At 74.2% G+C, this 44,811-nt stretch carries 38 protein-coding genes, 1 pseudogene and 1 riboswitch (1 of these 40 running past the window's edge); of the genes and pseudogenes, 14 read left to right on the top strand and 25 right to left on the bottom strand.

All coding sequences use genetic code 11. The features are described from left to right. Positions 1–275: 275 nt before the first annotated feature. From ACWDUZ_RS16820 to ACWDUZ_RS16810, 3 genes are all read right to left on the bottom strand, one after another. Positions 276–662, bottom strand: a complete 387-nt coding sequence (locus tag ACWDUZ_RS16820; RefSeq protein ID WP_451632558.1) for a DUF2267 domain-containing protein — start codon at positions 660–662, stop codon at positions 276–278. A gap of 156 nt (positions 663–818) precedes the next feature. After that, positions 819–3,086, bottom strand: a complete 2,268-nt coding sequence (locus ACWDUZ_RS16815; protein ID WP_451632557.1) for a bifunctional polysaccharide deacetylase/glycosyltransferase family 2 protein — start codon at positions 3,084–3,086, stop codon at positions 819–821. Between the two features lie 14 nt (positions 3,087–3,100). Beyond that, positions 3,101–3,949, bottom strand: a complete 849-nt coding sequence (locus tag ACWDUZ_RS16810) for a hypothetical protein (RefSeq protein ID WP_451632556.1) — start codon at positions 3,947–3,949, stop codon at positions 3,101–3,103. Between the two features lie 361 nt (positions 3,950–4,310). Between ACWDUZ_RS16810 and ACWDUZ_RS16805 the strand changes: the two genes are divergently transcribed. Together ACWDUZ_RS16805 and ACWDUZ_RS16800 are read left to right on the top strand one after the other, a co-directional pair. Beyond that, positions 4,311–4,943, top strand: a complete 633-nt coding sequence (locus ACWDUZ_RS16805) for an RNA polymerase sigma factor (protein WP_451632555.1) — start codon at positions 4,311–4,313, stop codon at positions 4,941–4,943. Between the two features lie 177 nt (positions 4,944–5,120). After that, positions 5,121–5,984 carry a hypothetical protein gene (locus tag ACWDUZ_RS16800; protein ID WP_451632554.1) on the top strand — a complete coding sequence of 288 codons (864 nt, stop codon included), beginning with the start codon at positions 5,121–5,123 and terminating at the stop codon, positions 5,982–5,984. A 104-nt stretch (positions 5,985–6,088) separates the two neighbouring features. Here ACWDUZ_RS16800 and ACWDUZ_RS16795 read toward each other — a convergent pair whose 3' ends face one another. The 4 genes from ACWDUZ_RS16795 to ACWDUZ_RS16780 form a co-directional block, all read right to left on the bottom strand. Then, a complete protein-coding gene (locus ACWDUZ_RS16795; RefSeq protein ID WP_451632553.1) occupies positions 6,089–6,880 on the bottom strand; it encodes an Fpg/Nei family DNA glycosylase in 792 nt (263 codons plus the stop codon). Further along, entirely contained in the window at positions 6,873–7,094 is a 222-nt protein-coding gene (locus ACWDUZ_RS16790; RefSeq protein ID WP_451632552.1) for a hypothetical protein, read from the bottom strand. The genes ACWDUZ_RS16795 and ACWDUZ_RS16790 overlap by 8 nt, the downstream gene beginning before the upstream one ends. A gap of 232 nt (positions 7,095–7,326) precedes the next feature. Beyond that, on the bottom strand, positions 7,327–7,800 hold the full coding sequence (locus ACWDUZ_RS16785) for a MarR family winged helix-turn-helix transcriptional regulator (protein ID WP_451632551.1): 474 nt from the start codon (positions 7,798–7,800) through the stop codon (positions 7,327–7,329). A gap of 96 nt (positions 7,801–7,896) precedes the next feature. Beyond that, a complete protein-coding gene (locus ACWDUZ_RS16780; RefSeq protein WP_451632550.1) occupies positions 7,897–8,409 on the bottom strand; it encodes a PadR family transcriptional regulator in 513 nt (170 codons plus the stop codon). A gap of 100 nt (positions 8,410–8,509) precedes the next feature. Between ACWDUZ_RS16780 and ACWDUZ_RS16775 the strand changes: the two genes are divergently transcribed. Together ACWDUZ_RS16775 and ACWDUZ_RS16770 are read left to right on the top strand one after the other, a co-directional pair. Continuing rightward, positions 8,510–9,070 (top strand): hypothetical protein, encoded by a 561-nt coding sequence (locus ACWDUZ_RS16775; RefSeq protein WP_451632549.1) that lies wholly within the window; start codon positions 8,510–8,512, stop codon positions 9,068–9,070. A gap of 248 nt (positions 9,071–9,318) precedes the next feature. After that, complete coding sequence (locus ACWDUZ_RS16770; RefSeq protein ID WP_451632548.1) at positions 9,319–9,948, top strand: phosphatase PAP2 family protein; 630 nt, start codon at positions 9,319–9,321, stop codon at positions 9,946–9,948. Positions 9,949–10,141: 193 nt separating this feature from the next. On the opposite strand, the gene ACWDUZ_RS16765 is transcribed toward ACWDUZ_RS16770, so the two are convergent. The 6 genes from ACWDUZ_RS16765 to ACWDUZ_RS16740 all read right to left on the bottom strand — a co-directional run bounded on the left by ACWDUZ_RS16765 (position 10,142) and on the right by ACWDUZ_RS16740 (position 20,158). After that, positions 10,142–15,109, bottom strand: coding sequence for a DNA repair ATPase (locus tag ACWDUZ_RS16765; protein ID WP_451632547.1), 4,968 nt, complete (start codon positions 15,107–15,109; stop codon positions 10,142–10,144). 292 nt (positions 15,110–15,401) lie between these two features. Then, positions 15,402–17,444, bottom strand: a complete 2,043-nt coding sequence (locus ACWDUZ_RS16760) for an SPFH domain-containing protein (RefSeq protein WP_451632546.1) — start codon at positions 17,442–17,444, stop codon at positions 15,402–15,404. 421 nt (positions 17,445–17,865) lie between these two features. Beyond that, positions 17,866–18,423, bottom strand: coding sequence for an Rv1733c family protein (locus tag ACWDUZ_RS16755; RefSeq protein WP_451632567.1), 558 nt, complete (start codon positions 18,421–18,423; stop codon positions 17,866–17,868). 117 nt (positions 18,424–18,540) lie between these two features. Beyond that, a complete protein-coding gene (locus ACWDUZ_RS16750; RefSeq protein ID WP_451632545.1) occupies positions 18,541–19,371 on the bottom strand; it encodes a rod shape-determining protein in 831 nt (276 codons plus the stop codon). Further along, the gene (locus tag ACWDUZ_RS16745) at positions 19,368–19,757 is read right to left on the bottom strand and encodes a TraR/DksA family transcriptional regulator (RefSeq protein ID WP_451632544.1); all 390 of its coding nucleotides are present in this window, start codon (positions 19,755–19,757) and stop codon (positions 19,368–19,370) included. The genes ACWDUZ_RS16750 and ACWDUZ_RS16745 overlap by 4 nt, the downstream gene beginning before the upstream one ends. 74 nt (positions 19,758–19,831) lie before the next feature. Further along, positions 19,832–20,158 (bottom strand): TraR/DksA family transcriptional regulator, encoded by a 327-nt coding sequence (locus tag ACWDUZ_RS16740; RefSeq protein WP_451632543.1) that lies wholly within the window; start codon positions 20,156–20,158, stop codon positions 19,832–19,834. Positions 20,159–20,437: 279 nt separating this feature from the next. On the opposite strand from ACWDUZ_RS16740, the gene ACWDUZ_RS16735 reads away from it, so the two are divergent. The 5 genes from ACWDUZ_RS16735 (at position 20,438) to ACWDUZ_RS16715 (ending at position 26,099) form a co-directional block, all read left to right on the top strand. Then, complete coding sequence (locus ACWDUZ_RS16735) at positions 20,438–21,454, top strand: HAMP domain-containing sensor histidine kinase (protein ID WP_451632566.1); 1,017 nt, start codon at positions 20,438–20,440, stop codon at positions 21,452–21,454. A gap of 2 nt (positions 21,455–21,456) precedes the next feature. Continuing rightward, positions 21,457–22,122, top strand: coding sequence for a response regulator (locus ACWDUZ_RS16730; protein WP_451632542.1), 666 nt, complete (start codon positions 21,457–21,459; stop codon positions 22,120–22,122). 70 nt (positions 22,123–22,192) lie between these two features. Then, positions 22,193–22,684: a hypothetical protein gene (locus tag ACWDUZ_RS16725; RefSeq protein ID WP_451632541.1), complete on the top strand. Its 492-nt coding sequence runs from the start codon at positions 22,193–22,195 to the stop codon at positions 22,682–22,684. Between the two features lie 39 nt (positions 22,685–22,723). Next, positions 22,724–25,054 carry a protein translocase subunit SecD gene (secD, locus tag ACWDUZ_RS16720; RefSeq protein ID WP_451632540.1) on the top strand — a complete coding sequence of 777 codons (2,331 nt, stop codon included), beginning with the start codon at positions 22,724–22,726 and terminating at the stop codon, positions 25,052–25,054. Between the two features lie 274 nt (positions 25,055–25,328). Next, entirely contained in the window at positions 25,329–26,099 is a 771-nt protein-coding gene (locus ACWDUZ_RS16715) for a hypothetical protein (protein WP_451632565.1), read from the top strand. On the opposite strand, the gene ACWDUZ_RS16710 is transcribed toward ACWDUZ_RS16715, so the two are convergent. Continuing rightward, a complete protein-coding gene (locus tag ACWDUZ_RS16710; RefSeq protein WP_451632539.1) occupies positions 26,012–26,449 on the bottom strand; it encodes a zinc ribbon domain-containing protein in 438 nt (145 codons plus the stop codon). The genes ACWDUZ_RS16715 and ACWDUZ_RS16710 overlap by 88 nt on opposite strands. On the opposite strand from ACWDUZ_RS16710, the gene ACWDUZ_RS16705 reads away from it, so the two are divergent. After that, complete coding sequence (locus tag ACWDUZ_RS16705; RefSeq protein WP_451632538.1) at positions 26,424–26,789, top strand: hypothetical protein; 366 nt, start codon at positions 26,424–26,426, stop codon at positions 26,787–26,789. The two genes, ACWDUZ_RS16710 and ACWDUZ_RS16705, sit on opposite strands and share 26 nt — an antisense overlap. Positions 26,790–26,975: 186 nt before the next feature. Beyond that, positions 26,976–27,929 (top strand): SCO2400 family protein, encoded by a 954-nt coding sequence (locus tag ACWDUZ_RS16700; RefSeq protein ID WP_451632537.1) that lies wholly within the window; start codon positions 26,976–26,978, stop codon positions 27,927–27,929. A 10-nt stretch (positions 27,930–27,939) separates the two neighbouring features. Here ACWDUZ_RS16700 and ACWDUZ_RS16695 read toward each other — a convergent pair whose 3' ends face one another. Then, positions 27,940–28,848, bottom strand: coding sequence for an NAD(P)-dependent oxidoreductase (locus tag ACWDUZ_RS16695; protein WP_451632564.1), 909 nt, complete (start codon positions 28,846–28,848; stop codon positions 27,940–27,942). Positions 28,849–29,192: 344 nt separating this feature from the next. Between ACWDUZ_RS16695 and ACWDUZ_RS16690 the strand changes: the two genes are divergently transcribed. Then, entirely contained in the window at positions 29,193–29,933 is a 741-nt protein-coding gene (locus ACWDUZ_RS16690) for a DUF4142 domain-containing protein (RefSeq protein WP_451632563.1), read from the top strand. Between the two features lie 67 nt (positions 29,934–30,000). Here ACWDUZ_RS16690 and ACWDUZ_RS16685 read toward each other — a convergent pair whose 3' ends face one another. Beyond that, positions 30,001–31,734 carry a glycoside hydrolase family 13 protein gene (locus ACWDUZ_RS16685; RefSeq protein WP_451632536.1) on the bottom strand — a complete coding sequence of 578 codons (1,734 nt, stop codon included), beginning with the start codon at positions 31,732–31,734 and terminating at the stop codon, positions 30,001–30,003. A 109-nt stretch (positions 31,735–31,843) separates the two neighbouring features. Beyond that, positions 31,844–32,203, bottom strand: coding sequence for a metalloregulator ArsR/SmtB family transcription factor (locus tag ACWDUZ_RS16680; RefSeq protein WP_451632535.1), 360 nt, complete (start codon positions 32,201–32,203; stop codon positions 31,844–31,846). Between the two features lie 80 nt (positions 32,204–32,283). Further along, a riboswitch (cobalamin riboswitch) is annotated at positions 32,284–32,472 on the top strand. On the opposite strand from ACWDUZ_RS16680, the gene ACWDUZ_RS16675 reads away from it, so the two are divergent. Next, a complete protein-coding gene (locus tag ACWDUZ_RS16675; protein ID WP_451632534.1) occupies positions 32,471–33,610 on the top strand; it encodes a HoxN/HupN/NixA family nickel/cobalt transporter in 1,140 nt (379 codons plus the stop codon). It overlaps the preceding riboswitch by 2 nt. Here the strand turns inward: ACWDUZ_RS16675 and ACWDUZ_RS16670 are convergent. Together ACWDUZ_RS16670 and thrS are read right to left on the bottom strand one after the other, a co-directional pair. After that, a complete protein-coding gene (locus ACWDUZ_RS16670; RefSeq protein ID WP_451632533.1) occupies positions 33,607–34,581 on the bottom strand; it encodes a nucleoside hydrolase in 975 nt (324 codons plus the stop codon). The genes ACWDUZ_RS16675 and ACWDUZ_RS16670 overlap by 4 nt on opposite strands. 51 nt (positions 34,582–34,632) lie before the next feature. Beyond that, positions 34,633–35,883 (bottom strand): annotated as a pseudogene (gene thrS, locus ACWDUZ_RS16665) (threonine--tRNA ligase); the annotation flags it as partial. Positions 35,884–36,315: 432 nt separating this feature from the next. Here thrS and ACWDUZ_RS16660 point away from each other — a divergent pair. Continuing rightward, positions 36,316–37,134, top strand: coding sequence for a hypothetical protein (locus ACWDUZ_RS16660; RefSeq protein WP_451632532.1), 819 nt, complete (start codon positions 36,316–36,318; stop codon positions 37,132–37,134). Between the two features lie 14 nt (positions 37,135–37,148). On the opposite strand, the gene ACWDUZ_RS16655 is transcribed toward ACWDUZ_RS16660, so the two are convergent. The 6 genes from ACWDUZ_RS16655 to ACWDUZ_RS16630 form a co-directional block, all read right to left on the bottom strand. Then, positions 37,149–37,430 (bottom strand): ribosomal protein L7/L12, encoded by a 282-nt coding sequence (locus ACWDUZ_RS16655; protein ID WP_451632531.1) that lies wholly within the window; start codon positions 37,428–37,430, stop codon positions 37,149–37,151. A 29-nt stretch (positions 37,431–37,459) separates the two neighbouring features. Then, complete coding sequence (locus ACWDUZ_RS16650; RefSeq protein ID WP_451632530.1) at positions 37,460–38,803, bottom strand: tetratricopeptide repeat protein; 1,344 nt, start codon at positions 38,801–38,803, stop codon at positions 37,460–37,462. 444 nt (positions 38,804–39,247) lie between these two features. Continuing rightward, positions 39,248–40,633 (bottom strand): extracellular solute-binding protein, encoded by a 1,386-nt coding sequence (locus ACWDUZ_RS16645; RefSeq protein WP_451632529.1) that lies wholly within the window; start codon positions 40,631–40,633, stop codon positions 39,248–39,250. Positions 40,634–40,677: 44 nt separating this feature from the next. After that, the gene (locus tag ACWDUZ_RS16640) at positions 40,678–43,707 is read right to left on the bottom strand and encodes a caspase family protein (protein WP_451632528.1); all 3,030 of its coding nucleotides are present in this window, start codon (positions 43,705–43,707) and stop codon (positions 40,678–40,680) included. A gap of 2 nt (positions 43,708–43,709) precedes the next feature. Next, the gene (locus ACWDUZ_RS16635; protein ID WP_451632527.1) at positions 43,710–44,072 is read right to left on the bottom strand and encodes an effector-associated constant component EACC1; all 363 of its coding nucleotides are present in this window, start codon (positions 44,070–44,072) and stop codon (positions 43,710–43,712) included. A 69-nt stretch (positions 44,073–44,141) separates the two neighbouring features. Then, positions 44,142–44,811, bottom strand: partial view of a hypothetical protein gene (locus ACWDUZ_RS16630; protein WP_451632526.1) — the 3' portion only. The gene runs 425 nt beyond the window's last position; the window shows 670 of its 1,095 coding nt (coding positions 426–1,095); its start codon lies off the right edge, out of view; the stop codon is at positions 44,142–44,144.

The raw sequence follows: 44,811 nt of genomic DNA, 5'->3' as shown, positions 1-44,811 counted from the left end.
GACCGCGGCCAACTCCCCACCCAGCACACCCCGTCAACGACACACCCGATCAAACGGACACGCCACCGGCGAGTGAACCTGACCAAGCCCTACTAGTGCTGCGTCAGGCAACGTTCACCCCGTCGCGGCGCCCTGCACGCTCCCCCACTGCCTCAAGGGCGTGGGCGGTACCCCCGCTCGCCGCACCGGACGCCGCTCCTCAACGGGCAAACGTTGCCTGACGCAGCACTAACCCGCACCGGATCCGAAGGGTGGGGGCGGCATGCTCGCGGGCGTCACCCGGGTTCCGCGAAGAGGGTGCCGAACTCGTCGGGCAGGGCGCCACGCAGGTCCTCCGCCAGGCCGGTGTCCTCGGCCGCGAGCCGGCAGACCACCGTGCGCGCCAGGAACAGCGCCTGGTCGGGGGTGGCTCCCACCGGCCGGGCCACGTCGGCCAGCAGGTCGTCCAGGCGCGCGTCCGGGCCGGCCGCCGAGGCGCCGCCGCGGTCCAGCGCGCCGCGTTCATGGTCCGGCACGGCCTGCCGCAGGTGCTCCCGGCGCGGTCCGTCGAGGCGACTGCCCAAGGCCGCGAGGACCAGGTGCACGGCGGCGTCGGCGGCCTCCGTGTCGTCGAGCCGGCTCCGCGTCGCCACATCTTCCACCAGTTGCTGATGGCTGATCATGCTGCCTCCGCTGGTGAGGACGGGTGCTGCCCCCCTCGTGCGGTCCGCGCCCGAGGCCCGGGAGCCGCGCTGTGACGGGTGCCCGTCAGGCCGCCGCGTACACAGGAGCCGGCGCACACGTGGGTCCACCGGGCCGGCCGCCGTCGTGCGCCCGCCTCAGTACCACTGCGGGCTTCCGTGCGGATCCCGACCGTGAACCGGAGCCCATGCCGGGTCCGTGGCCGGAGCGTGAGCCGGGGCCTGTGCCACGGCCGAAGCGGGAACCGGGGCCGGAACCGGGGCCCGCAAGCTGCCGTAACGCTCCATACGCTGCCAGCGCAGCCTCGAGCCCGACACGGCGGTGAAGACGGACTGGATCACCACCAGGTACATCAGCTGCCGGTACACGAACTGCTGCAACGGCAGGCTCCACAGCGGACCGGGCCGTTCCCCGTCCAGACGGAACGCGTACAGGCCCATCACGAGTTGCAGCACCAGGAAGGCCAGCCACAGCCCGACGATCCGCACCGGGTCGAGGAAGAGCAGCCCGTACAGGGCGAAGAGGTCCACGACCGGCGCGAGCAGGGGCAGCAGCACCTGGAACAGGAAGAGGTAGAGCAGGCCCCGGCGGCCCAGTTTTCCGGCGGCGCCGCGCTGCACCAGCGCTCCCCGGTGCTTCCACATCGCCTGGAGCGTGCCGTAGCACCAGCGGTAGCGCTGCCGCCACAGGGCGCTCAGGGTCGCGGGCGCCTCGGTCCAGGCCACCGCGCCCTCCTCGTACACCACGCGCCAGCCGGCCCGGCACAGCGCCATGGTCAGGTCGGTGTCCTCGGCGAGGGTGACGTCGCTGACGCCGCCGAGGTCCAGCAGCGCCCGGCGGCGGAACGCGCCGACCGCCCCCGGCACGGTGGGCATGCACTCGGCGAGGTCGAACAGGCGGCGGTCGAGGTTGAAGCCGACCACGTACTCGATGTGCTGCCAGCGGCCCAGCAGGCCGCCGCGGTTGACGACCTTGGCGTTGCCGGAGACGGCGCCCACCCGGGGGTCGGCGAAGGGCTGCACGATCGTGCGGACGGTGTCGGGTTCGAAGACCGTGTCGCCGTCGACCATGACCACCAGGTCGCAGGAGGCCGCGGCGAGCCCGGTGTTGAGCGCGGCCGGTTTGCCCGCGTTCCGCTGCCGGATCACGCGGACCCACGGCAGCCGGAGCGACTCCACGAGGTCGGCGGTGCCGTCGGTCGAGCCGTCGTCCACCACGATGATCTCCACCGGGTGGTCCGAGGCGAGCAGCGACCGTACGGCCGCCTCGATCCCGGCGCTCTCGTTGTACGCGGGGACGATGACGCTGACCGGTTCGGTCACCGGCGGTTTCCAGGCCCGGCTCCGGCGCCCGGTCTGCAGGCGCCGGTGGCGCCGGGCGGCGATCAGCACGGCCGCCGCACGCAGCACGCTGATCACGCCGGCCGCGAGCATGAGCACGCCCAGCAGCCACACCAGCCGGTCGCCGGCCTGGAGCAGCTGGATGAGGGCCAGCCCCTGGAGGTGGTCGACGGTCGAGGCGGGCCGGACGGGGGAGGCCATGCCGACCGCGTCGGAGACCGTCGCGAACCCGAAGCCCTGTGCCTTGAGCCGGGGCACCAGGACGTCCAGTGCGGCCACCGTCTGCGACCGGTCGCCGCCCGCGTCGTGCATCAGCACGATCTGCCCGGCGGTGCCGTGCGGGGTCGCGTTGGCGAGGACGCTCGGCAGGCCGGGCCGCCGCCAGTCCTCGGCGTCCTTGGTCGTGAGCACCGTGACGTAGCCCTCGGTGTCCGCCTGCTTCAGTACGGACCAGTCGGCGTCGTCCAGCGCGGCGCTCTCGGAGGAGTACGGCGGCCTCAGCAGTGCGGTGGTGACGCCCGCGGCACCGGCGACCGCCAGTTGGGCCTCCCGCAGCTCCAGGGAGCGCTGCCATGGGGCGAGCCGGGCCAGATCGGGGTGGGTGAAGGTGTGGATGCCGATCTGATGGCCCTCGGCGACGATCCGGCGGACCAGTTCGGGGTGGGCGACGGCCTGGGTGCCGACGACGAAGAAGGTCGCGTGCACATGGTTGCGGCGCAACACGTCCAGGATGCGCGGCGTCCAGACCGGGTCGGGGCCGTCGTCGAAGGTGAGGGCGATGGTGCGGGCCTTCACCCGGGCGGTGTGCGCCGAGGTGGCGGCGTCGGCGATCACGGGACCGCCGTGGATCACGCCGCTGGGCACCGTCCCGCTCCGGCCGCGGGGGCCCGTGTCGTCGTCCGACGTGATGCCGAACATGTGATGGGTGTAGCCCTGCAGCAGGAGCGCCGCCGACAGGGACACCGCGAGCACGCTCAGCAGCAGCCAGTGAGTGCGGGGGGTGATCCTCCGGGTGCGGCTGTGGCCGCGCGGAGGCGTCGTGCCGTGTCGGCGGCGTTCGGTCACGGCGGGGCCCCGGCTCACTTCACCGGCCTGTGGGTCGATCCGACGGCGCGGCCCCTGGCGGAGCCGGCGGGGGCAGGGGTGGATCCGGCGGTCGGGTGCGCGGCCGGGGACGTGGTCCGGGTGGGCGCCGCGGTGGAGCCGGAGGTGGCCGTGGGGGCGGCGGGGGCCGCGGGCCCGTCGCTGGGGCCGGAGGTGCTCCGTGCCGTGGGTCGCGAGCTCTCCCGGGCCGCTTCGGGCTTCGTGCCGCCCGTGGAGTGACCGGCGCCGGGCGGTGCGGAGTCGGGTGCGGTGGCCTGCGGGGTGGGCCGGTGCGCGGAGTCCGTCTGCGGCACGGACGGAGAGGTGATGCCGGGGCCGCCCAGCACGGCGCTGACCAGCAGGGCGACATAGCCGCCCGCGGGGATCATCAGCAGCCGGACGGCGCGGAGCACGCGGCGCTGGCGCCGCCCCGAGGAGTCGACGAAGACCGGGGGCACCGACGCGCTCGCGGGCGCCTCCGGTCCCTCGACGGGGAGGCCGGGTGGTTCGACGTGGCGAGGCGGGACGGTGAGGACGTCACCGAGTGCGTCGCTGTGGGCGCCGCCCACCGGGTAGGTCCACTGCGGCTGCGTCGGACAGGGCGGGGCCGAGTCGGTGACGGTGGCGCCGTGGCCGTAGGCCTCACCGTGGCCGTAGGCCTCACCGTGGCCGTAGGCCTCACCGTGGCCGTAGGCCTGACCGTAGTCGTACGCCTCGTCGTAGCGGTACGACTCGTAGCGGATGTACGACTGGTAGTGACCGTACTCGTGACCGTGGGCGTACGCGGGGGCACCTCGGTACGGGTCCCCGGCGGGCGCTCCGTCGCTGTCGTCTCTCCACTGCACGCGTCGTGCCCCCTCGTCCCGGGCGACCGCCGCGGTCGCCCCGCTGGGACAGAGCGCACCGGGCCGGAAGTGTTACACCTCGCGGTACGGAGGGCCGGGACCCGGTGCAGTGGGCGGGGCCCCGGCCCCTCCGTCTCTCCGCGTCGCTCGCGGGGAGAGTCACAAGCGGCGTGGCATTCACTCAGCGCGGGACCGCCGTGGAACATCACCCGGTCGTGACCGGCGGTGACGTGAGGGGCCGTTGGTGCGCTGTGACACTTCTGTGGGAACGGACGCTGGTCACCGTAGGGGGGCCGTCGAGGCGACCGGAGCGCGACGGACGGCAAGGACTCGGTATGGACCGGTGCGAACGAGGACAGTCTTGGGCCAGGCACGGCAACCCCGGCGCGTGCCGGCGTACGACGGGGAACTGGGCGCGGCGGTCGCGCGGGCCCAGGACGGTGACGAACTCGCCTTCGCCGTGGCCTATCGGATCGTGCAGCCGGGCCTGCTCGGCTATCTGCGCGGGCTCGTCGGCGACGAGGCGGAGGACGTGGCGTCCGACGCCTGGCTGGAGATCGCCCGCGACCTCGGCCGCTTCAAGGGGGACGGGGCCGGGTTCCGGGGCTGGACGGCGACCATCGCCCGGCACCGGGCCCTGGACCATCTGCGCCGCAAGCGTGTGCGGCCCCGGTCGGGAGGGACCGAGCAGGACGTACTGGACCTGCCCGCCCCGCACAGCACCCATGACCAGGCCATGGAGTCGCTCTCCACGGAACGGGCGCTGGAACTGGTCCGCGGACTGCCGCGGGACCAGGCCGAAGCGGTTCTCCTGCGGGTCGTCGTCGGTCTGGACGGCCCGGCCGCGGCGCGCGTTCTCGGCAAGCGTCCGGGAGCGGTGCGTACCGCCACCCACCGTGGCCTGAGACGCCTGGCCGGCCGGCTGGGCGTGGGCGACTCGGCCGGTGAGGGTGTGACGGATGAAGCTTCCCGCACGCTGGGGGAGTCGAGATGAGCGAGAGCGGCAAGGGCGCCGCGCGCGACGACGACAGCAGGGCGCCGGCGGACGGTCGGCAGGGGCCCGGCACGCCGGACGGGTCGGGCCCGTCGGACTGGAACGGACACGGACATGGGTGAACGGATGAGCGGCGACGGAGGTCGGTACCGTCGGCGTACCCGCCCTGGCGGTGCCGTGTCCGGCCCGCTGGACGTGCGGGACACCGCCGCGCTCGAGACGGCGCTGGCCGCCGCCATCCGTGGCGACGCTCGACTCGACCCCGAGGCCGAGCAGCGGGCCGTGGCCGCCTTCCGGGCCGCCCGCGCCGCGGGCACGCACCAGGCCCGCACCCGGCGCCGGGACGACTGGCGGCAACCCGTGCGGCGGCGTGCCGGGCGCTCCCTGAGGACGACCCTCGGCGTGGTCTTCGCGAGCCTCACGCTCGGTGGGGTCGCGGTCGCGGCCATCGGTTCGGCCGGCTCGTCCACGGACGGTGCCGGGGAGGGCCGGAGCACCGCCCACCCGCCGGCCGCCCACCCCTCGGCCACCATCCCGGACGAGCAGGACGGGCGGACCTCGTCGGCGTCCTCCGGCGGCGCGGGTCCGACGGACCGCCCGGCTCCGGCCCAGGACACCGAGGCCCACTGCCGCGCCTACGAGAACGTCGGGAATCGCGGCAAGGCGCTGGACTCGACGGCCTGGAAGCGGCTCGTCACGGCGGCCGGCGGGAAGGACAAGGTCGCCGCGTACTGCGCCGAGCAGCTGGCACGGACGAAGCCCACGCCGGACAGGTCGGGTGGTGCCCGCGACGCGGCCGGCACGGGCGGCGGCGCCGGCGGCGCGGCCGGTACCGGCGGCACGGGCGTCGGCAGCCGTGCGACGGGAAGCGCCGCGGGGGGCCACGCCTCCTCCGGCAGCACAAGCGGCGGCACGGACGGCACCACGGGCAACGCGGGCGGGGACGGCCGGACGGGCGGCGGCGAAAGCAGTGCCGGCGGCGAGAGCAGTGCCGGCGGCGGAAGCAGCACCAGCGGCGGAAGCGGCCAAGGACACAGGTAGCGGAAGGCGCGGGCGGCAGGCGCGGAGGCCGTGCACCGTGCCGGGCGGCTTCCGCCATCCGTACCGGCAGCCGGACCGGCGCCTGACCCGGCACCCGGACGGGCTCAGGTCTCCCCCGGCTGGCACCGCGGGCACCACACCGTGCCCCGGCCCGCGACGCGGGTCCGGCGCAGGTGGGTGCCGCAGCGGGGGCAGACCGGGTCGGGATCGCCGCGGTGGCCGGTGAGCCACGAGTCGCGCGGCGGGACGCAGCCGGCGGCGACCGCGGCGCGCAGGGTGCGGCGCATCCGGGTGTACAGGCGCCGGAGGTCGGCCTCGGTGAGCTCGTGGACCGGGGTGTCGGGGCGCAGCCCCGCGCGCCACAGGATCTCGTCGGCGAGCAGATTGCCGAGGCCGGCGAGGACGGACTGGTCGATGAGGGCGGACTTGAGACGGCCGCGGCGCAGGGACAGCACGGCCTCGAACTCCTCGCGGCCGACCGCCATCGCGTCGGGACCCTGATGCTCCAGCCGCCGGGCCACCTCAGCGTCGTCGCGGGCGAGCCACAGACCCTGTAGTTTCCGCTGGTCGCGGTAGCGCGGCTGACGGCCGCCGGTCACGGTGAACAGCACGCGGTCGTGGGCGTCGGCCGGGTCCTCGGGACGGCAGCACACCAGCCGGCCGGTCATGCCGAAGTGCAGCATGAGGGTGGGGCCGTCGTCGGTCCGGGCCAGCAGCCACTTGCCGTGCCGCTCCGGCTCGGCGAACCGCCGGCCCTCCAGCGCCTCGCGCAGTCGCCGCACGCCGAACCCGTGCAGGACACCCGTGTCACGCACCTCGACGCGCTGGACGACCCGCCCCTGCGCGCAGGACGCGAGCACCTGGCGGAACCCCTCGACGTCCGGCAGCTCAGGCACGCCCGCCGTCCTCACGGGCCGGGTGCGGCCCCGCGGGCGGCGGCGGGACGGCCGTCGCCGTCAGGAGACGGGCGTCCGGTGGAACCCGCACGCCCGACAGAAGGCTCCCCGCCGACAGGGCGAGCGCGGCGGCCTCCCCCGGGAGCACCCACAGCGCACCGCGCAGGTACTCGCCCGCCACCGCGGCCCGGCCACCACGCCGCACGTTCCGCATCTCCGCCCGCCTCCCGCCTGCCTCCGACCGTCCGCTGTCGCTGTCGCTGTTGCTGTCGCTGTCGCTGTCGCTGTCGCTGTCGCTGTCGCTGTCGCTGTCGGCAGGATTCCCCCGCGCGGCGCCTGCCCGCGTCGACGCGTGCGCACCTCCACCGGACGGACCACCGCACCTCCGCCCGGCGGACCGGTCGTGCGCGGCGCCGGGGTGGATGGGCCGGGATGGACGGGCCGGGTCAGTCGTCGGCGCCCGCGTGGGCCTGCGTGAGCTGCTCGGCGGCCTCCTGGTAGGCCTGGGTGGCGCGGTCGAAGTAGTCGAAGAGGACGTCGAGTTGCTCGGGTGTGTAACCGTCCAGGATCCGGCCGACCGTCTGCCGTGCGGGGGCCGTCACCCGGTCGAGGTCGGCCGGCGTGGCGATCGGCTCGACGATGACCTTCCGCCGGTCCCTGCCGTCGGGCACGCGGCGGACGTAGCCCGCCTGCTCCAGCCGGTCGACCAGGCGGGTGGTCGGCCCGGTCGTCAGGCCCGCGCGGGCGCCCAGCCCGCCCGGGGACAGCGGCCCCGACAGCCGCAGGATGTTCAGCGCGTACAGGTCGGTCGCGCCGAGCCCGCAGGCCCTGGCGCTCGCCTGGCCGTGCAGCATCACGGCACTCAGATAGCGGCGGTAGGCCGCCTCACTCGCGTCGGATCGCTGCGGCGGCGTTGACACTGGCTCACCCACTCCATGAGCTCTTCCCCGGCGTGTCCGGCGAAGAGGCACCTGCTGTACACCCGTTGCCACGGCACTTCCTACCCGCCGTCGCCGCTACTCGATCAGGCCGGACGCCCACTGTGCCCATTCGCGCCGCATCGCGTTGAACCTCAGGCCGTACTCCAGGACCATCCGGCCGTACACCGACAGGTTGCCGTCCTCCCAGTCGATGGATTCCATCAGGGCGCGCAGGTCCTCGCACGCCTGGTCGGACAGGTCGACCAGCTCGGCCAGATAGCCCCGCGCCTGCTCGGGCGTCAGGACGCCGAGGAAGAACACCCGCAGCATCATGTCGCTGCGCACGGCGCGCTGCGGTCCGGTCTCGGTCAGCCAGTGCCGCAGCTCGGCCATTCCCTCGTCGGTGAGGGCGTACTCCTTGCGGCCGCGCGGCCCCTCGGCCGTCACCGCGATCAGTCCGGTGTCCGCCAGCTTGGTCAGCTCCGTGTAGATCTGGCTCTGTGTCGCCGGCCACACGTTGGCCAGCGACGTCTCGAACAGTTTCAGCAGGTCGTAGCCGCTGGCGGGGCGCTCCGAGAGCAGGCCGAGCAGCGCGTGTCGAAGGCTCATGCCCTCACCCTACATTCCAATATTGACATGTCACTAGCTGACGTTCTAGTTTCGACATGTCAGAAAAGAGCCCGGCGAGCGACGCCGAAACGGAGACCTCATGTCGTACCTGCGCACCTTCCTCCCGTGGATAGTCTTCGCCGTGCTGCCCTCCGGAAGCTGGCAGTGGGCCGCGCTGGCCGCCCTGGTGGTCGCGGTGGCGGTGATCGCCCAGCAGGTACGGGCCGGGGTCGGCCTCGACGCGCTGATCATCGAACTGGGGTCGGCGGTCTTCTTCGCCGTCCTGGCCGCGGTCGCCTTCGCCGACCCCCATTCGGGCGTGCACGACTACTCCGCCGCCCTCTCCTCGGGCACGCTGGCGGTCATCGCCGGGATCTCGCTGGCCGTCGGACGGCCGTTCACCCTGGGCATCGCCAAGCGCACCACCCCGCGCGAGGTCTGGGGGCTGAAGCCCTTCATCCGGACCAACGTCGTCATCACCGCCGTGTGGACCGCCGCGTTCGCCCTGACCGCCGTCGTGCTCGCCCTCGTCGCGCACGCCGGGCACGGCCACTCGGTCTCCGCCGTCGTCATCCAGATCGCCGGCTTCGTGGTCCCGATGGTGTTCACCGTCCGCTACGTCGCCCACGTCCAGGCCAAGGCCGGTCAGCTCGCCCGGTGACCCGGCCGGGGGCCTGCCGCCACTCGCCCCGGCGCACGGCACGACAGGTGCCCGTGAACACCGGGAACGCGGCGGACCCCCCTCACCCGAAGCCCGCGAGGGAACCCGTGGTCCGGCTGCTACCGTCTACCAATCTGCAGACATGCACCCATCGGACAATCCGACGTTCCGAGGATTCCACCTCTGCGTCGCCGAGCGTTCGTCCAAGCGCTCGTCCGCACGGAGCAACCGGCCCGGAGATCCACCTGATGACGACTTCCTCCCCGACCGCCCTGGCGCTCGACGGCGCGGCCATCGACGGCGGCCTCTACACCGACGTCACCGACTTCGCCCGCCACACGCAGTGGCTGAACGGAACCGCGGAGGCCTACTCCTCCGTCGGCATGGGAGTGTTCGTGGTCCTCCTGCTCGCCGCCTGGTGGGGCGCCCGGCGGCAGGGCAACTCGATCATGGCTGCCGTGCTGGCGACACCGTTCGCCGTCGTCATCGCCTACGCGGTCAACACCGGGGTCAAGGACGTCTTCCAGGAGCCGCGCCCCTGCCGAGCCCTTCCCCACGACTTCCTCATCGAGGCGTGTCCCCCGGTGGACGACTACGCCTTCCCCAGCAACCACACCACGGTCGCCTTCGCGTTCGCGATCGCGCTGCTGATCGTCAGCCGGTGGCTCGGCTCCATCGCCCTGCTGGCGGCCGTGGCGATGGGCGCCTCACGGGTGTACGTCGGCGCCCACTACCCGCACGACGTCGGCGCGGGCGCCTTCGTCGGCAGCGTCGTCTCGCTGATCGTCGTTCTGCTGGCCTTCCGGTTCTGCACGCCCCTGGTTCAGCGGTTGCGCGGCGGAGCACTGCGCCCACTGCTCGCCGCACAGCCGTCCTGACCGACCCCGCCCAGGCCCCGTCAGTCCCCGGAACTCCCCGGACCCCCCGATCCTGCCGGACCCCCCGGACCGCCGCTGTACGCCCGCGTACAGCGGCGGTCCCGGCGTATCAGCACACAGGTGCAGACGGCCACGATCAGCACCGCCGCCGTGAGGGGGACCAGGAAGGGCGTCATCGCGGTCACGGCCGCCGTCACCGCTCCTCCTCCGGGCCGGGCGCGCGCCCCGTCCGGTGGGCGACGGCGGCCGTGAGCGCGGACTCGACGGCCGCCATGCGGTCGGCGAGCAGCGACAGGGCGGCGGTCGCGCGGGTCAGGGGCTCCTCGGCGGGGCCGCCGAGGTCCCGGGCGCGGACGTGGGCGGCCTTCAGCTCGGCCCAGCGCCGGGCCTGTTCGGGCGTGAGGGTGCCGCGCAGCTCGGCCAGCTTCAGCAGGTTGGCCTCGGCGCCGCCGGACAGGGTCTGGGCCTCCGCGGTGAAGTGGTCGTCGAGCACGGCCGCCAGCTCGGCCTCGTTCATGACCGGCCGGATCCGCTGGGCGATCTTGTTCATGGTGCGGTAGGACCCCTGGAGCCGGAACGGGGGCTCGGTGCGTGTGGCGTCGGACCGGGCGGCGGAGGCGATGTAGGCGGCGTTGACGGCGAGGACCGTCTCGCGCGCGGCGAGGAGATGACGCAGCACCGAGACGACCTGGTCCAGCTCGGCGGGCGCGTAGGGGTGGGCGAGGCGGTCCGCGCGGGCCGTGGGGTCGCCGTCCGCGAGCCGGAGCAGCAGGTCCAGGTCGGCGCGGTCGCGCCCGGCCAGCGGGGCGAGGACCGGGTTCGCGGTGAGCGCGTTCTCCAGGAAGCTGACCGCGAAGACGTCCTCCTTGCCGGTCAGCACGTCGCCGAGGTTCCACACGTCGGCGCGGTTGGCGAGCATGTCGGGCACGCGGAAGCGGTCCCCCGACTCGGTGTAGGGGTTGCCGGTCATGCAGACCGCGAAGCGCTTGCCGCGCAGGTCGTAGGTGCGCGGCTCACCGTCCCACACGCCGTCCACGCGCCGGGTGGCGTCGCACAGCGGGATGAACTTCTGCAGCAGCTCCGGCGAGGTGTGCTGGATGTCGTCCAGGTGCAGCAGGGTGTTGTTGCCCGCCGCCAGCGCGAAGTTGATCTTCTCCACCTCCTGCCGGGCGGTGGCGTTCGGCGCCTCGGCCGGGTCGAGCGAGGTCACGGCATGGCCCAGTGCCGGGCCGCTGACCCGCACCATCATCAGACCGAGGCGGTCGGCGACGTACTCCATCAGCGTCGTCTTGCCGTAGCCGGGCGGCGAGACGAGCAGCAGCAGGCCGCCGGTGTCGGTGCGCCTGCCCTCTCCCGCCGTGCCCAGCTGACGGGCCAGGCTGTCGCCGACCAGCGGCAGGTAGACCTCGTCGATCAGCCGGTTGCGGACGAAGGCCGCCATGGAGCGCGGGCGGTGCTCGTCCAGGCGGAGCCGGAGGCGTTCGGCGCTCACCAGGGCGCTGCGGCGCCGCTGGTGAGCGCGGAAGGCGGGCACGTCGCGCTCCGCGAACCGCTTCGTGCGGGCCAGGAACTCGTCCACGCGCAGCACCAGAGTGCGGCCGGTGAGACGCGGATGGCTGCCGAGCAGCCCCTCGGCCACGGTCACCACCGGGGCGTCCGACTCGTGGCGGGTCAGGCCGGGGCACAGCTCGGCCGCCACCGCCTCCGCCAGGTCGCCCGCGGTGACGTCCGCGCCGGTGGCGTCGGCGTACGCGGTCAGCCACGCCCCGGCCAGCTGGCGTCGCGCGGCCGGCTCGTCGAGCACGGCCAGATCCTCCTCGTACGCCGAACCGTCCACCGTACGACGGAACTTGTCGAGCAGGGTGCGCGCGCCGGCACTGATGACGAAGCCCTCGGGCCCGGTCGTCAGCTCCTCGAAGAGGTACGCCGCCGCGGCCCCCGCGAGGTCCTCGGCGGTGGCCGGTACGCCGTCCTCCGCCGCCGTCGGCAGGCCGCCGTCGGTGGCCCACCACCGGTCGATCGCCCCCGACAGCTCCGCCTCCAGTTCTTCCACCGCGGTCCCGGCCGCCGGACCGAAGGTGTCGCGCGCCCGGGCGAGGGAGACCGCGCGCCGGGTCCAGGCGGCGCGGGCGGCCGGCGTGGTGCCGTGGGACCAGAAGAGCTGGGCGGCGGCACGTGCGGCGGGCTCGTGGCGGAGCACGCCGGCCTGCTCGTGCAGGGGCAGCAGGGCGGCGAGGATCACGGTGGCGTCGTGGTCGTGGACCCCGCGCTCGTAGCCCTCGTCGTACGCGTCCGCGGCCGCCCGGCGCACCAGGGCGGACAGGTCGTCGGCCGCCGCCAGGGCGGCCGGCCCGTGCTCGCGCAGCAGCCGGGCGGCCAGGTGCTCCGCGCGGTACACCTCGGGGGACTCCGAGGGCAGCTGCCGGTCCCCGTGGGCGCGGGTCGCGAGGAAGTCCGGGTCGGTGACCGGGCGGCGGTAGTCGGTGCCGGTCAGCGCGAAGGCGAGACCGTCGCCGTCCGGGACCAGGGTCAGGTCCAGGGGCTGGGTGGTGACCGCGAAACGGTGGGCGCCCAGGCGGATGGTGCGCCCGCCGTCGGCGTACAGGTCGGAGCGGTCGCGCAGGGCGCGGGCCGCCTCCTGTCGGGCGGCCTTCAGCCGGCCGTCCAGCTCCTCGGCCCGCACCGGGTCGCCCAGTTCGCGCAGCTCCTCGGCGCTGCGCCGAACCTTGGCGACCATCGGGTCGGAGGCGAAGTAGGTGCTGACGGCCTCGGCGTCCGCGAGCGTGGCCGCCCGCCGGGCGACCGTCTCCAGGATCCGGGCGGCGGCGCCGGCCAGCTGCTCGGCGCGGCGGGCGCGAGCGTCCAGGAGGGCCTGCCGACGGGCGGAGAAGGCGTCGTAGACCTCGGTGCGCCGGGCGGCCAGTTCGTCGAGGAAGTCGTCGAACTCCGCGAACCTCGACTCCAGGTTCTCCAGCCCGACCAGCGCGCCCGCGAGCTGCTCGTCGCACGCCTCGGGGGTGTCGGCCGCGGCGAGCGCGCCGGTCACCGCCTGCCCGAGCAGCGCGAACTCCGCGGCGAACTCGGCGCGCCCCTCCCGTTCGCCCAACTCGCGGCGGCGAGCGTCGAGCAGGGCACGGGCCCGGTTGGCGCCGCCCAGCACCTCGGCGATCCGCTCCAGCACGGAGGTGCGCACGGTGGCGTCGGCGATGTCGAGCCCGGCGACGACCTCGGTGACCGTGCGCAGCGCCTCGGTGAGTTCGTCGAGCCGGGCCGCGACCGGCCCGGCCTCGGCCACGCTCGCGACGGACTCGGCGTCCCCGACGAGCCGTTCGACGTCGCGGTGCTGCTCGGCGAAGGTGTCCTCGCGGGCCAGCTGGGCGACCGCACGCCTGCCGAACGCGGCCAGGTCCGCCTCCGCCTCGGCGGCGAGCTCGTCGATGCGGGCGGCGTCGGCGTACCGCGCCTCCTTCAGGGTCAGCAGGTGTCCCTGCGCCTGCCGCAGTTCGGTCAGTCCGCCGACCCAGGCGGCGGCCCCGCGCGGCGTCTCGCCGCGCAGCCGGCGCACCACCGCGGCGAGCCGCTCCGCGGCCTCCTCCAGCGCCTCGGCGGCCCTTCGGCTCAGGTCCTGCACGGTCCGGAACTCGGCGAGCACCTGCTCCGCCGTCGCCCGTACGGCCTCCAGCGGGGTCCGCAGGTCCCCCAGCTCGGCCTCGCCCAGCCAGTGGTGGGTGTCGGCGGCGCGCACGCACGCGGCGGCCAGCGCCTCGTACACCTCCGCCGTCGGCGTCGTCTCGGCGACCGCGCGGCTGATCGCCAGGCAGTCAGAGATGCCGCGCACCAGGTCGGCGTTGCCGACGCGGGCCAGCGGGCCGGTGCCCGCCCCCGCGGCGGCGTGGGTGTCGGAGACGTACGGAGAGGTCCACAGTTGGACCGGATGGACCCGTGCGGGCTCCCCGGCGGCTCCCTTGGGGTCGGCGCGCAGCGCCAGCAGCGCGCCGTCGTCGAACAGGTCCCAGCCCTGGCAGGTCAGCGGGTTCGCGACCTCCTCGCGGATGGTGTTGTACGACAGCAGCAGGCCGCGTCCCTGGGCGCGGGCATGGAAGGCGTACAGCACGTCCTCGCCGTAGGGGGAGCGCACCTCGCGCTCGAACTCCAGGCCGGTGGTGTCCAGTTCGTACGTCTTGTACGCCCCGGTGGCCAGGCAGTAGCCGCCCGCGAAGACGATGCCCTTCTCCTCGGGGAGGCGGCGGCAGCCCTGCCCGATGCCGTCGAGGCGGACCACCGTCCTGGTGAGCGTGTTGAACACCAGGTAGCGGTCGGCGTCCTCCTTGTACGGGCGGATCCGCAGCAGGATCAGCGCGCCCACCCGCGCGTGCGCGACGGCGGCGTCGGCGAGCGCCTGCAACGGCTCCTCGACCGGCTCGCTGTGGATGCCCTCGCCGGTCTCGGTGTCGTCCTCCGTCTTGATCGTCAGGGCGCCGCCGACGGTGGAGACGTACAGCTCGCCGCGCACCCGGACGTGCGGGTGGCGGCCCAGGACGTGGTCCTCCCGGGTGGCCTCGGTCCACGCGAAGTCATGGGCGGGCGGGGGAACGTGGTCGCGTTCCCCGCGCGCGTCCAGGAAGGCGGCAGCCCGTGCGTCGTCGGCCAGGTCCCAGCGCAGCGCCCGGATGTCGTCGGCCTTCTCCCCGGTGCGGAAGACGGCCAGCAGCCGTCCCTCGACGCGGTGCAGGCGCAGCAGCCGGGCCTGCCGGTAGTAGCGGTGCAGGGCCCGGAACTCCCGGACGAAGGCCGGGTCGTCGAGCAGACCGGGGACGGCATCCTCGGGCAGCCGGTTCAGGTCGCGGTCGTACAGCGCGAGGACGTCGCCGACCTCCGGCTCGGCCCGGCCGCCGGGCGCGGGGCCCGCGGTGTGGCAGCCGAACAGCAGCCGGTCGCCGACGGCGACGACGTCCGCGGGGACGCTCGGGTGCTCGGTACGCAGCCGGCCGGTGCCGGTGAGGTCGAGCCGGGTGGCGCCGAACTCCTCGGCCCTGCGCGCGTTCAGCGCCTCGGCGCCGCGCGCGAGCTCGGCGGCCTGCGCGGTGAGCCGGTCGCGCAGCACCTCGTACGTGCCGCTGTCCACGGCGTCGTGAGAACCCGTCTCCAGGGCGGTTGCCATGGATGGTGCGTCCCTTCGGAAGGAGGTGGGGGCCTACGGTCTGCGGCCGCGCGTTCAGGGCGGGGGACTGGGGCGGCAAAGTGGGCCGGGTGCCCGGGGCAGCAGATCCGGGACCGAGAGCACGGGGCCCCGGAAGCCGGAGCCCGGGGCCGACGACCCGGCCTGGAACCCTGGCCCTCGGCCTGGGGGTTCCGGCCGACGACCCGGCCCGGAGTCCGGTGCCGGGGCCCGGCCCCGCAGCCGGGGCGAGGAGCTGCCGTCCCCTGTGCGGCAGCTCCGGCGGCCCCGGCCGTCAGGCCCGGACGGTGCCGTTGGCGGCACCGAGGGCGGTCAGCGGGGTGTCGGACAGGCCCAGCTCGCCCGCGCGCTCCAGGAGCTCCTGGAGCCGACCGGCGTTCGCGCCGCCCGACTTCATCAGCTTCATCAGCAGCGCCGACACCGTCAGGTCGCGCACATCGGCCGTGGAGACCGAGCCGAGGACGCGGCCCAGGTCGTCGGCGAGGCTGGCCGAGCCGTCCAGGTAGGGCTTGGCGAGGGCCTGTGCGGTGCCGGAGTGCTCGACGAACCCGTCGACGCCCTTGCCCAGCGAGATCGCGGAGACCAGCCGGTCGAAGAAGACCGAATCACCGCCGACGATGTCGATGTCGGCGTTCTCCAGCCCGGTCGCCAGGACGGTCGCCTGCGCCTCGGCCACCTGGCGCTGCACCTCCAGACCGGCGAGGCGGATCTCCTTCTCGGCCTGGAGCCGCAGCCGGTACTCCTCGTGTCCGCGCGAGGCTTCGTCCAGGGCGGCCATCGCCGCCGCCTTCTCGGTCAGGCCGGCCGCCTCCGCCTTCAGCTTCTCGCCGATCGCGGTGGCCTCGGCGAGCGCCTTGGCCTGGGCGCCCTCGGCCTCCGCCCGCAGCCGGGCCTCGGTCGCCTCGGCCTCCGCCCGGCCGGCCTTCTCGACGACCTCGGCCTCCTTGTCGCGGACCTGCACGGCGGCCAGTCCCTCCGCGGCGGCCTCCGCCTGAACGCCCTCGGCCAGCCGCAGCTTGGCCCGCGCGTCGAGGTCAGCGGTCTTCAACCGGGCTTCGGCGAGGGTGAGTTCCTCGGCGGCGCGGTGGGTGGCGGCCTGCTCGGCCGCCTCGGCGGCCTTGATGTCCTTGACCAGCTTCTCCTGCGCCTCGGCCTCGGCGGCGATGATCACGGCCTGCCGGTCGCGCTCCGCCTGCTCGACGGCGCGCAGCTTCTTGATGGACTCCTCCTGCTCGGCGACCGTACGGTCCACGGCCACCCGCTCGCGCACGACCTCGGCGATCTCCCGCTTCTCCGCCTCCACCTCCTTGTCGGCGGCGATCTTGGTCAGCTGGGTCTCCCGTTCCCGGGCGATGACCTCCAGCAGCCGGTCCTTCTCGATGCGCTCGTTCTCCACGGCGATGACCCGCTCGCGGTTCTTGGCGGCGACGGCGACCTCACGGGCCTGGTTCTCGCGCTGCACCCCGAGCTGCTCCTCGGTGCGCAGGAAGGCGCTCTGCGACCGCAGCCGCTCCTCCTCCACCACGCGGGCCGTCTCGGCCTCCTCCCGCGCCCGGGAGGTCTCGATCTCCCGCTTCTGCTTGATCTCGGCGTCCGCCTGCCGGCGCTCCAGCTCCAGAATGGCCTCGCGCGCGTCGACGTTCTGCCGGGTGATCTCCTTCTCCTCGCTGCGCTGCGCCTCGTTGGTGCGCACGTGCTCGACCGCCGTCAGCTCGGTGATCTTGCGAATGCCCTGTGCGTCCAGGACGTTGGCCGGGTCCAGCTGGGACAGCGGCGTCTGCTCCAGGTAGTCGATCGCCGCGTCCTCCAGGTGGTAGCCGTTGAGGTCGACGCCGATCAACTCGATGATGTGGAAGCGCAGTTCCTCGCGCTTGGTGTACAGGTCGGTGAAGTCCATCTGCTTGCCGACGGTCTTCAGCGCCTCGGAGAACTTGGCGTGGAACAGCGTCTGCAGCGTGTCCTGGTGGCTGGCGCGCTCGGTGCCCACGGACTGGGCCACCTTGATGACGTCCTCGACGGTCTTGTTGACCTTCACGAAGAACGAGATCCGGATGTCGGCCCGGATGTTGTCCCGGCAGATCAGCCCGTCCCGGCCGGAGCGGCTGATCTCGATGGTCTTCACCGAGATGTCCATGACCTCGGCCCGGTGCAGCACCGGCAGCACGACCTGCCCGGTGAAGGACACGTCGACCTTCCGCGTCCTGGAGACGATCAGCGCCCTGCCCTGGTCCACCTTGCGGTACAGCCGGGAGAAGACGAACAGCACGAGCAGAACGAGAATCAGGCAGGCGGCGGCAAGCGCGCCGATGACATCCATGGTGTACGTCCTTCACGGTACGGAAAGAGAAGGCGGGTTGGCGCACTGCGCCCAGCGCGCCGGCGGCCGCGGAGCCGCGATCGTGGTTCCCCCCTCTCCCCCGTGCGGCCCGCGGTGCCGGGCTCCGGTTCCTGCCGGAGCCCGGCACCGCGGGGCCCCGTAGTGCTCCCCACGGCCATGATGCCCAGCCACGGACACGCCGCGCATTGCCGGTTTCCGGCAGTGTTGGCCACGCCCTCGGTGCCAGCGCGCCGCCACGAAACCGTCAGCGGGCCGTCAGGATCGCGGCCTCCGGCTCGACGCGGTGGGGGGTGAACGCGGAGGCGGCCACGGACGCCCGCGCCTCGAGTCCGGTCTCAGGACCGGGAGTCGGCGTTGTCGACGCCGACTGCCGGTCGGTACGGGGCCTCCTGATGTCGCGTCACCTCGATGTCGTCCAGCGTGATGCCGTGCCGGACCAGGCCGTGGCCCAGGCGGCGAGGTTGCGGCGGTGCAGGACGACGGTGACGGCTCCGTAGGCGGCGGAACCGAGGGCGATGACGGACAGGGCGGCGAGGAGCGCCCATCCCAGGGCGCGGCTGCGGATCTGCTCGGCGGTCAGGGGCGGGCCGTGGATGCCGCCGTGCGCGTCGGCCCAGACGTCGACGGTGCTGCCCGCCCGCAGGCCGGGCGGGACGTCCGTCGTCGCGCTGCGGGTCCGTCCGCCGGCGTCCGTGAAGCGGACCCCGGCCGGGTAGCGGGTCCTCATCTCCTCGGCCGAGCCCGGCTCCGGATGGCGCGGGACGTCGTGGAGGAGGACGGCGGTGGTGTGCCGCCGGGTCTGCGTCTGCCGTTCGGCGGTGTGCGTGTAGTGGCGGTGCGCCGCCTCGGCCACGAGGTACGCCGTGGCGGGCGCGGCGGCCAGGACCGTCGGCAGCAGCACGAGACCGAGCCAGGCCCGGAACAGGTCGGTGCGGCGGCGCAGCGGGTTGCGCCGCAGTCGCCACGGCTTGATGGCCGTCCTCCTCTCATCGGTCCGCGGTGTGTGGAGACGGGGGTGCGGTCAGCGCGGGTGCGGGACGGGGTGCGGTCAGCGCGGGTGCGGGACGGGGTGCGGTCAGCGTGGGTGCGGGGCGGGCGGGGCGGACGCGGTGAGCGACGGGTGGGTGTGGGCGGCGTGCAGGAGGGCGGCGGCGCCGCGGACGGCGGCGGTGTGGGACGCCGCGACGGCCTTCAAGGGGGCGTGCAGCCGGTCGGTGAGGTGGTAGGTGATCTCCGGGCGCAGGGCGCCGCCGCCCGCCAGCAGCGGGCCCCGGTGCAGCGCGTCGAGGGTGAGCGACGTGCGGTCCTGCCGCAGCATCGCGGTCACCATGCCGGCCACCGCCTCACTGATCCGCGCCGGGGGGACGGTGTCCAGGTCGGTCGTGCCGAGCGCGGTGCGGCGCGCGTCGACGACGGCACCGTCCGACAGCAGCACCACCTCCGTGATGTGTGCACCGATGTCGACGACGAGCAACGGCCGGGACAGGTCGGCGCCCGCGCCCAGCGCGACCGCCCGGGCGCCGGGCACGGTCAGCACACTGCGCGGCCGCAGCACCTTCAGGGCCGTACGGGCCTCGGCGCGGTAGGCGACGCCGTCCAGCACGGGGGCGGTCATCACGATCAGCGGGCGGGTGAAGCGGGGCAGACGGTGGGCGAGCAGACGGTCCAGCATGCGGGCGACGCCCGGGGTGTCGACGATGGCGCCGCGCTGGATCGGGTACACCGCGCCGGCGCCGGGGAAGGTCACCGTGGGGACGTCCAGGACCAGGCCCCGGCCGCTGATCCACGCCCGGGTGCGGGCGCTGCCCATGTCGAGGGCGACACCGCAGCACTGCCGGCACAGCGGCCACGGCCGGTGGCGCACGGCGAAGCCGGCCGGGTCACGGGGGCGGCGGGCGGTGCTCACCGGCCGGCCTCCCTGACCTGCTGGCAGCGCGCGCAGTGGCGGGCCTGCGGCACGATCTCCAGCCGTTCCCGCGCGATCGGCCGGCGGCACAGATGGCACCGGCCGTAGCTGCCGTCGTCCATGCGGGCGAGGGCCGCCTCGACGTCGGTGAGGACCATCCGGGCGGAGGCCGCCAGTTTGACGCTCACCTCGACCTGCGCGGCGGCCTGCCGCCGGCGCAGGGCGTCCACGCGGGAGGGCGCGGCGGCCGTGATCTCCCGCAGCTGTTCCTGCCGGAACAGGCGCTGCTCGTGCAACTGCTCGCGGAGCGCGGCGAGGTCCTCGGGCGTCAGATGGGCGGACGTCGGATCTGGGTCGCGGGCGTCGATGGTCTGGTGGTTCACCACTTCACTCCTCGGGCAGGGCGGGAGACGAGTGACGGCAACGGCGGGCGACGCCGGGGTCGGATGCCGGACCGTGGTCAGGCGGGCCGGCGCAGGCAGGAGACGCAGTGGCTGGTGTACGGGAGGATCTCCAGGCGTTCCGCGGGGACCGGCTCGGCGCAGCCCCGGCAGACCCCGTAGGTGCCGTCCTCGATCCGGGCGAAGGCCTCGTCGATCTCCTTGAGCACCCGCTCGATGGCCTCCCTCTGCGCGGAGAGGAGGTGCTCGTCCGCCGTCTGCCCGGCCGCCGTGAGGGCCTCCAGCTGGACCAGCCGGGTACCGCGGGCGTGCTCGAGACGCTGTCGGGCCTCGTGGGCGGTCGGACGCGGCGGGCGGGGCTGGGTCCGGGCGGCGTCGAGCGACATGACGGGGGCTCCTTTCGGTACGGCCTGTGGCCTGTGCCTCCACCCTGGTCGCACGGGCGGTCGATTCCCATCGGGTCCAGACCCCATTTGCGGGAGGTCCGAGGACCCACTCCGTACGGAATGGGTAGGCCGTACCCCGCCGAATGGGCGCCATGACCCATCGACCTCACCGGCGGGAACGGGCAGGCTCGACCGGGAACAGGGCCCGCGACTCGTCCGGCTGCGAGATGCCCGACAGTGGAGGCAGACAGGCCGCGTCACATGAGGAGGAACAACCCGGTGTCCCTGTTCTGGCGGATCTTCGGGCTGAATGCCGTGGTGCTGGGTACGGCGACCGCGCTGCTGCTGTGGGCGCCGGTGACCGTGTCCGTCCCGGTGGTCCTCACCGAGGCGGTCATCCTGGTGGGCGGCCTGGTCGTGATGCTGGTCGCCAACGCCGCGCTGCTGCGCTGGGGCCTGGCCCCGCTGGACCGGCTGACCAGGCTGATGACCACCGTCGACCTGCTCCGCCCCGGCCAGCGGCTCCCGGTGGGCGGCGGCGGGGAGGTCACCGAGCTGATCCGCACGTTCAACGCCATGCTCGACCGGCTGGAGTACGAGCGGGCCACCAGCAGCGCCCGTGTGCTGCTCGCCCAGGAGGCCGAGCGGCGCCGTATCGCCCAGGAACTGCACGACGAGGTGGGACAGAGCATGACCGCGGTCCTGCTGGCGCTCAAGCGGGCCGCGGACCAGGCCGAGGCCCCGCTGCGCGACGAACTGCACCAGGTGCAGGAGATCACCCGGGAGAGCCTGGACGAGGTCCGCCGGCTGGTGCGCAGGCTGCGGCCCGGCGTGCTGGACGACCTCGGCCTGGTCAGCGCGCTGACCTCGCTCACCTCGGACTTCGCCACCCACACCGGGCTCAGGACGGTGCGCCGGTTCGACCCCGACCTGCCCGCCCTGGAGCCGGAGACGGAGCTCGTCCTCTACCGCGTCGCCCAGGAGGGTCTGACCAACGCCGCCCGCCACGCGGACGCCGGACGCGTCGAGGTCGCCCTCACGCACGGCGACGGCACCGTGGTGCTGGACATCACCGACGACGGCCGGGGCATCAAGGCGGCGTGCGAGGGCGCCGGCATCCGCGGCATGCGCGAGCGTGCCCTGCTCATCGGGGGCGCCCTGGACATCACCGACGCCCCCGGCACCGCCGGCTCCGGCTCCGGTGGCCGCTCTCCCGGCACCCGCGTCCGGCTGACCGCCCCCGTCGCCCCGTCCGCCGCCGCGCCCCTGCCCGGCAATCCCAGGAAGCACCGTTGACCATGGCAGACCCCGCGCGGACCACGATCCGCATCCTGCTCGCCGACGACCACGCGCTGGTACGCCGTGGCGTGCGGCTCATCCTCGACCAGGAGCCCGACCTGGAGGTGGTCGCGGAGGCCGGTGACGGCGCGGAGGCCATCGAGATGGCCCGCGCCCACGACGTCGACCTCGCCGTCCTGGACATCGCCATGCCCCGTCTGACCGGCCTCCAGGCCGCCCGTGAACTGGCCGCCCTCAAGCCGGACCTGCGGGTGCTGATGCTCACCATGCACGACAACGAGCAGTACTTCTTCCAGGCGCTGAAGGCCGGAGCCGCCGGCTACGTGCTGAAGTCCGTCGCGGACCGCGACCTGGTCGCCGCCTGCCGGGCCGCGATGCGCGACGAGCCGTTCCTCTACCCGGGCGCCGTCACCGCGCTCATCCGCAACTACCTCGACCGCGTCCGCCACGGCGACGAGACCCCCGACCAGGTCCTGACGCCCAGGGAGGAGGAGGTCCTCAAGCTGGTGGCCGAAGGGCACTCCTCCAAGGAGATCGCCGAGATCCTCTTCATCAGCGTCAAGACCGTCCAGCGCCACCGCGCCAACCTGCTCCAGAAGCTGGGTCTGCGCGACCGCCTGGAGCTCACCCGGTACGCCATCCGCGCCGGCCTGGTCGAGCCCTGACCCCGCGACCCTGACAACCCGACAACCCCGACCACGCAGCCACGACCGGGCCCACGAGAGGGGGCGGTGCATGCACCGGGCGCCACGCGCCGCCGCCCCGAGGGCGCTCACTCTGCTCGCGGCGGTACTGCTCACCCTGCTGGGCCTGCTCACCGGGTTCGCCACGAGCACCACCAGCACCACCAGCACCACCAGTCTCAGCGCCGCGAGCAGCGCGGGCGGCCCGTGGCCGTCCTCACCGCCCCCCGTCCACGCCGCCCCGGTCCTCGCCGGACAGCCCGAAGCAGCACCCCCGGCCGGCCGGCAGGCCGCCGCACCCCACACCCCGCCCCACGCCGGCGACCAGTGCCCCGACACCTGCGCCGTCCAGGCCGGCGCCCGCCACGAACTCCACGGCGAGCGCCCCGGCCAGCCGGTCCACCTCGCCGTCACCCCCGACGCCACCGCGGCCCCCGCGCCCGCCCCCGCGTGGACGCCGCCGCCCCGCGCACCCGCCCCGGCCTCTCCCGGCCACCCGGTCCCCGACCGCGGACGGGCCCCGCCCGCACCCTCCGGCACCTGACCCCTCACTCCCCATCCCTTCAGGCCGCCGGAGGCCCTGTTGATCCGTTCCGACCGGGTGAGGGCGCTGTTCGCCCTCGCCGTCATCGCCGTGTCCGTGTACCTCGCCGTGACCGTGCCCGTCCGCCTCGGACTGGATCTGCGCGGCGGCACCCAGATCGTTCTCGAGACCCGCTCCACCCCGACCACCGAGGCCGACCGCGCGGTCACCGACCGCACCCTGGAGGTGCTGCGCGGGCGCGTCGACGCGCTGGGCGTCGCCGAGCCGACCCTCGTCCGCTCCGGCGCCCACCGGATCATCGTCGAACTGCCCGGCGTGCAGGACCCGAAGCAGGCCGCCGACGTGCTGGGCCGCACCGCCCAGCTGTCCTTCCACCCGGTGCTCGGCCCGGCCGGCGCCGGGGCGCCCGCACCCGCCGGGTCCGGGGAGCGGGTGCTGCCCGACGAGTCCGGGCAGCGGCTGCGCCTGGGGGCGTCCGCCATGACCGGGAAGGACGTCGAGGGTGCCGACGCCCGGTTCGACCAGGAGACCGGCGCCGGCTGGCACGTCACCGTCGACTTCGACCGCGCGGGCCGCGACCGCTGGGCCGAACTGACCGCCGACGCCGCCTGCCGTCCGGTCGGCGACCCCACACGCCGGGTCGCCATCGTGCTGGACGACCGGATCATCTCCGCGCCGCAGGTCGATCCGTCGGTCGCCTGCGGCACGGGCATCGCGGGCGGCTCCACCCAGATCACCGGCTCGTTCGACGACAGTGAGGCCCGCGAGCTGGCCCTGCTGATCAACGGCGGCGCACTGCCGGTGCCGGTCGAGACGGTCGAACAGCACACCGTCGGCCCCACCCTGGGCGCCCGCGCCATCACGGCCAGCGCCTGGGCCGCGGTCGTCGGCACCGCGCTGACCGCGTTGTTCATCGTCGTGGTCTACCGGCTCGTGGGCGCCCTCGCGGTCGTGGCGCTGCTCGCCTACGGGTTGATCTCCTACGCCGCGCTGGCCGCGCTCGGGGCCACCCTGACCCTGCCGGGGCTGGCCGGTTTCGTGCTGGCGATCGGCATGGCGGTGGACGCCAACGTGCTCGTCTTCGAACGCGCCCGCGAGGAGTACGCCGCCCGCCGGCGGCCCAGCCCGCGCTCGGCGCTGACAGCCGGTTTCCGCAACGCCTTCAGCGCGATCGCCGACTCCAACGTCACCACGCTGATCGCCGCCGTGCTGCTGTTCCTCCTCGCCTCCGGGCCGGTGCGCGGCTTCGGCGTCACCCTGGGCATCGGTGTCGTCGCCTCCATGATCAGCGCCCTGGTGGTCACCCGGGTGCTCGCCGACTTCGCCGCCTCCCGTCCGTGGGTGCGCCGGCGTCCCCGCGTCACCGGACTCGCCACCGCCGGCCGGGTGCGCGAGGCGCTCGTGCGGCGCGACCCGCGGCCGATGCGCCGGCCGCGCCGCTGGCTGGCGGCCTCCGCCGTCGTGCTCGTGCTCGCCGCGTCGGGCATCGCGGTGCGCGGCCTGGAGTTCGGGATCGAGTTCACGGGCGGCCGCCTGATCGCGTACGAGACCCCGCACGCCGTGGATCCCGAGCGGGCCCGCGACGCGCTCGCGGACGCGGGACTCCCGCACGCGGTGGTCCAGTCCGCCGGTGACACGGGGCTCACCGTACGCGCCGGGCAACTGACCGACGCCCAGGTGGACACGGTCACGCGGACCATCGGCGCACTCGGCGGCGACGGCGGCGGTGCGAACGGCGCCCAGGACGGGGACGGCGCCACGACGGCCAAGGTGCGCGACGAGCTGATCGGCCCGAGCCTGGGCGAGGAGCTGCGCCGCAACGCCCTGATCGCCCTCGGGGTGGCCCTCGGCGCGCAGCTGCTCTACCTCGCCGCCCGCTTCCGCTGGCTGTTCGGCACGGCCGCGGTCGCCGCCCTCGCCCACGACGTGGTGATCCTGGTCGGCGTCTTCGCCTGGCTCGGCAAGCCGCTGGACGGGGTGTTCCTCGCCGCGCTGCTGACCGTGATCGGCTACTCGGTCAACGACTCCGTCGTCGTCTTCGACCGCGTCCGCGAACTGCTCCGGCGCGACCGCAAGGCGCCGCTGTCGCAGCTCACCGATCGCGCGATCGTGCAGACCCTGCCCCGGACCGTGAACACGGGCATGGGCGCGGTGCTGATCCTGGCCTCGCTGGCGCTGCTCGGCGGGGAGTCGCTGACGGACTTCGCGCTCGCGCTGCTCATCGGCCTCGCGGTCGGCACGTACTCCTCGGTCTTCACCGCGGCTCCGGTCGCCGTCACGCTCCACGGCCACGAGCACGGTGGCCGTCGCCCGCCACGGCCACCGGCGGTGCGCGCCGCCCAGCCGCGCCCCGCCTCGCGCCGAGGTTGAGGCCCGCCCCCGCGTGGTGCCTCGCGCCCGCGGCCGGGCCGCACTGCCCCGGCGTACTCCACGCAGGTCACCGGTGCGCTGAGACGAACGTCGCCCGGCGTGTGGGAACGCGCCGGGCCGCAGCCGGGTCCATACGGTTGTGCGCACGGAGTGGGGAACTGCTTCGAGGAGCCGAGCGGTGGTCCAGGTGAACCGGAAGTACCCGTACGGGCGCGGGGCGCCGGCCCGGCTCGGGCGCCTCGTCGTGCGCACCCTGCGCGGCGAATGGCACGCCATGGTCGTGGACCCGCTGCGGCAACTGACGCGCCGTGGCCTGTCCGGGCTGGTGCTGGCCTTCGTGGCCGCCTTCGGTGTGATCTTCTTCCACGCGGTCGCCCAGCACCCGAGGGGCGAGACGGCGGTGCGGATCCTCGGCGGCGTGCGGGGCGACCTGCCGCTGTGGCTGGCCCTGCTGCGCACCCCCGTCTCCCTCTACGTCCCGGCCCTCGACCTTCCGGTCTGGGCCGGCATCACCCAGCTGTTCCTCGCCTTCGCCCTGGCCGAGCTCACCCTGGGCCGGGCCCGCACCCTGTTCATCTCCTACGCCACCACCCTGGCCGGCACCCTGACCGTGCGGGTGATGCTCGCGATCGGGCCCGGCCGGTGGGGCCTGGGGCTGCCGCCCGCGGTCGGGCACGTCCTCGACACGGGTCCGTCGGCCGCCGTGGTGGGCCTGTTCAGCTATCTGTCCGTGGTACGGCGCACCCCGGTCGTCTTCCTCCTCACCGGCGGCTCGATGGTGGCCGAGTCGGTGGTCAGGCCCAACCTGGCGGGCCGCGAGCACCTGATCGCGGTGGCCACGGCGGTCGTCCTGGCCCTGGTCCACGAACGCGCCTGGCGCCGCCTGCCCCGGCCGGGCCGGCGCAGGCGCCCGACCGTCGCCCCAACCCCTGCCGTTCCGGTCGCGGTTGCCTATCGTCAACAACCCGGGGCTGAGGTCCCGGGCTTGCGCAACGGGGCATCACTGGAGGTGATGACACGTTCGCGTCCAGCCCCGCCGCGCTGACGCGGTGGTGGGGCAAAGGCCGTTGACTGGGCCCCGCATCGCCACAACTCCCACGCACGCGCGCGGATGTTGCGGGAGCCGTTCCGGTCCGCATGATCAACGAATCCGCAGGACCGGCACGCGAACCAGGCCTGCGAGACCCGGTTCGCCCTGTCGATGTGGCCGCACTCGGCGCAGGTGCGCGAGGTGTACGCCGGATCGACGTACACCACCGGCACACCACCCGGCGGTCCGAGGATGCCATTTATCCAGGGCGTGACCGCCCGGGGATTCCTCGCAAGAATAAGCTGAACCCATGCGCACAGGGGGAAGGACGGGGGACCGATGAACTGGATCTGGTGGGTGCTCATCCTGTTCTGGACCGGCGGCTTCGCGTGGCTCGCCGACACCGCGCGCACCGCGCTGCGCAACCGCCACCAGCGCAGACTGGAGCTGATGGAGGCGCAGAAGGCGGAGCGGCTGGCCGTCGAGGCCGCGCACAAGCCGCCGGAGCCGGTGTGCGGCTGCACGCACCACCTGGCCAAGCACGACAAGAACGGCCGGTGCCACGAGCGCGTGGAGGTGCCGACCGCCTGGGACGAGAACAAGAAGCCGGTGCGCTACGAGCCGGGCCAGTGCAACTGCCAGCAGTACGTGGGCCCCCAGCCGCTGTCCCAGGTGTACGCCGAGGAGCTCACCGACCGGGCCTGACCACCGTCGGCGCCGCCGTCCGGAGGCGGGGCCTGACCGCCGCCCTCCGAAGCGGCCCTTCCTGCTGCGCCCGGGTGCGGGCGGACCGCCGAATCCCCGCAGGAGCGTCACACAGGCTGCACACAGCGGAGCGCCGCGCTTGTTAGCGTGGCTGGCCGCCCGGCCGGCCTACTCAGGAAGATCCGGATGGACTACTGCTCCACGTGCCGACGGCACCTCAACGGTGCCCTCGTCTGCCCCGGTTGCGGGGCCTACGCCCCGGACATAGCCCCGAACGTCACCGCGGACTCCGCGCTGCCCTTCGTCCCGGGGCCCGCCGCGGACCCCGTGTTCTCCTTCACGCCGCCGGACGTCGCCCCGGGCGCCGTTCCGGCGGGTGCCGTGGACGGGATGTCCGCCACCGCCACGGACGGCGGGCCCGAGGCGACGGACCGCACGTCCGCCGCCGCGGCGGATGCGGCGGCCGTACGGCAGCGGCCGGGGCGGGCGGCGCGGCGGCGGCAGCGGGCCCGGTGGAAGAAGACCCAGCGCCGCGCGCTGGTCGCGACCGCCGTGGCGCTGGTCGGCGGCGGTCTGACCGTCGCCTCGCTGGACCGGCACACCGCCGGCCCCGCTCAGGCGGCACCCGCTCCGAGCACCCCGCACACGGACTCCGTGGGCCGGCAGCCGGCCGGGTACACCGGCACGGCGACCGGGGACGCCGGTCCCGGACAGGCCTCGCCGGCCTCCCCCGCACGGCCGTCCACGCGCCCCGCGCACCAGTCGCCCACCACGGCCCCGGCGCCCCGCGACACCGCCACGGCGCAGAACCTCCACCCCTACTCCGCCGCCCCGCACACCACGGCGGCCGTGCCCGCTCCGGCGGCCGCGTACCCGTCCGCGCCGGCTCGGCAGCCGGACGGATCGGGGGGTTCCGTCACCTCGTCGGGCGCCTCCGGCTCCTCGGGCACCTCCGACGGCTCCAGCGGCGACCGTTCCCCGGGCACGACGACGCAGCAGACGCAGCAGACGTCGCAGCCGGCCGCCTCCGACGGCTCCGGCTCCGGAACGGCTCAGAGCAGCCCGACGACCGCGCCGTCGCCGGCCTCGCCCTCGTCGACTTCGCCGCACCTGTGTCTGCTCGTGCTCTGCCTGGGCTGACGAGAGCCGGTCAGGCTCCCTCCGGGCCGCCGGCGGCCCGGTCGTCGAAGCTGGCGAAGTACGCCGCCGCCATGTCCTCGTTGGCGTGGCCCAGGGCGGCGGCGCGGGCGAAGCGTTCGGCGCTCGCGGCGGCCACGTCGAGGCGGACGCCGTGCCGCTCACCGGCCTGGACGATCAGCCGGGCGTCCTTCTCCGCCGTCTCCACGGCGAAACTCGGCGGCATCAGCCGGCCGCCGAGGATGAGACCGGCCTTGGCGTGCAGATAGCCCATGTCGAGCGGGCCGCCGGAGATGAGGTCGAAGAAGCCCTGCGGGTCCACGCCGAGGGCCTTCGCCAGGGCCAGCGACTCACCGGTCGCCGTGGTGGCCGCGATGACCCAGCTGTTGGCCACCAGTTTCAGCCGGGTCGCGCTCGCCGCCGCCCCGTCCTCGCCGGTCCACACCGTACGGACGCCGACCGCGTCGAACACCGGCGCCACCACGTCCCGGCCCTCGGCCGGCCCGGCGGCCAGCACCGTCAGCTGCCCCGCCTCCGCAGGCTGCTTGGTGCCGAGCACCGGGGCGTCGTAGAAGACCAGGCCGTGTTCGCGGGCCAGGGCGGCCAGTTCGCCGACCGACTCCAGCCCGGCCGTGGTCGACTGCACCCAGGCGGCGCCCGGACGGGCCGCGGAGGCCGCCTCACGCATCACCTCCAGCACCGTGCCGCCGTCGTACAGCATGGTCAGGACCACATCGGCGGCGCGCACCGCCTCGGCGGCCGTGTCGGCGACCAGCGCTCCGTCGGCGGCGAGCGGTTCGGCCTTGGCGCGAGTCCGGTTCCAGACCCGGACGGTGTGCCCGGCGCGCACCAGGTTGCGGGCCATCGCCGAGCCCATGATCCCGGCGCCCAGGACGCCCACGGTACGGCTGGTCTCGGTCATGTCGTCCCCTTCGTGATCCATACGGCGAGTATCGCGCGCGCACCGGGCCCGCCCGGTGAGCGACCGGCACCGCCGACACGGACGGCCCCGGCGCGTGCCGGGCCGTCCCGGAGAGAACCGCCGTCGGCCGCTCTGCTCCGGCGTCCGGCCCGCGCAGCCGGGAGCGCCGGGTTTCCCGACCGGGCCCGCGGCGCCCCCGAATCCCGGAATTTTTTACCAGAACAAAAGGTTTCGGAGGCCTTCCCATCCGTACTGCTGTGTGTCCGAACCGCCGCTGAGCGGGCTTCACTTACCGGGCAGGAGGCACGGTGCGCTTTTCGCGGAACACGACGGGAACCCTCTTCGTGGGCGGAGCTCTCGGTCTGACCCTCGTCGCACTGGCCTATCCGGGCATGCTCGGCCTTCAGAAGGTGTCCAGCGACCCCACCAGGGTCATCTCCCAGACCCAGTGGGGGCCGCTCACGGAGGCGGACCGCGACTTCGTGGTGAAGGTGCGCGCGGCCGGGCTGTGGGAGTACCCCGTCGGGCAGATGGCCGTGAAGAAGGGCACCACCAAGGCGGTCGTCACCGCCGGTCAGCACCTGATCGACGGACACGCGGCGCTGGACGCCAGCTGCCGGAAGATCGCACCCCTGCTGAACATCGACCTGCCCAACGCGGCCAGCCCCCAGCAACAGGGGTTCGTCACCGTCCTCAGCGCGGACGCGGGCAAGAAGTTCGACAGCGACATGGCCAACATCCTGCGCGTGACGCACGGATCGATCTTCAACACGATCGCGAAGATCCGGTCCACCACCCAGAACAGCCTGGTCCGCGCACTCGCCAACCAGGCCAACGACACCGTCCTGGACCACATCACGGTCATGGAGGAAACCGGCCTGGTCGACTACAACCGGGTGCTGTTCGAGCAGACGACCCCGCCGAAGCTGCCCTCCTCGGACCTGACCCCGCCGCCCGTCTCCGGCGGGCAGCCCCTGGTCGAGCTGACCCCGCCGCCGAACGCCACGTCGAGCCCGCTGGACATCGGCGGCGCTCCGGGGGGCGCACCGGGCGGGGCGCCGTCGCCCAGCCCGACGGTGCGGTGAGCCCGGCGGCGGAGCGAGTCCGTGCGCAGGGCGAGGGACGGAACGGCGCGGGACGCCGGCACCGTCCCTACGCGAGCCACACGGTGGTGTCCGGTCCCAGCCGGCGTCCCGTCAGCGGCGTGCTGCTCAGCAGCACCTCCCCCGGCGGCAGCGGCACGTCCGTGTCCGTCAGGTTGGTGACGCACCGCCAGCCCTCGGACCGGGTGAAGGAGAGCACCCCGCTCGGGGCGTCCTCCGCCCAGGTGAGCGACTCGCCCGCCGACAGCTTGCGGCGCAGCCGCAGAGCCGTGCGGTACAACTCCAGCGTCGAGCCCTCCACCCCGTCCTGCGCCTGCACGGCGTAGGCGGCGAAGCCGGCCGGCTGCGGCAGCCAGGCCGCGCCCGCCCCGAAGCCGTACGACGGTCCGCCGGTCGTCCACGGCAGCGGCACCCGGCAGCCGTCCCTGCCCTTGCGGACATGGCCCGTCTGTTCCCAGATCGGGTCCTGGAGCACCTCCGTGGGCAGGTCGGCGACCTCGGGCAGGCCGAGTTCCTCGCCCTGGTAGAGGTAGGCCGAACCGGGCAGCGCGAGCATCAGCAGCGTCGCCGCACGGGCCCGGCGCAGCCCGGCCGCCTCGTCGACGGCCGGGGCGCGTCCACCGGACAGCAGCCACGCGTTCTCGTCGGTGCCCGGCGGGAGCATCAGCCGTGAGGCGTGCCGGATCACGTCGTGGTTGGACAGCACCCAGGTGGCCGAGGCCCCGGCGGCCCGCGCGCCGGCCAGCGAGGCGGCGATGACCCGGCGCAGCTCACCGGCGTCCCAGCCGGTCTGCAGGTACTCGAAGTTGAAGGCCTGGCCCAGTTCGTCCGGGCGGGCGTACAGCGCGCGCCGGCTGTCCGGCACCCAGGCCTCGGCGACCGCCGTACGGGGCGGGAGGTAGGTGTCGAAGATCTTGCGCCAGTCGCGGTAGATCTCGTGGACGCCGTCCCGGTCCCAGTACGGGTGGCTGCCGGGCGCCATGCGCGGCAGGGCGTCCTCGCCGGTGACCCCGATGTCCCCGACGTCGCGGAGCGGTTCGTCGAGGTCCTTGACCAGGGCGTGCGCCACGTCGACGCGGAAGCCGTCCACGCCCCGGTCGGACCAGAAGCGCAGGGTGGCGCGGAAGTCGGCGCGGACCTCCTCGTTCTCCCAGTTGAAGTCCGGCTGCTCGGGCGCGAACAGGTGCAGGTACCACTGCCCGTCCGGCACCCGCCGCCAGGCGCTGCCGCCGAAGACGGACTGCCAGTCGGTGGGCGGGAGTTCACCGTGCTCGCCGCGTCCGTCGCGGAAGACGTACCGGTCGCGGGCCGGAGAGCCGGGCCCGGCCCGCAGCGCCTCCTGGAACCAGGGGTGCAGGTGGGAGCTGTGGTTGGGGACGATGTCGACGATCACCTTCAGGCCCAGGCGATGGGCCTCGGTGACCATGGCGTCGAAGTCGTCGAGGGTGCCCAGGCGCGGATCGACGTCCCGGTGGTCGGCGACGTCGTAGCCGCCGTCGGCCAGCTCGGAGGGGTAGAAGGGGCTCAGCCAGAGCGCGTCCACGCCGAGCGCGGCGAGGTGGGTCAGCCGCTGGGTGACGCCCCGGATGTCGCCGAGCCCGTCACCGTCGGCGTCGGCGAAGCTGCGGGGGTAGACCTGGTAGACGACGGCCTGCCGCCACCGGTCGGGGTTCTTGGGGGAGAGGTCGAGGGGTGCGTCGCCGGGGGCGGTGCCCGTGGCGACGCGCGTGGAGTCGTGGGGGGAGGTGTCCGTCGAGTCGTGCGTGGTGGTGCGGTCGGTCACGCGATCTCCTCTTCGGTGCGTCGTCGATGCAACAAAGAGAACTCTGTCCCGATCGCCGGAAATATGAAACCGCCACAGGAGGCAGAGGGGGCGGCAAAGGGGGCGTACGTCAGCCGGCGTCCGCCGCACAGTGCTCCAGCAGGCCCCGTACGTCGCGGTCCACCACCCGGTAGCGCACCACGCGCCCCTCCTTCTCGCCCTCCACCACCCCGGCCGCCCGCAGCAGCCGCAGGGCCTGGGAGACGGCCGGGTCGTTCATGCCGGTGGCGATCGCGAGGTCGGAGACGGCCAGTGGGCCGGTGCGGTGCAGGGCGAGCAGCAGCGCGAGCCGCTTGGGGTCGGCGAGCAGCGAGAAACGGTCCGCCCAGGCGCGGACGTGCGCGGCGTCGCCGATCGCCGCGATGGCGTCGCACACCCGGTGACCGTCGATGGTGCGGCGGTCCGCGCGGTCGGCAGGGACGAGATGCATACCGCCATCCTCGCAGGCGCACCCCTGTGATCTTCCATACCTGCGCAGGTATGCAGCTATGCAGCCGACCGCTTCCCCCTCTACGGTGGGCGGGCCGTGGTGTTCGGGAAGTCGATGCAAGGTCGACGCGGCCCTCGCCACTGTGATCGGGGAGTTCCAGGCCCACGTCCCGCGCGGGACAGCCACTGGCCGTCGTACGACGGCCGGGAAGGCGGGCCGGGCACGCACCACCCGTAAGCCAGGAGACCGGCCACGGCAGCTCACGAAGTGATCCACGAGGTGCTGGAGCGTGATGACCGGATGACCCTGCCCAACCCTGCCCCGACGACGACCGAGGCCGCCTTCGCCTGGCGCCGGGAGGACACCTTCAAGACCGCGGGGCTGATGGGGGTGATCCTCGCCCTGCACGTCGTCGCCTTCGGGATCCTGTTCCTGCTCGTCGTTCCCGAGCACTACCGGGTCGGCACCAAGGCCTTCGGCATCGGCCTCGGCATCACCGCCTACACCCTCGGCATGCGGCACGCCTTCGACGCCGACCACATCGCCGCCATCGACAACACCACCCGCAAGCTCATGGCCGACGGCAAGCGCCCGGTCTCGGTGGGCTTCTGGTTCGCGCTGGGCCACTCCAGCGTGGTGGTGCTCCTGGCCCTGCTGATCGCCGGCGGGACCTCGCTGGCCGGCAAGGTCATGGACGACGGCTCGCGCACCCACCAGGTCCTCGGCTTCATGGGGACCACCGTCTCCGGGACCTTCCTCTATCTGATCGCCGCCCTCAACCTGGTCGCCCTGGTGGGCATCCTCAAGGTCTTCCGCGCGATGCGGGCCGGCACCTACGACGAGCGCGAGCTCGAACAGCACCTGGACTCCCGGGGGTTCATGAACCGCGTCCTCGGCCGGCTGACCCGGTCCGTCTCGCGGCCGGGGCAGATGTTCCCGCTCGGTTTCCTCTTCGGCCTCGGCTTCGACACGGCCACCGAGGTCACCCTGATGGTGATGGCCGGGTCGGGCGCGGCGGCCGGACTGCCCTGGTACGCGATCCTCTGCCTGCCCCTGCTCTTCGCGGCCGGGATGAGCCTGTTCGACACCCTCGACGGCACGTTCATGAACTTCGCGTACCAGTGGGCCTTCTCCAACCCCGTCCGCAAGGTGTTCTACAACCTCACCATCACCGGCCTGTCCATCGCCGTCGCCTTCTTCATCGGCACGATCGAACTCGTCGGCGTCCTGCACGACAAGCTCGACCTGCGTGACGACGTCACCGGCTGGATCGCCGGCCTCGACCTGGACAACGTGGGCTACATCATCGTCGGCCTCTTCGTCGTGGTGTGGGCGGCGGCGCTGGCGTACTGGAAGGCGGCCAAGGTGGAACAGCGCTGGGCGGTCCGGGCGGCGGAGACGGACTAAGGGCTGTTGCCTTCGACCGTGGCCAGGTACAGCTTCACGTACCGGTCGGGGTCGATGTCCAACGCCACGTCCACCAGCCGCTGTTCGCGAGCCTCGCCGTGGAGCTCCGCCTCGCCCGGGCGCGGCCGGCGGTCGACGACCGTCTGGCCGCGCGCCGGGCCCGGCGCGAGGTTCACCTCCACCGGCAGCCGCCGCGTGGTCAGCCCCGCCGGGTCGGCGACCGAGCACACGGCGCCCGCGTCCCCGAGCCCGCCGGAGGGGTCCTGCGCGGAGGTCACCGGGTCGCGGTGGGCGAGCAGCCGTCCCGCGAGGTTCGCGCCCGGCTCGGCGCTGTCGCGCAGTCTGCGTACGTCGTCGGCCGGGACGATCACCCGCTGGAACACGTCCAGCCCGTACATCGTGATCGGCACCCCGGCGGTGAGCAGGATCGCCGCCGCCTCCGGGTCGTGCCAGACATTGAACTCGGCGACCGCGGTGGCGTTGCCGGTGGCGACCGCGCCGCCCATGAACACGATCCGCTCGATGTTGCGCGTCACCTCCGGATGGGTGCGCAGCAGCAGCGCGATGTTCGTCAGCGGGGCCGTCGGGATCAGGGTGACGGGGCGGGGCGAGGCGAGGATCTCGCGGCGGAGCAGTGTCACCGCGTCCACGCCGGCCGGGCGGCGGCGTGGCTCGGGCAGCCCGAGGTCGCCCATGCCGTCCCGGCCGTGCACGTGGTGCGCGGTGCGCAGGGGCTCGATCAGCGGGCGTTCGGCGCCCCGCGCCACGGGGATCTCGGGAGCGCCCGCCTGTTCCAGGACGGTCAGCGTGTTGCGTACCACCTGGTCCACGTCCGTGTTCCCGGCCACGCAGCCGACCGCGCGCAGTTCCAGGCCCGGGTGGCGGACGGCGAACAGCAGGGCCAGTGCGTCGTCGACACCGGTGTCGCAGTCGATGATCACGGGGGTGGCGGAGGTGGACTGACCGGTCACGGCGGGCTCCCTGGTGAACGTTCCGTCGGCGGACGCCCCGACACTGCGACCTTATGCGCCGGGCGCCTCGCCCTCACCCCACAGTCCGGTGCCTCGCGCCGCCACCTGCTCCGCGATCCGGTCCAGCAGTTCCGCGACGGGCACGGGCCCCGGCCGGCGCCCGTCCCGCAGCCGCGGCGCGGCCAGTCCCGCCCCGGCCTCCCGCTCCCCGATCACGGCCTGGTACGGCACGAGTCGCGCCGCCCGGATCCTGGCCCCCAGGGTGCCCTGCTCCGGACCGGCGAGCTCGGCCCGCAGTCCGCGCGCCCGGGCCTGCTCCACGACCTCCTCGGCGCGCGCCGCCTGCGCCTCGGCCACCGGCAGCACCACCAGCTGCACGGGCGCCAGCCACACGGGGAAGGCCCCGCCGTGCCGTTCGATCAGGTGCGCGACGGCGCGCTCCACGCTGCCGATGACGCTGCGGTGCACCATCACCGGGCGGTGCTTGGCGCCGTCGGCGCCGATGTAGTGCAGGTCGAACCGCTCGGGCTGGTGGAAGTCGATCTGCACGGTGGACAGGGTGGCCTCGCGGCCGGCCCCGTCCACGATCTGCACGTCGATCTTGGGCCCGTAGAAGGCCGCCTCGCCCTCGGCCTCCTCGTAGGGCACACCGGCCCCGTCGAGGACCTCCCTCAGCAGCGCGGTGGCCCGCCGCCACAGCTCCGGGTCGGCGACGTACTTGCCGCCCTCGCCGGGCAGGGACAGCCGGTGGCGGGCGGCCTCGATGCCGAGGTCGGCGTAGGCGCGGGCGATCAGGTCCAGGGCGGCACGGGCCTCGTCGACGGCCTGGTCCAGGGTGCAGAAGACATGGGCGTCGTTGAGCTGGATGGCCCGCACCCGGGTCAGCCCGCCGAGGACGCCGGACAGCTCCGAGCGGTACATGCCGCCCAGCTCGGCGATCCGCAGCGGCAGTTCGCGGTAGCTGTGGGAGCGGGAACGGTAGACGAGGGCGTGGTGCGGGCACAGGCTCGGGCGCAGGACGACCTGCTCGGCGCCCAGCTCCATCGGCGGGAACATGTCGTCGCTGTAGTGCGCCCAGTGCCCTGAGATCTCGTACAGCTCGCGTTTGCCGAGAACGGGCGAGTACACGTGCCGGTAGCCGGCCGCGCGCTCGGCCTCGCGGATGTACTCCTCCAGTTCGTGGCGCACCACGGCGCCGTCGGGCAGCCAGTACGGCAGGCCGGCCCCGATCAGCGGGTCGGTGTCGAACAGGGCGAGCTCTCGGCCGAGGCGGCGGTGGTCGTGCATGGCGGACTCCTCAGGGGTGCGGGTGCGGCGGGAGGGGCGAGGAGCCCTGGAGGCGGAGAGCGGAGGAACGCCGAAGCCCCGGGCACTCGCCCCGGGGCTTCTTCGATCAGCTCAGCTGTCGGCGCGCCGGGACACTCTCCGGCGTCGTCGTCACGAGGAACGACGGGATGGACGGCACGGCACGCTGCATGGGCGGGACGCTAGCAGCGGGCCGGACGCGCACGCGAGGGATTTTCTCCTCGCCCTCCTCCTCGCCCTCCTCCTCGCACGTCTCCCCGCGGTTCTCCCCCCGTGCGGTGCGGGCCGGGCCGCCCGGCCCGCGACCTCGTCACCCGTACGGCCCGCACCCGCACGGCCCGGCGCGCTGGTGGGCGGGGCGGCCAGGTGGTGCCGTGGAGACGAACGCCCACTCCGTGTCACCGCCCGCTCCTCTGGAGGCATCCGCTCATGCACCGTCTGCCGGCCGCCCGCCTCCTGCCCGCCTGCGTCCTGTGCACGGCCGCCCTGATGACCGCGACCGCCTGCACGTCCGGGTCCGGCGACGCCTCCACCTCGGCGGCCACCCGCCCGGCCGGGTCCGACACGCCGGGCGCCTCCACCACGCTGACCGCCGCGCAGGCGCAGGCCGCGCTGCTCACCGAGGCCGACCTCGGCGCGCCGTGGGCTCCGACGCAGGGCGCCGCGACCTGGCGGGACGGGGTGCTCAAGGCCCGGACCACCGTCGCGGACTGCCAGCGCCTCCTGGACGCCCTCTACAGCGACCAGCCGCTCGGCGCCCCGGCCGGCACGTACGCGGCGACCGGGTTCGACGACGGAGACGACTCCGCCCAACTGCGCTACCAGGTCCTCTCACAGCGCCCGACGGACGTGGACCGCGCCCTGGCCTGGCTGAGGACGCTGCCGGAGAAGTGCTCCCGCTTCACGGCGACGACCACCCGGTCCGGGGAGCAGGACGTACGGGTCACCGCCCTCGACCTGCCGGACGTCGGCGACGCCCGCCAGGGCCTGCGGATCGTTTTCACCTCGCAGCCGAACATGGACGACTTCTACGACTCCGAGTGGGACGACTGGGAGGAGGACGAACGGAACACGGAGCCCACCACCACCCTCACCCTGGAGGTCGCCGCCGTACGCGTCGGAAACGAGGCGATCGCCCTCACCGAGGGCGCTCCGGGCGCCCTCCCGCCCAACGTCACCGCCCACGCCGTCCAGTCCGGCGCCCAGCGCCTGACCGACGTCCGCCGCTCCGCCCGCGCCCAGGCCTGACCACCGAAGGGGTCTCAGGCGGCCATCCGGTCCACGGCGTCCTTGGCCTCCTTCAGGCCGCTGCCCGTCGCCTCCCGGTACACCTTGACGGCCTCGATCCGCTTCCCGGCGCGCAGCAGCCGGGTCACCTCCTCCAGCCGCAGGTCCTCCTCCCGCAGCCCCAGGTGGTCGAGGATCAGGTCGAGTTTGCGCTCCATGCGGGCCATGCGCCGGTCCGCCCGGGAGATCCGGCTCTCGATGCCGGCGACACCGGCGAGCACGACCACGGCGACGGCCGACCACGTCAATATGTCCATGACAGCGATCCTAGGAACTGTCGCGGCTGTCACAGCGGCGGCTGGGCCGGGGCCGGGCCGATCGTCGTCGTGCCGGGGGCGGTGCGGTGGCCCAGACCGGTGCGGTAGGCGTCCAGGGCCGCCTCCACCCGGCCGGTGCGGCGCAGCAGGTCGCCGAGGAGCCGGCACAGGTCGGCCAGGTCACCCGCGGCACCGGCCCGCTCCAGCAGGCTCAGCGCGCGCACGTAGTGCTCCTCGGCCGCCTCCGTGTCGCGGGCGTCCTCGGCGATGATGCCGAGCAGGCGGTGGGCGGCGGCGGCGTGCACGGCGCCCCGCTCGGAGTGCAGGTCACCGAGGACCCCCCGCAGCAGTTCGGCGGCCTCCTCGGACTTGCCGCGCCGGTGCAGCACATCGGCCAGTTCGACCACGACCTGGCTGGTGTAGAGGGCGGCGCGGCGGGCGCTCAGCATGTCCTGCGCGGCACGCAACTCCTGCTCGGCCCGTTCCAGTTCGCCGTTCTGGGCACAGACATAACCGCGCATCCAGTGGCAGTTGGCCAGTTCGGTGCGCAGCTGGAGGTGTCGGTAGAGTTCGGCGGCCTTCGCCAGCGAGGCGTCCGCCTCGGCGATCCGCCCCTCGGCGAGCAGTGTGCGCGCCACCGACCGGTGCATCCGGGCCACCAGGGCCGGGTCGCCCGCCTGCGGGGCGAGGGCCAGGGCGAACTCGGCCGCCTGCGCGGCCCGCGCGTGCGCGCCCATGTCCATGTATGGGCCTATGACGCTCGCGTAGAGCAGCAGCAGGGCGTCGGGGTCGTGCAGGCCCCCGCGGTTGAGCTCGTCGAGGGTGGACTCCAGCAGGTACACGGCATACCGCAGCTCGCCCGCCAGGTAGTGGGAGACGGCGCGACCCCGCAGCGCCGGGACGCGGGCGGGCAGCGGGGAGCCGGCCAGCGCCCGCTCGGACCGCTCGAAGTGCTCGCGGGCGCTCGTGAGCTCGCCGGTCTCCAGGGCGCACTCGCCGAGCCCCAGCAGGGCCTCGGCCTGCACCTCGGTCAGCTCGTGCTCCTCGGCCTCGGCGAGCAGCCGGGCGTACTCCTCGGTCGCCCGGGCGGTGTCCCCACCGGTCAGGGTGCGCTGCGCCTCGGTCAGCCGCAGCCGCAGGTCGGTGGCGAGATGGGCGGGGCGTCCGGTGGCCAGCTCGTCGAAGGCGACGCCGAGCCGCTCGGCCAGATGCCGGAGCGCCTCGTCGGAGGGGCGCACGCGGCCGGCCTCCAGCGTGGAGACATACGCCGGTGTGTACGCGGGCTCCGCCAACTGTCGCTGGGTCAGTCCTCGTTCCCGCCGCAACCGCTGCACCCTGCGCCCGATGGTCTCCGGGTCGTCCCGCTTCGCCATGCGGTTAATCATGCCAGTAAGCCCACTTACGGCAAGACGCTTCACTGACCTTCCGTCAGCACCGGACGTTTTGCCCACCATCGCCCAACTCTCCGTGGCACCCTTCCCGTTGGGCCCATCCACCCCCTAGGTTGGAGAGCGCGTTAAACGCAATTAATCCGCCACTGTCGTTCACCGTCGCTGCGAGGTCGGTTGCCGTGCCCGGACACACTGTCGCGCGCCGAGGTCGTCTCTCCGCACGCCACGTCAGAGGATTCGGCGCGGCCCTGATAGCCGTGGCCGCGCTGGTCGCCGCGGCCAACGCCGGGCCTGCCGAAACCGTCGCCCCACAGCCCGTCCGGCAGACGACCGTCCAGGACCATGAGGTCCGCGCGTCCGTCTCTCCGCCCGTGGGGGCGCCCGCCCGGCCGGGGTTCGCCCGGCCCGGATGCGCCCCGGTCCGCCTCAGTCCGGCAGCGCCTTGCGCAAGGCCTTGTGCAGTCGGGCCGCCAGCACCGGGGCGCTCGACGGGTTGTCGGTGAAGAGGTCGCCCAGTTCGGTGGTGAGGGTCTGGGTGAAGGCGCCGTAGAGAGGGGTGCGGGGGCGGGGGACCGCGGCGCGCAGCGCGGGGAGCAGGATGCCGCGGGCGTACTTCGGGCGGCCGGCCGCGTCACGGGGCATCCGGTCGGTGCTCTCGCCGGTGGGCGAGGCCGAGGGTCCGGCGCCCGCTCCCCCGGTGGGCGCGAAGGCGCAGGTGACGCCGTCGTCGACGTACGCGGAGGTCCGGGTCGCGGCGAAGCCCGCGTCCAGCAGACAGCGTTCGCTCCGGGCGCTGGTGAGGAAGGTGATCAGCTCGGCGGCCTTGCGGGCCCGCGGCGAGGACCGGGTCACCGCGAGGTTCTGCCCGCCGAGGACCGCCCGGCCGGGCAGCGGCGCCACGCCCAGCTGCTGCTCGGTGAAGGTCTGGTGGAGCGTGCCGTAGGCGTACGGCCAGTGCCGCAGGAAGGCGGTGCGGCCGTCCGCGAAGTCGCTGAGCGAGGCCGCCTCGTCGGAGCGGAAGGCGTCGTCCAGGGTGTACGGCCGCTCGGTGCGCCGGCGCAGCTCCACGAGACCGGCGGTCAGCTCCTGCACGTCACCGGTGTAGTGGCCGGAGTCGTCGGTGAGGGAGAAGTCCTTCGTGGCCGAGGCGAACGCCTCGACGGCGTTGACCGTACGGCCCTCGTACGCGGCCAGCTGCGTCGTCCACAGCTTCTCGTAGCCCTTGGGCGGGTGGTCGTCGAGGGCGTCACCGATGTCGATCAGGTTCTGCCAGGTCAGGCCGGGACCGAGGGTGGTCTGCTGCACGCCCGCCTCGCGCAGGTGGTCGCGCCGGTAGTACAGCAGCCCCACGTCGCTGTTGAACGGCACCGCGTACACCCGGTCCTTCCAGCGGGCCGTGCCGGCCACCGAGGGGATGACGTCGCCGTCGATCGCGCTGTCGGCCAGCGGCTTGATCAGCCCCGCCTCCGCGAACTCGGGCACCCATGTCACGTCCAGGTTGACCACGTCGTACTCGGCGCTGCCCGACTGCAGCGCGCCCAGCAGCTGGCTGCGCTGCTCGTCGGCGGAGCCGGGGAGTTCGACCAGCCGGGCGTGGTAGCCGGAGTTCTGCTTCTCCTGCTGCCGGTTCCAGGCGTCGATGAGCTGCTGGCGGATGCCGCCCTTGCCGGTCACGTCGCGGCCGCTGGCCACCACGATCTCGCCGGGCACATCGGCGGCGGGCGTCCGGGCGTCCCGGGGGCCGCCGCCGGTGCAGGCGCCGGCCGCGAGCAGCAGGGGCAGCAGACAGAGCGCGACCCGCCGTCGTCCCACCGGTCCTTTCGCGCTCGCCCGGCATCGTCCCGGCCGCCGTGCCATCAGTCCTCCCCCGTTCCCACGCGCGCGACCTCGTCGTGCAGGCCGGTGCCGAGGTCGTCGCTCGCGTCCAGGCAGCGGCCGTGGCTCGCGTCGGCGATCCGGGCGTCCGGGCGGCCCTTGTCGCAGCCGCCGCTGACCAGGGACACCATGTCCACCGGCACCTTCGCCGTCGCCGCCCGCCTCAGCACCTCGTCCAGGTTCTTCCCGGCCAGCCGGTTGTCGTCCTCGTCGTCGGTGACGAAGACGATCAGCTGCGGGCGCTCGTCGTCGGTGCCGCGCCGGGCCATGTCGTCGAGGGCCGCGAGCAGGGCCGCGTGCGGGTCGGCCTCCGCGTCCCGCACCCGCGCCCTGCTGTCGACGGCGCGTTCGGCGTCGCCGCGGCGGTGCGGCCCGAAGGACAGCAGCGTCTCGTACCGCGGGCCGTCGGCCGTGCCGTGGACCGCCCAGATCCCGTACTCGTCCTGGCCGCCCAGCCCGCCCAGGGACTGCTTGAGGATGCCGGGGCCGCCGCTGGGGCCCGGCCACCGCGTGTTCATCGAACCGGAGCTGTCCAGGAGGTAGAGCACCCGGCCGGGGCCGTCGGCACTGCGGTAGCTCTCGAGCGCGGTGTCCATCGCCGTCTGCCCGGCGGTGCCAGGCAGCGGACTGGGGTCGCGCAGCACACCCGTCCCGGGGTGCTCGGCGTCGAGCAGCGGATGCCCCGGATCCGACGCGGAGCGGAAACCTGCGCGGCCGAAGGCCGCGAGCCCGTCCTCGCCGGTCAGCCACTGGTGGAAGCGGCGCACGGCGTCCTCCCGGTCCGCCTCGTCCCGGTCGCCGCCCTCCCAGCGGACCCGCACGAACACGGGCGTCAGCGCCGGCACGTCGACCGGGTACTCGGCGCTGCGCGGCACCCGCGTCGTCCGCGCGCAGCCGACACCGCTCCTGAGCAGGAACTCCGGCACGAGGGCGGCCGTACGGTCGTCCACCGCACGGTCGCCCGGCAGCGCGCACAGCAGGTCGGCGGCGGTCGGGGCGGGCGGCCCCGTGGGTCGGACGCTCTGCTCGGCACCGCGCGGGTCGGCGCCTCCACCGCCGTACAGGCCGATCGTCGCCAGCAGCGCGGAGTCGGTGACCTCCGGGTCGGGGCGCAGCACACCGGCGCCGCGGTCCTGTTCCTTCAGGTCGGAGATCAGCCGGGACAGGGGGAGTCCGACCCGTTCGTCCAGGGCGGCCCCGGCGATGTTCTGCGGGACGGCCAGGACGACGGGGGAGTACACGAACGGCTCGGTGTCCGGCAGGAGTTCGGCGAAGGTGCGGTCGGTCCGCTCGGTGGTGACCCGGGCGACGTCCGTGAGCGAGGCGGGTATCCAGACGTCCGGCTGCGGTCCGATGTCCCGCTGCGGGTTGGTGTCCTCCCCGCGGGGCTCCTGCCAGGCGTCGGTCTGCCGGCGCAGCGCGGTGACCGCGCTGCTCGCACCCGCGCTGTAGACGGTGATCCCGGCACGGCGGCAGTCGTGCCCGGTGGTGTTGGCCTTCGAGGTGAGGAACGCGTCGGCGGCGGCGCGGACCGTGGGCTCCAGGTCGGGGTCGGTCAGCAGGCGCAGTTCGAGCGGAGGGGCGCAGGAGTGGTCGCCGCCGAATCCCCCTAACCGGTAGCCGGCGAAACCGGCCCCGGCGAGCACCAGCACGAGCCCGGCGCTCAGCAGACCCTTCGCCGGCCGGCCCCGCCCCCCGAACCACTTCACGACGGCGCGCACCCGCCGCCGCCCGGCACGAAGCACCGCCCGGAGCCCACCGGACGCGCCGCCCGGAACCTGCCCCGTCCGCTCGCCTCCCGGCGGCGCCACCGACGACTGCGCGGAGGGCGCCCGATCCTCGGACGACTGAGGCGAGGCGGGGTCGCGGGACCCGGACGACGGTGCGGGTCCGGGCCCGGACGCGGACCCGGGATCCGGGGCGGACGCGGGTCCGGGACCGCGATCCGGTGCGGACGCGGGTCCGGAGCCCGTAGGCGCTGTGGCCGCGGCTCCGGAGCCGGTGTGCGCCGCGGGCGCCGGTCCAGCGGGCGAGGCGGGTTCGGATCCGGGGCCCGCCGCGGGCCCGGGCCCCGTCACCGGTGGTACGGACCCGCTGGTGGAGCCGGGCCGCGGTCCTGGCACGGGTCCGGAGACCGCTCCGGGCCCAGGGTTCGCTTCGGACGGGAGTGCGGGCACGACATCCGGCACGGGAACGGGACCGGTTCCGGGAGCCGGCCCAGGTCCCGCCCCGGAACCCGAACCGGCCCGAGCCCGCGCTGGGACAGTGGAACGGGCGGTCAGCAGTACGTCCGTGCCCGGCTCCGCGACGAACTGCGGTTCCCACAGGTCCCCGAGGGTCGTCGTGCGGTCCGCCCGGAGCATCTCCTGGCGCGCCCGGGTGAAGAGCTCCAGCGCCGACAGGTCCTCGTCCGCGCCGAGCAGCCGCACCAGTTCCGCGGTGAACGGGGTCGGTCCGCCGCCGTCGCCCGAGTCGATGAGGCGGTTGGCCTGCACGCCCATCAGCAGCAGGATCCTGTGGCGGTGCGCGAAGTCGTGCCACACCCGCGCGGCGTTGCCCGCGTAGCAGCAGTCCAGGATCACCACGATCCTGCGGGCTCCGCTGCCGGCGAGCACGGTGAGCACCGAGGAGAACGCGTCCGCGCCCGGGAACACCGCCTGCCCGCCCGCGACCACGCGCGCGTTGCGCATCTGGAGGAACAGCTCGTTGCCCGCGCTGGGCACGGCGCCGTGCCCGGCGAAGTAGCACAGCAGCAGCCCTTCGGCCTCCTGGGCGGCGGTGTGCAGCTCGTCCGTGAAGTCGTCCAGGGACGGCGAGCGGCAGAGGATGATCTCCCGCTCGTCGAACACCCTGCCGCGCTGCAGGGCGTGGCGGAGCCGGTTGAGGTTGTGCTTGACCGCGGGAAGATCGCCGGGGACCCCGTCCGGCTCGGACGGCTGCGTGTGGTCGTACTCCGAGACGCAGACCAGCAGCGCCCGGTTCTCCTGTCCGCGCGGGTCGAGAGGGCTCACGGCTACCCCTGGTCGGGGTTCACCGGATCGACGCGGGCCTCGGGCGGATCGCCGCTCTCCACCCGGCGGCGGTTCTCCAGCCAGGCCTCGACCGCCCGCCTGGTCTGCTCCAGCAGCTCCCGGAACACGGCCTCGGCGCCCGCTCCGATCACGACCAGGAGGATCTCCATGCCCACGCCCATGTGCCCGGGCGGCCCTCCCGGCCGAGGCCGTTCGAGGATCTGCAGCTGCCCGTCGCGGACCCGGTCGTCCAGCGGTTTCTCGCGTTCCAGCCACGCCTTCAACGCGGCCACGTCGTTGTTGTTCGCGCTCCCGTCCAGCCGGACCCGGATCTCTCGGCCGGCCACGCCATCCCCCTCAGCCATAATTCACCATTCTGACATCACGAACGGCGTCCGGGGAGGGTTCGTACCGATCCATGATCTGACTCTGCGTCAGCTCTGCTCCTGCAATTGCCGCAGCTGACGCCGCACGTCGTCCAGCGCACCCCGCCGTCGGCCGGGAACACGCCCGCGCAACTCGGCGAGAACAGGCCCGAGTTCCCGGGCCCGCGCGGCATCGCGGATCCGTCCCCACTGGTGGTGCGCCCGGTCGACGGCGGCCTCCACCGCGGGCTCCTCGGCGCTCTGCCCCATGGCCAGCCGGGTTGCGGCGACCGTCAGCCAGGCACGGCAGCTGCGGGCCGCGTCCCCCGCGAACATGGCCAGGTCCGCGCGGACCTCCGTCCAGTGCAGCGCGTCCTCGGAGGCCGCCCCGTACGCCCGTACGGCCGCCTGCTCCCAGCGGGCGGCGAGCGCGTCGGCGTCGCCGTGCCGCCCGGACTCGACCCAGGCGGCGATGGCGGCGTGCGGGTCGGCCCCCGCCGGCCGGCGCGCGGTGAGCACGATCCCCGGACCGACCTGCACGCCGGCCCCGACGGCACCGGCCCCGTCCGCACCACCGGACAGCCGCGCCAGCGCCTGCTCGTGCAACTGCTCCAGCGGCGGCCGGTGCCCGCTGCGCAGGATCGTCGCCACCGCCTTCATGTACGCCGGGACCGCCACCGTGCGCCGGGACGGCGGTGGCGCGACGCGCCCGTACACGGCGACGGTGCGGCCCGCGTCC

The organism is Streptomyces sp. NPDC003393 (assembly GCF_053589015.1).
This window is presented reverse-complemented; position numbering and strand designations above follow the sequence as displayed.

Excerpts from the sequence above, each read along its gene's own strand:
- ACWDUZ_RS16820 (WP_451632558.1), bottom strand. The coding sequence starts at position 662 with ATGATCAGCCATCAGCAACTGGTGGAAGATGTGGCGACGCGGAGCCGG.
- ACWDUZ_RS16790 (WP_451632552.1), bottom strand. The coding sequence starts at position 7,094 with ATGCGGAACGTGCGGCGTGGTGGCCGGGCCGCGGTGGCGGGCGAGTAC.
- ACWDUZ_RS16780 (WP_451632550.1), bottom strand. The coding sequence starts at position 8,409 with ATGAGCCTTCGACACGCGCTGCTCGGCCTGCTCTCGGAGCGCCCCGCC.
- ACWDUZ_RS16775 (WP_451632549.1), top strand. The coding sequence starts at position 8,510 with ATGTCGTACCTGCGCACCTTCCTCCCGTGGATAGTCTTCGCCGTGCTG.
- ACWDUZ_RS16770 (WP_451632548.1), top strand. The coding sequence starts at position 9,319 with ATGACGACTTCCTCCCCGACCGCCCTGGCGCTCGACGGCGCGGCCATC.
- ACWDUZ_RS16765 (WP_451632547.1), bottom strand. The coding sequence starts at position 15,109 with ATGGCAACCGCCCTGGAGACGGGTTCTCACGACGCCGTGGACAGCGGC.
- ACWDUZ_RS16760 (WP_451632546.1), bottom strand. The coding sequence starts at position 17,444 with ATGGATGTCATCGGCGCGCTTGCCGCCGCCTGCCTGATTCTCGTTCTG.
- ACWDUZ_RS16740 (WP_451632543.1), bottom strand. The coding sequence starts at position 20,158 with ATGTCGCTCGACGCCGCCCGGACCCAGCCCCGCCCGCCGCGTCCGACC.
- ACWDUZ_RS16730 (WP_451632542.1), top strand. The coding sequence starts at position 21,457 with ATGGCAGACCCCGCGCGGACCACGATCCGCATCCTGCTCGCCGACGAC.
- ACWDUZ_RS16725 (WP_451632541.1), top strand. The coding sequence starts at position 22,193 with ATGCACCGGGCGCCACGCGCCGCCGCCCCGAGGGCGCTCACTCTGCTC.
- ACWDUZ_RS16715 (WP_451632565.1), top strand. The coding sequence starts at position 25,329 with ATGGTCGTGGACCCGCTGCGGCAACTGACGCGCCGTGGCCTGTCCGGG.
- ACWDUZ_RS16705 (WP_451632538.1), top strand. The coding sequence starts at position 26,424 with ATGAACTGGATCTGGTGGGTGCTCATCCTGTTCTGGACCGGCGGCTTC.
- ACWDUZ_RS16710 (WP_451632539.1), bottom strand. The coding sequence starts at position 26,449 with ATGAGCACCCACCAGATCCAGTTCATCGGTCCCCCGTCCTTCCCCCTG.
- ACWDUZ_RS16700 (WP_451632537.1), top strand. The coding sequence starts at position 26,976 with ATGGACTACTGCTCCACGTGCCGACGGCACCTCAACGGTGCCCTCGTC.
- ACWDUZ_RS16695 (WP_451632564.1), bottom strand. The coding sequence starts at position 28,848 with ATGACCGAGACCAGCCGTACCGTGGGCGTCCTGGGCGCCGGGATCATG.
- ACWDUZ_RS16680 (WP_451632535.1), bottom strand. The coding sequence starts at position 32,203 with ATGCATCTCGTCCCTGCCGACCGCGCGGACCGCCGCACCATCGACGGT.
- ACWDUZ_RS16660 (WP_451632532.1), top strand. The coding sequence starts at position 36,316 with ATGCACCGTCTGCCGGCCGCCCGCCTCCTGCCCGCCTGCGTCCTGTGC.
- ACWDUZ_RS16655 (WP_451632531.1), bottom strand. The coding sequence starts at position 37,430 with ATGGACATATTGACGTGGTCGGCCGTCGCCGTGGTCGTGCTCGCCGGT.
- ACWDUZ_RS16650 (WP_451632530.1), bottom strand. The coding sequence starts at position 38,803 with ATGGCGAAGCGGGACGACCCGGAGACCATCGGGCGCAGGGTGCAGCGG.
- ACWDUZ_RS16635 (WP_451632527.1), bottom strand. The coding sequence starts at position 44,072 with ATGGCTGAGGGGGATGGCGTGGCCGGCCGAGAGATCCGGGTCCGGCTG.